The sequence below is a fragment of the Rathayibacter sp. VKM Ac-2879 genome, from assembly GCF_015351245.1.
Taxonomy (GTDB): Bacteria; Actinomycetota; Actinomycetes; order Actinomycetales; family Microbacteriaceae; genus Rathayibacter.
The window spans coordinates 336488-392142 of record NZ_JADKSO010000001.1; the positions used below are offsets into that span (position 1 = coordinate 336488).

The window sequence follows — 55655 nt, forward strand, 5'->3', positions numbered from 1 at the left end:
CGACCCGGCTGTGGGCAGCGGACTGGTGACGGTCGACGGCATCCTCATCGACGACACGGTTGCCCGCACGGTGAACCTCGCCGCCTCGGGGAACACCTCGGTCTCGATCGTGTCCTCGGCACAGGACCACACGACGACGGCGACCTACGCCCTCACCATCGTGAAGGCCTCGACGGCGACGATGCCGATGACCGTGACGACCTCGAGCCGCTGCATCGGCGGCAACGTGGTCCTGACGGTGACGGCGAAGAACGGCGCAACGGTCCCCGCGAACATGTCGGTCACGACGTCGTACGGAACCAAGTCGTTCACCAACGTGGCTCCGGGCTCCAGCGCCTCGGCTGCGTACACCGTCCGCGCGACCTCCATCGCCGCGGGCAGCGCCAGCGTCTCGTCCACGGGCACCGTGAACGGCGCGTCGGTGAAGAGCACGCAGACCGCGACGTACACCGCTCGCACCTGCTGACGCACCACCCCCGGTGATCCCCTCCGCGGGACCTCCTCCGACCGCCTCCCGGCGCGTCGCGGGAATCCTGCGGAGGGGCTCACCTCGTCACCCGCCGATCCGAGCGATCGGGTGACACACTGACGGCGGCCGTCGGAGGACATCCTCTGGCGGCCGCCGTCGTCCTGATACGCCCCCTCCCCGTGAAGGAGTCGCCGATGTCGGTGTCCACCGCCTCGCCGCCGACGAGGTCGCGCTCGACCCTGATTCCGCGCCTTCTCATCGGCGTCGGCTTGCTGGTCGCCTTCCTCGTCCTCCGCAGTATCGACCCGCCCGAGCTCGCCCTCTCCGACACCGTCCGCGACTTCGCGACGCTCTCGATCAGTGTGGTGATCGAGTCGCTACCGTTCGTCTTCCTCGGCATCCTGCTCTCGGTGGCGGTGCAGCTCTGGGTGCCCGAGCGCGTGCTCCTGAGGGTCCTCCCGCGTCGTGCGCTGCCGCGCCGGCTGGCGATCTCCCTGCTCGGCGTGCTCCTCCCGGTCTGCGAGTGCGGCAACGTTCCTCTGGCTCGCGGCCTCGTGGCGAAGGGTCTCAGCGTGTCGGAGTCGGTGACGTTCCTCCTCGCCGCGCCGATCCTCAACCCGATCACGATCGTCACCACCTACCAGGCGTTCGGCTGGAACGACGGGATTCTCGTCTCGCGCGTGATCGGAGGGTTCGTGATCGCCAACCTCGCCGGCTGGCTCGTGAGCCTTCACCCGCGCCAGGCTGAGCTGCTCACGGCGGGCTTCCGCGCCGTCTGCGAGCGCGGCGACTCCGCGAGCGGCTCCGTCTCGTCGCGCGCCCGGCGCAGCCTCACGACCCTCTCGGGCGAGACCAGCGCGATGCTCCCGGCGCTCTTCGTGGGAGCCGGCATCGCCGGTTTCATCCAGGTCGCCGTCTCACGGGATCTCCTGACCACGCTGGGCGCTGACCCGCTGTGGTCGGTGCTCGCGCTGATGACACTCGCCTTCGTCGTCTCGATCTGCTCGAACGTCGATGCGTTCTTCGTGCTCTCGTTCGGCGGCACCTTCCTCCCGGGCGCGATCGTGGCGTTCCTCGTCTTCGGCCCGATGATCGACGTCAAGATGTTGGCGCTGCTGCGCACGACCTTCACGAGCGCCACGCTGGTACGCCTCACGGCGATCGTCGCGCTCTCGGCCGCCGCGCTGGGCCTGGCGGTGAACCTTGTCGGCTGAGCGGAGGAGGAGCAGCGCAGGAGCACGGCTCGCGTCCCGCTGGCAGGGGCCTGTCCTCAGCTTGATCGCGCTCGCCGCGACGCTCTGGCTCGCTGCGACCGGCCGCCTCGGCTTGTACATCCACCCGCGGTACTTCGTCTTCACCACCGTCCTCGCGGTGATCTCCGTGGTGCTGGTGGTGGCGGCAACGGCCTTCCTGGGCGCCTCCGACGAGCACGACGAACACGGACACGATGACGACGACGGACACGGTCACGAGGAGGACGGCCCCGCCACTTCGCTCCGTGCCCGCCTCTTACGCTGCCGCCCCGCACTCGTCACCGCGACCGCCGTGCTGATCGTGGCGACCGCGACGGTCGGCCTGCTCGTGCTGCCTCCCTCGACCCTCACCACGGCGACCGCGAACACCCGCCAGGTGAACACCGGTGCGCTGACGGCGGCGGTGCCGACGGGAGACACCGCGAACTACTCGGTCAAGGACTGGGCGGCGCTACTCGCCCAGGGGGAGACCGAGCAGTTCTTCGCCGGCCGTTCCGCCACCATCAGCGGGTTCGTCAGCCCCGATCCCGACGACCCGACGAACGTCTTCTACGTGACGCGATTCGTGGTCACCTGTTGCGCCGTCGACGCGCAACCCGTCGGCGTCCCCATCTACCAGCCGGGCTGGGAGCAGAAGTACGCGATCGACTCGTGGCTCGAGGTGACCGGCGGCTTCGGCTCGAACCCGAGCATCACCAGCGCCCAGTCGATCGTCCTCGACCCGGTCACGGAGACGCCGATCGCCGAGCCCTCGATGCCCTATGTCTACTGACGTCCGCCCGTCGGCCACGCGAGCGTCGGTCCCGTCCGACCCGCCCGCCGACCGCGCGCTACGGCGCTACCGCGTGGTGCTGGCGTCGACCCTCGCCGCGCTGGTCCTGCTCGTCGGGGGTCTGACCGCCGCGACGGCTCTCCAGGGCCCGCGCGTCACCGGCGTGCAGGTGAGCACGGTGGGAGTCGTGGAGCGCGATGGCGCGCGGCTGCGTCTGCGCCTCGATCGCGCGGTCGACCCCTCCGTCATCGATCGCGTCTCGGTGTCGCCGTCGGTGCCGACGACGGTGACGGTCGCGGGTTCCGAGATCACCGTCGCCTTCAACGCGCTCCTGCGCTACGGCACCGACTACACGGTCTCGGTGACCGGAGTCTCGGCGCCGGGCGGCCCCGCCTCCGACGTCTCGACTCGCTTCACGACGTCCTCCATCGACGTCCTCTCCCTCGAGCGGGGGAGCAACGGCTCGTCCGACCGCATCACCAGTCGGCCGCTCGCCGGTGGTGACTCGCGCACCGAGTTCGAGGCCGGTCGCATCGTCGCCTACGCGACGACCCTTCCCACTCTGGCGGTCGTGACCGAGGACTCCGGCGGTCGGCAGACGCTGCAGACGGTCGACCGTGCGAGCGGTGTCGTGACTCCCGTCGCCCTGCCCGAGGGGGCGACGGTGTCGGAGTTGCGAGGCTCGACCTCGGCACCTCGCGTCGGCTTCACGTTCAGCACGCCCGACGCTCCGGACCGTCACACGCTCGACACGCTCGACATCTCGGGAGCGGGCGCGACCCCCGTCAGCGCGAACGGGCCCGACGGTCAGGCCCTCTCGGTCGCCTCCTGGGCCTTCGAGCCCGGCTCGACCTCGGTCGCCGCGCTCACGGACGCGGGCGAGCTCTATCGCGTCGATGCGGGGGCGACCGCGCCGACCTCGCTCGGCGAGCACGAGAAGCTCCGCGGGTTCGTTCCCGGAACCTCCGACCTGGTGGTGGCCGATGCCGAGGCGGGCTCCGTCGTGGATCTGCGCACGGGCGAAGAGGCGTCTCTCGAGGTCCCTCCGGACGTGGCCGCCAGCGGCTCGTCGACGCCCGCCGTGCTGCTCGACGGATCCTCCTACCTGCGCACGGTGAGCGAGCGCTCGGGCGCCTTCGGCACGACCGAGGGGATCGTGCTGTTCGACGGCTACGCCGACCGTCTGCTCTACCAGCCGTCCGCCGGATCCTCGATCGCCTCGACCTGCATCTCGCCGAACGGGCAATACCTGGCGGTGCATCTGCGGGACTCCGGAGCCGACTCGACCGACCTCGTCGACTCCCGGAGCGGGGCGGTCGCGGCTCGACTCCCGGGCACCTCGCTCGACTGGTGCTGAGCGGCCACTATCGTTATCGAACCGTGACACGATTGGGCTGCTCGCGACCAAACCAGGGCCACCCTGCCAACAGGAAGGTCACAGGCGAACACTGGCGGGCATGAACCAGACAGCGGCCCCCGTGCGCCAGGGCAGCGCGCACCGAGCGCGTTTCCTCCTGCTCGCCGCCCTCGCCGGCATCATCACGGGAGGCGTGCTGCTTGCGGTCGCCGAGCTCGTCGCCCTCGCGGTGGCGCGCACAGCCAGCCCCGTGCTGGCGCTCGGCTCCTTCATCGTCGACATCGTGCCGCGCCCGCTCAAGGAATTCGCGATCGAGACGTTCGGCGAGAACGACAAGATCTTCCTGCTCGCGAGCGTCGGCGTCGCCGTGGTGGTGGCCGCGGCGATCGCCGGCATGCTTCAGCTGGTCCGGCCCCCGCTCGGGCAGATCCTCCTCGTCGTCGCCGGCGGCCTCTCGATCGCAGCGATCGTCACGCGCGCCGGTGCGACTCCGCTCTCGGCCGTGCCCACGCTCGCCGGGGTGATCGTCGCGGTCGTCGTGATGCACCTCCTCTTCGGGCGGCTGCGGCGCTGGCGTGGCGCCGGCGTAGCGGACGAGGCGGACGCCGCCGGGCTCGAACGTCGCGGCTTCTTCCGGGTGGCCCTCGTCGCCGCCGTCGGCGCCGCTGTGGTGGGCACCGGCGCCCGCCTGGTCAACGCCGCGACCTCCTCCCTCGCGAGCGTGCGGGCGGCGCTGCGCCTGCCCCCTCCGCGCACCACCGTCGCGGTGCCCGCCGGCGCCGACCTGGGGATCGACGGCCTCTCGCCGCTCTACACGCCCAACGCCGACTTTTACCGCGTCGACACCGCGCTCAGCGTCCCGAACATCGACCCCTCCACGTGGTCGCTGAAGGTCACCGGGATGGTCGACCAGGAGGTGACGCTGACCCTCCAGCAGCTCCTCGACATGGGGGTCGACGAGTACAGCGTGACGCTGACGTGCGTCTCGAACCAGGTCGGAGGAGACCTGGTCGGCACCGCGAAGTGGCTCGGCGTGCCGATCCGCGACGTGCTGGCGAAGGCCGGTGTGCAGAGCGGCGCCGACATGGTGCTCTCGAGCAGCATCGACGGGTACACCGCGAGCACCCCGCTGGCCTCGCTCACCGACTCCGGGCTCGACGCGATCCTCGCGGTGGGGATGAACGGCGAGGCGTTGCCGTTCGAGCACGGGTTCCCGGTGCGGATGGTCGTCCCGGGCCTCTACGGCTACGTCTCGGCGACCAAGTGGCTCACCGAGCTCAAGGTGACCACCTTCGCGGCCGATCAGGCGTACTGGACCCCGCGCGGCTACTCCGCCGAGGCCCCCATCAAGATGTCCTCGCGCATCGACACCCCGCGCATCGACGCGCCGATCACGGCCGGACCCACCACGATCGCGGGAGTCGCGTGGGCGCAGGCGACGGGGATCTCGAAGGTCGAGGTCAGCATCGATGACGGCGACTGGCAGGCGGCGACCCTCTCGACTCCCGTCAACATCGACACGTGGGTGCAGTGGCACGTCGACTGGCAGGCCGAGAGCGGATCGCACTACATCGCCGTGCGGGCGACCGACAAGAACGGCGCGCTGCAGACCGCGGACCGCGCGCCCGTCGCGCCGGACGGCTCCAGCGGCTGGCAGCGCACCCTCGTCAGCGTGAGCTGAGCCGCCCGCCCGCCTGCCCCTCCCTCTCGCCTCCGCGAGATGCCACTTGTGCGCTCGCGCGCCGGCGTGTCGTGCTCATAAGTGGCATCTCGCGGAGGAGGGGGCCTCGGTCAGTCGCGGGGGGCGGGGGCGAATTGGCCGGCGAGCGAGCCGGCGAGGGCGAGCGCGAAGCCCAGGAGCTGGAGGGCCGAGAGCGCCTGTCCGAGCACGACCCAGCCGAGCAGCGCCGCGGTCACCGGGCTGAGCACTCCGAGGAGCGCGACATTGCTCGACGGCAGTGCCCGGGCCCCGCGGAACCAGAGCGCGTAGGCGAGCGCGCCTCCGATGAGGGTGAGCCAGGCGTAGCCCGCCAGCCCGGCGAGACCGGGCTGCCACGGCCCATGATCGGTGAGGGGGAGCAGCGGTGCGACGGCCAACCCGCCGACGATGAGCTGCCATGCGGTCGAGGTGAGGGGATGCGTCCCAGGCGGCGTTCCCCACCGTCGCGTCAGCAGGATCCCGACCGCCATCGAGACCGTTCCGAGCGCGGCGGCGCCCAGGCCGATCGGGTCGAAGGAGGCGGTGCCGCTGATCGACACCAGCGAGACGCCCGCGAGGGCGACGACTCCCGATGCCACCTGGAGGAGGTGGGGCCGACCCCAGCGGAGGAGGAAGGTCAGCGCGATGACGACGAGCGGCTGCACCGCTCCGACGACCGCCGCCACTCCGCCGGGCAGTCTCGAGGCGGCGACGAACAGCAGCGGGAAGAAGAGCCCGATGTTGAGCAGCCCGAGCACAAGCGTGCGGAGGCGCCACCCGCGCGGCGGGACGCCTGGTCGCAGGGCGAGCAGGAGCAGGCCGGCGGGGAGCGCCCTGAGCAGGCTGGCGGTCAGGGGGTGGCCCGGAGGCAGGAGCTCGGTGGTCACGAGATAAGTGGTGCCCCAGACGATGGGCGCGACCGCGGCGGTGAGGGTGAGACCCGCGCGTGTCATGACGACTCCTCTTAGCTCATGATTGTTCAACACTAAGAAGTATAGGACGGCGTAGCCTTGACGCCACACAGGTGAAGGAGCGGCCATGCACGATGCCGTCGATCGCGTACTCGAGCAGTGGGCGCAGGAGCGGCCCGACATCGATGTCACTCCGATGGCGGTGATCGGCCGCCTCGCGCGCGCCGAGGCGCTGCTCGAGCGGCGCATCGCCTCCGCCCTCGGCGAGCACGACCTCCGCCCGGGCGAGTTCGACCTCCTCGCCGCGCTACGCCGCTCGGGCGCGCCGCACCGGCTCACCGTCGGGGCGATGCTCGCGAGCACGATGGTCACCTCCGGGGCGATCACCCATCGGCTCGACCGGCTCGTCGCCAAGGGGCTCGTCACGCGCGAGCTTGACCCGGGCAACCGGAGAAGCGTCATCGTCACGCTGACCGCTCGCGGCCTCGACGTCGTGGACGCGGCGCTCGTCTCGCACGTCGATAACGAGCGCGAGCTCCTCTCCAGCCTCGGCGACGACGAGCGACGGCAGCTGGCGGAGCTGCTCCGCACGCTGCTCCTCGGCCTCGGCGACGTCGCGCCTCCGCGCTGAGACGCCTCCCGCGCCCCGCCCCTCCCCGCCCCTCCCCGCGAGATGCCACTTATGAGGACGACACGCCGGCGGCGGCCGTCATAAGTGGCATCTCGCGGGGAGGGAGGCGGCGGGGCGTCAGAGGGCGGGCGGGTAGAGGAAGAGGGGGACCTGGGCGGTGGGGAAGGTCCGGGTGACGTAGCTGTGCTTGCCGCCGTAGTTGTACTCCTCGAGCAGCACGGTGCCGTCGCCGTTGACCTTCTGCACGTACGAGACGTGGTTGTAGGTCCACCACGCGACGCAACCGACGATCGGGACGCTGCTCGTCGCCCAGCCCTTCGCCGCCCAGTTGTCGGGCCACTCGTACGCGCTGCCGCCGAGCGGCGTGATGGTGCTCCACGTGTACTTCCACGGGGCGGAGGTGCGGCCCGCATCGCGGTTCAGGCGCCACGCGACGAAGTCGACGCACTCACGGTAGTAGTAGCCCAGCGGCGAGAGCCCGCCGCCGTTGTCGTCGATCGTCTCGTACGGCCACGGGTAGTCGTCGCCGACCGCCCTCGTCTGAACGGTGCTGAAGTGGCCGCCGTTCGAGCCTGAGAGCACGGCCGCCTGGCGGCTGGCCTCGTCGAGCTGCACCTGCGTGGGAGCGGCGAAGGCGTCGCGGACCGCCGTCTGGCCGGACGCGTCCGACGAGACGGTGAGGTTCTGGAGGCCGACGCGCTGCGCGGCGGCTCCTCCGCCGGACGGGTTGCCGCGCGCGCCGTAGGCGGGGATCGCGGCGGTGGCGAAGAGGCCGCCGACGACCGAGAAGGTGGCGAAGCCGAGGGCGCGGCGGCTGAGCGCGCGCGAACGGGCGGGCGGGGCGGGAACCTCGGTGCGAGGAGCGGAGGCGATGCGTGGCGACGCGCTGCGCGGCGCGGAGGCGGAGGCGGGTGCCGACGCGGTGCTGCTCTCGGCGGCGGCGAGCGCCTCCGCGGCACGAGCCTCAGCCGCTCGCGCCTCGCGCCGGGTGAGCGGGACGGGGATGACGGTCGAGGCGTCGAGACACTCCTCCGGGGTGGGAATGTCTGGCTTCGACACGCGTGCGTTCTCCTCGGTAGGCATCGGGTGGGCCGGGGTGGGGAGGCCCGGCGACGAGTGAGTCTAGCTCGGCGGGCGCAGATCACGAAAGGATCACGGCCCGATCCGCGCTGATGACCGGCGCGTGCCCCGGTCGCAGTGCCAGGATGAGGAGACCTGGGAAGGAGCCCCCATGACCGCACCCCTCGCCTCCGGACCTGTCCTCGTCGGCGTCATCGAGGGCCAGCGGCCCGAGGTCCTCCGCACGGCGGAGGGCATCGCCGCGGGTCTCGGAGCCTCGCTCCTCCTCGTCACCGTCGCGGCGGACCCCTACCTCGTGGGCGACTACATCGACCCGATGACGGGCGGGATCCCCCTCGGCCTCGTGCCGCAGCGCGCGGCCGAGACGCCTCCCGAGGTCGATCAGCGGCTGCGCGACGAGATCGAGGCGCAGCTCGCCTCCTCCACCGTGCCCTGGACGCTGCGCACCGTCGAGGGCGAGCCTGCGCTCGCGCTCGCCGACGCCGCCGAGAAGTCCGACGCCCGCATGATCGTCGTCGGCACGCGCGACGCGGGAGTGCTCGCGAGCATCGCCGAGTTCCTCAGCGGGAGTGTCGCCGCCCATCTCGCCCATCGGCAGCACCGCCCGGTCCTCGTCGTTCCGCGCGCCGACCGCGACCCCGCGCGTCCGGCTCCGTGGGACCTCCCGGAGTGAGCGCACCCCTCCACCTGAGACCGTCCGCGATCCTCGTGGTCGCCCTCGGCGGAACGGTGGGCACCGCCGCGCGTGCCGTGACCGCGCTGGCCCTGCCTCCCCTCAGCGCCCTGCCGGTGGCGACGCTCGCCGTCAACCTCGCGGGCGCCTTCCTGCTCGGGCTGCTGCTCGAGCGTCTCGTCCGCGGCGGAGCGGACGTCGGACCGCGGCGCACGCTCCGCCTCCTGATCGGTACGGGCGTCCTCGGGGGATTCACGACCTACAGCACCTTCTCGCTCGACACGCTCACGCTGCTCGACGGGGGACGGATCGCCGAAGCCGGCCTGTACACAGGCGCGACGCTCCTCCTCGGCACGCTCGCCGCAGCGCTGGGGATCGCGGTCGCGGGCCGTAACGCCCGGGAGCGCACGTGACGCTGGCGCTGCTCGTCGCGGTCGCGCTCGCGGGCGGGGTGGGAGCCGCGGCCCGCCTCGTCGTCGACGGCGTCGCGCGTGCTCTGGTGCCGGCGCGATGGCCGGTCGGCACGGCGCTGATCAACGTGGTGGGCTCGTTCCTGCTCGGAGTCGTCGTCGGGCTTGCGCTGTCGGGCCACCTCGACGCGGGCTGGCGCGCGGTGCTGGGCACGGGGGTGCTGGGCGGCTTCACGACGTTCAGCACCGCGAGCGTCGAGACAGCTCGTCTGCTGCTCGAACGGCGGTGGGCGGCAGGCCTGGGCTATGGCCTCGGGATGTGGGCGTCCGCCCTCCTGGCGGCGGCGCTCGGCCTCGCGCTCACCGGCACGCGGCTCTGAGCCCGATCCGCGGTCCTCCGCGCACGCCCGTTCGCCGAAAAACGTCCGAAATCGCACCACATCGGGCCCCGAACGGTGTTCGGTCGTCGTGCGGTAGGGAAAAATATCCCCCGTGGCAGGGGGATATCGCGCAGGGGATCTTCGGATAGCGGTGGTCGAGGACCAAGCGCTCTATCGGCACATGCTCGCGTCGCTGCTGCGGTCGACTCCTGGCGTGCGCAGCGTCGTCGAGCTGGAGTCCGCCTCCCAGGCGCGCGAGCACCTGCGACCGGAGGAGCTCGACGTCGCGATCATCGACATCGAGCTCGGCGACGGCGATGGGATCGAGCTCGGACGTGAACTGCGCACACGCCGGCCCGAGCTGCCCATCGTGCTGTTGTCGGCGGTCGACGCGCTGCACCGCTTCCTCCGCCTCGACCGCGACGAGGCGCGCGGCTGGAGCTACCTCTCGAAGACGTTCTCCCTGTCCCCGACCGCTCTGCTCAGCGCCCTGCACGCCACGATCCAGGGCCGCACGGTGCTCGATCCGGCTCTGGTCGCGGCTCGCACCGCACGACGCAGCTCGCCTGTCGCCTCGCTCAGCCGCCGCCAGTACGAGGTGCTCGCCGGGCTCGCCTCCGGATTGACCAACGCGGGCATCGCCGAGCAGCTCGGCATCGCGGTCCGCTCGGTCGACAATCACGTCAACGCTCTCTACGCGGCTCTGGGTCTGCGCGCCGACGGCGTCCACAATCCCCGGGTCGAGGCGGCCCTCCAGTTCATCGAGCACACGGCGTGACGCTGGTCATCGCGGCGGCCGACGCCCGGGCCGACAACCGCTTGATGCGTATGTCGGTGTCGCTCCTCGGCGGGGTGCTCGGGCTTCTCGCCGCTGTGCAGGCCGTCGTGGCGTTCAAGATGCGCTCGCTGAGTCTGCGCGGAGCGGCGGAGGATCCGCTCCTCGACGTCCTGCTGCGCGTCTCGATCACGTTCGTGACGATCACGATCGCCGTGGCGCTCATCGCGCTCGTCCGTCCCGAGCACGACGCGCGAGGGAGGCGTGCCGTCGCGATCATCGGGATCGCGCTGATCACCGCCGTCGTGCGCTGCGCGCTCCAGCTCCTCGGCGGCGTCTACCCGGTCGACGCGTGGCCGGCGCTGGTCATGGAGCTGCTGGTCGGGGTGCTCGTCGTCGGCCTGATCTGCCTCCACGGCGTCGTTCTCGTCGATCTGTCGCGGCGGCTGCGCGACAAGGAGCGCGAGAAGACGCGGGCACGCCTGCAGGTCGTCGAGGCGCTGCAGGCGCTCCAGCAGGAGGAGCTGCGTGTGCGCCGCGAGGTCGCGCACGGGCTGCACGGCCGCCTCCAGAACGGTCTCGTCGTCCTCGCCGCCGAGCTGCACGCCCTCGCCGCCGCCGAGGGGCCGCCCCGCCCTGAACGCCTCGCGGGTCTGGCCGCGCGCCTCGACCTCCTGCGCGAGGTGGAGGTCCGGGCGGCGAGCGCCGACCTTTACCCCGTCGACGCCGAGCACGGGCTCCTCGCCGCCACCCGGGGGCTGCTCGCCCGCCTCCCGCCCGAGATCGCCGTGACCCTCGACATCGACGACGCGTGGGCGGAGCACGAGGCGCGTTCCCTCGCCCTCGATCAGCGGGTGCTGCTCGTCCGGGTGGTCGAGGAGGCGATCACCAACGCGCTCAAGCATGGCGGCGCTCGCTCGGTGGCGTTGCGTTTCGCCGTCGAGCCGGGTGTCGTCGCGGTCTCGGTGGAGGATGACGGGAGCGGTGTGGCGGGGGCGGGCCCGCGCTCGGGGCTCGCCCGACTCGCCGCACAGCTCGAGGCCCGCGGAGGCGCACTAGACCTCGCGGAGTCGGGGACGCTGGGAGGCGCTCGGCTCGCGGCGCGCTTGCCGGTGGAGGCGCGCTGACGGCTGGGCGCGTCCGACCGACAGGCCGGGACTCGCCGGTCGGCCCGGCGGAGGCCCCACGAATCTGAAAGAGTGAGCCTGATCCCCTCCAGCACGGGCGGCGGCGGAGACGACGGGAGACGGCGTGAGCGACGGATCGGCGCGGACGGGAGGCGCGGCCCCCTGGCCGCCCACGGGCGCGGCGGATCCGACGGCCCCCGCCATTCCCGGGGTGAGCTCGACCGCGATCCCCGAGTCCAGCGCACGCCCGGTGCGCGCGCTCCGGCTCGCCGTCGCGATCGCGGGCGTGGTGCTCGTCCTGGTCCTCCTCGTCCCGCACGCCGCGATACTGCCGGGTCTCTGGCTCCCGTTCCTCGTCGCGGTGGTGGCGATGTGGCTCACCGGCCCGTTCCGTCTCGAGCTGGCGTGGGGCATCGGCACGGTGACGTTCGGCGTCGGAGTCGCGGTGCTCGCGTTCCTCGCCGGTGACGTCGGGCGGGTGCCGGCGTTGCTGCTCTGGGTGCTCGCCTTGGCCGTCCTGCAGATCGCCGCCCGCCGCCCGCCGCTCGCGGTCGCCTACGCGGTGGGCCTCGCGTCGCTCTCGGGAGGGGCGTTCCTCCTCGTCCTCTCGCTCCTGCCCGCCACCGGGTGGTGGCCCACGCTGGCGGCCGTGCCGGCGGTGCTCGCCTACGGCGCCATCGCCATCGGGATCGAGTACGCGCAGGCACGGATCGCGCTCGCCGGGCTGCCCGACGTGCCGCCTCCCACGCTGAGGCCCGGCCGGGTGGCCCTCGCCCTCGCGCTCAACGCGGGACTCGTCGCGCTCGCCTACGGCGCACGGCTCTCCTCGGGCGTGCAGCGGATCGACTTCGGCGCGGGGCTGGACATCCGCTCGGCGAACACGCTGCTGATCGTGGCCCTGGGGGTCGCGGTGGTCAGTCAGCAGCTCCGGCGGGCGCGGCTCGAGCGCAAGCTGAACGGGCTCATCGAGGCCTCGCTGGCGCTCCCGTGGGGCGAGCAGGAGGAGATCTTCGAGTCGCTCGAGCGCGCGGCTGCGAAGACCGTCCCATCGGCGAGTGCTCGCATCAGCGAGAGCGAGGGCCGCCCGTTCGAGCTTTCTGCCCCGGTGACGGCGCCGGGCGTCGGGGTGCGCCACGTCGTGCTCACGCGCCGCCCCGACTCCGGGGGCTTCACCGTGCTCGAACAGCGGGCGCTGCTGGCCCTCGCGCACATCGCCACCCAGGCCCTCTACGACCGTCGCAACACTCGCGCCCTCCGCGATCAGGCGACGACGGACGCGGTCACGGGACTGACGAACCTGCGCGGCCTCTACGAGGAGTTCGACGCTCTGGACGAGCCCGGCCGCAGCGCGATGCTCTTCCTCGATCTCGACGACTTCAAGGCGGTCAACGACACACACGGCCACTCGACGGGCAACATCGTGCTCGAGCATGTCGGACGCCGCATCCGCGAGAGCGTGCGCGCCGAGGACGTCGTCGCGCGCATCGGAGGCGACGAGTTCGCGGTCCTGGTCGACTCGGTGACGGCCTCCGCGGTCGCGCACCGTATTGTCCGGGCGGTCGAACGGCCCCTCGTCATCGGCCGGGTGACCCTGCACCCGCGCATCAGCGTGGGCGCGCCGGTCGAGGTGAGCGGCAGCTTCGATCGCGTGATGCAAGAGGCGGACGAGCGGATGTACGCCTCGAAGAACCAGCGTAAGAGCGAGCGCGCGGAGGGAGCCGATCTGGTCGCCGAGGTGCGCACGGCGGTGCTCGAGGGCACCGTGAGGGTGGCGTTCCAGCCGGTGATCGACGTGGCCGAGCGCACGATCATCGGCTTCGAGGCGCTCGCGCGGTGCACCACGGCCGACGGCACGCCCCTCAGCCCGCTCACCCTGGTCGACATCGCGCGTTCCCTGGGCCTGCTCGACCGCCTGACGGTGCAGATTCTCGACCAGGCGGTCGAGAGCATGCTCGAGTTCCGCGAGATCGATGCAGCGGTCTCCTTCCTCAGCGTCAACATCGAGGCCGAGCAGCTGATGCACGACGAGATCCTCGACACCGTGCGCTCCCACCGCACGGCCGAGCGGGGCATCCAGCTCTGCCTCGAGCTGACGGAGGGGTCGATCGGCCACGTGGACGAGGCCGTGATCGAGCGCGTGCGGGCGCTGACCGCCGACGGCATCGCCATCGCACTCGACGACTACGGTCAGGAGCATGCGGCGGCGGCGGCCCTGCTCACCGTGCCGCTCAGCATCGTCAAGATCGATCGCGTGTTCCTCTCGGACGAGGCCAACCCGCGCCACGCCACGATCCTCCGGTCGATCATCGATCTCGTCGCGGACCTCGACATGCATCCGATCGTCGAGGGCGTCGAGACTCCGACGGCGCACGCGCTGCTGACGCGACTCCGGGCCGAGCGTGCCCAGGGCTACTTCTACGGGCGCCCGCTGTTCCCCGAGCTCGTGAAGGAACGCCTCCGCGCGACGGGCACGGCGGCGCTGCCTGACCAGCCCTGAGCGGTCGGGAGGCCCTCAGAGCCGGGCGAACAGCCAGCCGTCCTCGATCAGCGCGGCTCGCAAGGAGAGGCGCGTCGGGACGTCGACTCCGGCGGCGCGGAACAGCTCGCGCGTGCGCGCAAGATGACGCCGAATGGTGTGTTCGCCGAGCCGGAGGTACGTCGCGAGGGTCGATGCCGACGGGGCGGCTCGTCCGCAGTACAGGCAGGCGACCTGCAGCTCGCGGTCGGTGAGCTCGACGACGCTCGGCGCCGGAGGCGGTGGGGAGCGGGGCGGGTCGCTGATGCGCTCGACGAGGACGGCGAGACCCTCCTGAGCGGTCACGACGGCCGCGGCGCCGGCGCGCACCAACCGCGCCTCGTGGGCGGGGGAGGGCGAGTCGAGAAGGACGACCGGAGCGATGTCGAGGCGGGCGAGAGCGCGCGTCTTCAATGCCGCGGGGACATGATCGGCCATTTCCGCCCGAAAGACGGTGCTGTCGGGAAAGGCGGCAAGGGAGGACGAATAGTCGATCCAGGAGGATACCGCCACGCGCACGGCATTCTGCGCCGAGAAGCACGGTAGGGCGAGCGAGAGCGCCTTTCTCACCGGCGAGGAGGTGTCGACGACGTCTATGATCACGCCATGTCTCCCGGTTTTGATCGGCTTCTCCGAGAACCACTGCCGGGAGTCGCGCCGACGAGTGTCCGCGCCGAGCCCGTCACCGTCGTGCATTCCTCCCGAGTGGAGGGGGAAGCGATCGCCCTGTGCGTGCGCGCCTCTTCTCGGGCGGGGGCGGAGCCCCACGTGCGCGTGGGCCGGGGCGGTGGCGCGTGGCGGCCGGCCGCCGGAACGGTGGTCGTGCTCGACCACGAGGCGGAGGCGTCGTCGCTGCTCCCTGCGGCGGTCGCGACCCTGGTGCGGCAGGAGTCGCGGGTGGTGCTGCTCGTGCGCGAGCTGACGGACCCCGTCGCGGAGGCCGCGCGCCATGCGGGCGCCTCCGCCGTGCTGAGCGCCCGAGGTCCGGTCGAGGCGATCGTCGTCGCCGTCGACAGCTGTCTGCTCGGAGCCCGCCCGCGCCCCTCCCCGCTCGGTGCGGCGGGAGCGCTGCCGACCGGCCCGGCGACCCCTCGGCTGACCGTGCGCGAGCTCGCGGTGCTCGAGATGCTGCTGTCTGCGGAGGAGCCCTCGGCGGCCGAGGTCGCCTCGCGGTTGGGCATCAGCGTCAATACGGTCAAGGTGCACGTCGCCAATGTCCGGCGGCGGCTGGGGCGCCTCGAGGGGCGCAATCGTGTCTCTCTGCGCGGGGCGCTGGAGGAGCGCGGCTGGCTCGAGGTGCGCTGAGCGGCCGCCTCCCGCAGAAAGACGAGCGGGCGCACCATCCTCGGCGCGACCCGCTCGTCTCTCACGGTCGATCCCCGACTCGGCCTGCGTCGATCAGACGATCGGCGCGGCGGTCCCGGTGTAGTTGATCGTGCCGGCGCTGAGGCTGTCGCTGACGCCGACGACGGCACCCGTTGCGAGGAGGGTGAGGTTCCAGTTGAGGGTCACCGGGCAGGTGATCTCGATCAGGCTGGGGAGCCCGACCAGGATCACGTTCGCGGTCACGGTCAGCGCGACGGGGCGGAACGGGCTCGCTCCGCCGTAGTTGCCGCGAGGGAACGCGATGTCCGAGAACAGGAGCGTTCCGGGCAGGGCGCCCAGCTGGCCGAAGGTGCCGGTGCCCGCGGCGAGGCCGATGGCCTTGTAGCTCGCGCCGTTGCTCATGGTCAGCGTCGCGCTGGTGGGCAGCACGGTGTAGAGGGGGCGGAACAGCGTGAGGTCGCAGCCGCGCGAGTCGAGGCCGAACACGCCGGCGAAGGCGAGCGCGCCGCGTCCGTTGACGACGACGGCCTGCGAGGTCACAACGTCGACCAGGACGCCGGGCTTGAGGCAGCTGGGGCAGGTGGGGGTGCCGCCCGAAGCGGCCGCGGCGGGGGTCGCCGACGCGAGGGCGACGACGGGGACCGACCAGGCGGCGCCCTTGAGGAGGCTGCGGCGTCCGCGCGAGGAGACGGCGTCGTTCTGAACCCGGGGGAAGTTCTCTTCCATAGTGATGCCCTTCTGTCGGGAGGAGGGCGGAGAGCCCCCGACCCGGCCAGATGGCGGGTCGAGGGAATAGTTGCAGCGATAAAGGCCCTATCGGTGGACTTGGTCGACAGGGATTAGTTCTGCGAATGCACTCAGATCGGCTTCTCCCGCCATGCAGCGATCAGGCTGCCGCCCGCTTTCCCGCGGCTATTCCGGCGGTCTGGGGGAAATTGCGTATCGTCTCAGTCGATTCGCGCCGAAAAAGCGGGGATAGGCGACAGGGAATATCCGCCCGTCTCTGTCGCCGATCGACGGAGGATCCGCGTGGATCGTCAGACGGGATCGATCGCGAGGAGCGGTGCACCCCGGGGAATGCCTCGAGAGCAGGTGGGGAGGAGCAGCTCAGGGCTGCGTCGCGCCGCTCACGTGCTCCTCCGAGAAGAAGCCGGGCCGCAGGACCGCGCCCTCGATCGCGACCTCGCCCGCCGTCCAGCCGCTGCCGAGCGGATACTCGGCCGTGACGAACGCGTGCCCGGGCGTCCCCTGGAGTCCGAGGCGACGGGCGACGATCCGGCGCGGGTCGTAGAGCGCGTGCGGCACGAGAGGCGCGAACACCTCGTACGCGAGGAAGTCCTCGGGCTCGCCGAGCAGAACCGGTTGCAGGTCATCCCCCTCCCGGAGACCGTGTGGCCACCAGCGGAAGCGCTCTACGAGGGACTGGCAGGAGGAGCAGTCGGGCGAGAAGAACACGAGGTGCGTCGGCGGCTCCTGGAACTCCGCGAGAGCGATCTCGACCCCGTCGACGGTCGTCAGCACGAGGCGTTCGTCGGCCGCAGGCGGTGAGGGCACGACGGGTTCGGGAGCGGTGTCCCGGTGGGAACGAGCGTTGCGCAGGACCACGAGGACTCCGATCGCGAGGGCGGTGACGAGAGCGGGCCACCAGGGGGAGGGGAGGAGGGCGGACGGAGCCGTGCCTGCGGCGAGTCCCGCGAGCGCGAGCGCGAGGAACGCGACAGCGCGCACGACGGACGAGCCGGTCATCCGTGCGTCGCCGAGGCCGCCGAAGCACTCACAGTCGACGGGTTCCGGGCGGCGGGCGGCACGCGCGGCGACGACGACGAAGACGGCGAAGAGCGCGGCGGCGGCAGTCAGCGCGAGGCGGCTCCACGGCTCCGGGGCGAGGATCGCCACGAGCCCGACGACGCCCTCGAGCGGGGCGAAAGAGGGGGCGAACCACCGCGAGCGGGCGAGGAAGGCCGGCACTCCCAGCGCGGGCAGTCCGGCCCGGAACCGCTCGGTCCGGCCGAGCTTGAGGGCGCCGCTGGCGACGAGCACACTGCCCGCGATCCACCAGCACACCGTCAGGACGAGATCCACTCCGCCTGCCTCCCTTGCTCCTCGACCGGGCGGGGAGACCCGCCGCGCTCAGGCTAGCCCGCCGTGCCGCACACGTCAGGGGCAGGCCGCGACGCCGAATACAGCTGCACGGCGGAGGGATCGACCACGAGCGCGACCTCGCGGCCGGGTGTGAGATCCTCCCGCGCGACCTCCGCAGGGGCGACGTCGGCGGCCATGAGGGAGCTGCGCACGCGCACGGCGTCGCCGCGCTGCTCCAGGTCCGTCACGACGACGCGCAGCGGCGCCGCCGTGCCCTCGGTCGCCGCTCCGGGCGTCGCGAGCCGGACGGCGGCGGGCGACACCGCGGCGAGGACGGCCGAGCCCAGCGGTAGCCAGGCGGAGGCGGTGCCCGCGATCTCCACGCCGTCCTCGGTGCGCAATCCCGCCTCCGTGCGCCACCCCCGCACGAGGTTGAGCCCTGCCAGCTCGGCCGTGAACGCCGTGCGCGGGCGCGAGAGCACCTCGGCGGTCGGCCCCTCCTCGACGAGGTGGCCGCCGTGCAGCACCACGACGCGATCGGCCAGCGTCCACGCGTCGAGCACATCGTGGGTGACGAGCAGTGTCGTGCGCTCGGCGATCGCCGTGCGCAGCATGCGTCGCAGCGCCGGGGCGAGTCGTGCGTCGACCGCGGCGAGCGGCTCGTCGAGCAGAAGGAGGCGCGGCTCGGCAGCCAGCGAACGTGCCAGTGCCACCCGCTGCGCCTGTCCGCCCGAGAGGGTGCCCGGGCGGCGGTCGGCGAGGCCTGTCGCGTCGACGGCGGCGAGCTGCCGGTCGGCTCGAGCGCGCGCCTCGGCACGGGGCGTCCCGGCGCTGCGAGGCCCGAAGGCGACGTTCTCTCGGACGCTGAGATGGGGGAAGAGCAGCGGCTCCTGCGCGAGCAGTACAGTGCGACGGCGGTGCGGAGGCGTCCACACCTCGCGGCCCCCGGAGCCGCCGACGGAGAACAGCACCGTGTCGCCCAGCCGGGCGCTGCCGGAGTCGGCTCGCACGAGCCCGGCGATCAGCTCCACGAGCGTCGACTTGCCGGCGCCGTTGGGCCCGAGCACAGCGAGCGTCTCGCCGGCGGCGAGGTCGAGCGTCACGTCGAAGCCGCGCCCGGCGAGGCGTGCCGAGAACCTCAGGCCGTCGCGTCCGCTCACCGGCGCGCCTCCGCCGACGCCCGCCGGCCGTAGGAGAGGCCGATGACGAGGACCGCGACGACGACCAGTACCAGCGCGAGCGCGAGGGCCGCCTCCGGGTCGCTCTCGCGTTGCAGGTAGATCTCGAGGGGGAGGGTGCGGGTGACTCCCTCGAGGCTCCCCGCGAAGGTGAGGGTCGCCCCGAACTCGCCCAGCGCGCGGGCGAAGGAGAGGATCGCACCCGAGACGAGGCCGGGCACGATCAGCGGCAGGGTGATCCTCCTGAGCACCGTGCCGGGTGAGGCGCCGAGCGTCGCCGCGACCGCCTCGTAGCGCGCGCCCGAGGAGCGCAACGCACCCTCGAGGGTCAGCACCAGGAAGGGCAGCGCCACGAAGGTCTGCGCGAGCACGACCGCCGTCGTCGAGAACGCGATCCGCACCCCCAGCGCCTCCAGCACGCCGCCGAGCAGCCCCAGCCGCCCGAAGGCGGCGAGCAGCGCCAGGCCGCCGACCACCGGCGGCAGCACGAGCGGCAGCAGCACGAGCGAGCGGAGGAGGCGCTGCCCTGGAAACGCGGTCCGCGCGAGCACGAGCGCCATCGGGGCCCCGAGCACGAGGCAGAGCGCCGTCGCCGCCGCCGATGTCCGCAGGCTCAGGAGCAGGGCGGCGAGGGACGAGTCGGAGGTGATGAGCGGGAGGAACTGGGGCCAGTCGATCCGCGCGAGCACTGCCGCCAACGGAAGAAGGACGAGCAGCGATCCGATCGCGGCGAGCACCACCACCCAGCGCGGCAGTGCGGAGGCGGCGCGCATCAGCTGCGCGGCAGCGGCGTCTCGACGATGACGGTCGTCGCCTTGACCACGGCGACGGCCGGGGAGCCGGGCTCCAGCCCGAGCTCGCGCACGGCCTCGCTGCTCATGAGGGACACGACCCGGTGCGGCCCGCACTGCACCTCGACCTGCGCCATCACCGTGTCCATCACGATCTCGGTGACGATGCCGACGAAGCGGTTCCGCGCCGAGCGGGCCACGAGCGAGGGGTCGTCGGGGAGGATCGCGGTGTCGCGGGCAATGCGGGCGAGGGCGAGCCCGTCCACGACGCTCCGACCGGAGGCGTCTTTCGTGCTCTCGAGCACGCCATTCTCGATCCAGCGGCGGACGGTGTCGTCACTGACGCCGAGGTACGCGGCGGCGTCGCGGATCCGTATCTGCGGCATAGGAGAGATCCTACGTCCGCCGCTGCGCGTCGGGATCGGCGGTCGGGGCGCGGAGGCGGAGGGCGCATCGGCCGCGACGACACGGGCGCACGACCCTCATGGTGCGCCGAAGCCTGCCGCCGAGAGGACCGCGCGTCCCTCCGGGGAGGCGACGTACGCGACGAAGGCTGCCGCCGTCGCGGGTTCGGACGAGCCGGAGAGTGCCGCAATCGGGTAGCGGTTGGTCGCCGCTGACGCCTCCGAGAAGGGGATGCCGGTGACCGAGCCGCCCGCCCCGAGGACATCGGTCGTGTAGACGAGCCCGGCATCGGCCTCGCCCGACGAGACCTTGCCCAGCACATCGGTCACCGACGACTCCTCGCTCACGGGCGAGATCGTGACGCCCGCCGCCCTCTCGACGGCCACGGCCGCCGCGCCGCACGGCACTTGTGGTGCGCAGATGACGGTGGACACCCCCGGGCGGGCGAGGTCGGCGAGGGAGGCGACGCCGGCCGGATTGCCCGGCGGGGTCGCGATCTCGAGGGTATTGCTCGCGATATCGACCGGCGAGCCGGCGAGGAGGGAGGCGTCGCCGAGGGTCGCCATCGTGCGCTCGTCGGCCGAGGCGAAGACGTCGGCGGGGGCGCCGTTGACGATCTGGGTGGCGAGATCGGAGGAGCCGGCGAACGACAGCTGCACACTCGCGCCGGGGTTCTCGCGCTCGAAGTCTGCCGCGATCTCGGTGAAGGTCGACGTGAGGGAGGCGGCGGCGAACACGGTGATCGATCCGGCCGAACCGCTCGCCGTGGCGGTCGGGTCAGTGCTCGCACAGCCAGCCAGGGCGACGAGCAGGGCTGCGGGCAGGGCGAGAGTGAGGGAGCGCACGGAAACCTCCGAGAAAACGTCTCCGCAAATGCGGAGGATGCACCGATTCTATCGACTCGTCTGCGGAATCAGGCGGCGTCACTGCGACGGAGGCGGCGGCGATGCGACCAGGTGCGTCGCGGAGGCGGCGAGCTCGCGCACCCGGTGCTCGCCGAGCGCAGGGCCGGCGAGCAGTCGCCCACTGCGGTCCAGCAGCACTGCCCCGGGGGTGCTGCCGATGCCGAGCGTCTCTCGCGCACCCGCGACCCCGTAGAGCGCGCGATCCGCCAGATGCGGATACGCCTCCTCGAACACCGAGCGCGCCGCACTCACCGCATAGGCGAGGACGGGGCCGGCGTCGCCGAGGAGCGCGTCGAGCCCGGCCACGTCGGCGAGGAGGCTCTGGCACGAGCCGCAGCTCGGGCGCACGAAGACGATGAGGTGCGGTCGATGCGCCGCGAGCACCATCGACTCCACCACCTCGCCGTCGGGACGCACGACCTCGAACGAGGGAAAGCTGCCGGGCGCGGGCACTCGGGAGGGGGCGCTCGGGAGGGCCGTCGCCCGGGCGGCCGCGGCCGCGTCGAGCGCCGCCGCGCGCACGCGGTCGCGGGCCGTGAGGTCGGTGACCGCGAGCAGGCCGACGGCGAGCACGCCCGTCACGGCGAGCCACTCCCGCCCGCCCGGCTCGCCGAGCGTCTCGAGCGGGGTCGGTGCTCCGAGTGCTGCCGCGACGAGCGCCCCCAGCGAGGCCGCGAGCAGGCTCGCGTTGCGCGCCACGAGCCCTGGACCCACCCGAGTGGTGCCCCGCGCGCCGAAGCAGCCGCAGTCGAAGTCGTCGCCGCGTCGCCACGCGCGCACGGCCATCGCGAGGAAGCCGGCGAGCACCACGGCAGCGGCGGCGACCGCGAGCTCCGACCACGGAGTGGGACCGGCCACGATCAGCACGCCGACCGCGATCTCGACGCCGACGAACAGGCGTGCCCAGCCGCGCGTCGCGAGAGCGGAGGGGAGCCGGAACCGGCGCGCCGCCTCCGCCAGCTGCGCCGAGCCGCCCAGCTTGGCGAGCCCCGACGCGAGGAACGCGGCGGCGACGACGAGCGGGAGCAGTACGAGCGCGGACATGCAGACTCCGAGAGGGCGACGGGCGGGTGGACGCCGATCGTCTCAACCGCTCGGGGGGCCAGGACGGTGATGGCACGGAACGCCCTCGAGGAGGCGAGGGGACGGTCCACATGGTCCTCTCCGGTCATCGGCGCCGGACCTCTCCGGCGGCGCGTCGGGGCTCCCTGGGTCGACGGCGGCGCCGGAGCACTACCGTTGCACTATGGCGTCCACCGATTCTTCCGATCCCACCCCCGAGGCAGAGACCGCACCTGCTCTCACCTTCTCCGATCTCGGGCTCAGCGATCCCGTTCTGAAGGCCCTCAAGGAGGTCGGCTACGAGACGCCCTCCGCCATCCAGGCTGCGACGATCCCGTCCCTCCTCTCGGGTCGCGACGTCCTCGGCGTCGCCCAGACCGGCACCGGCAAGACCGCCGCCTTCGCGCTGCCGATCCTGTCGCGCCTCGACCTCTCGCAGAAGACCCCGCAGGCGCTCGTCCTCGCACCGACCCGCGAGCTCGCGCTGCAGGTGTGCGAGGCGTTCGAGCGCTACGCGTCGGGCCTGCGCGGCGTGCACGTGCTCCCCGTCTACGGTGGCCAGGGCTACGGCACCCAGCTGTCCGCACTGCGCCGCGGCGTCCACGTCGTCGTGGGCACCCCCGGCCGCATCATGGACCACCTCGAGAAGGGGACGCTCGACCTCTCGGCGCTCAAGTTCCTGGTGCTCGACGAGGCCGACGAGATGCTCAAGATGGGCTTCGCGGAGGACGTCGAGACGATCCTCGCCGACACCCCGATCGAGAAGCAGATCGCGCTGTTCTCTGCGACGATGCCCTCGCAGATCCGCCGCATCTCGGGCAAGTACCTCAAGGAGCCCGAGGAGATCACGGTCAAGAACAAGACCACGACCTCGGTCAACACCACGCAGCGCTACCTGATGGTCTCGTATCCGCAGAAGGTCGACGCCCTCACCCGCATCCTCGAGGTCGAGAACTTCGAGGGCATGATCGTCTTCGTCCGCACCAAGAGCGAGACCGAGACCCTCGCCGAGAAGCTGCGCGCGCGCGGCTACACGGCCGCGGCGATCAGCGGAGACGTGGCCCAGGCCCAGCGCGAGCGCACCGTCGAGCAGCTGAAGTCGGGCAAGCTCGACATCCTCGTCGCGACCGATGTCGCCGCGCGCGGTCTCGACGTCGAGCGCATCAGCCACGTCGTCAACTACGACATCCCCATCGACACCGAGTCGTACGTGCACCGCATAGGCCGCACGGGCCGCGCGGGGCGCAGTGGAGCGGCGATCAGCTTCGTGACGCCGCGCGAGCGCCGCCTCCTCTCGGCCATCGAGAAGGCGACCCGCCAGCCGCTCACCGAGATGCGCATGCCGAGCGTCGAGGACGTCAACGTGACCCGTCTCTCGCGCTTCGACGACGCGATCACCGCGGCCCTAGCCGACGCGGAGCGCTTACAGCGCTTCCGCGACATCATCGGGCACTACGTCGAGCACCACGACGTGGTCGAGTCGGATGTCGCCGCGGCCCTCGCGATCGTCGCCCAGGGAGAGGAGCCGCTGCTGCTCTCGCCCGACGACCCGCGCTTCGCTCGCCGTGAGCGCGACGACCGGGAGGCGCGCCCCGAGCGCGACCGCGGAGATCGGGGCGAGCGCTTCGACCGTGACCGGGGCGAGCGTCCCGAGCGCCGTCAGCGTCCGGCGAACAGCAATCTCGCCTCCTACCGGATCGAGGTGGGCCGCCGTCAGCGCGTCGAGCCCCGCCAGATCGTGGGTGCGCTCGCGAACGAGGGTGGTCTGAACCGTGGAGACTTCGGGCACATCGACATCCGCCCGGACTTCTCGATCGTCGAGCTGCCGGCCGATCTGCCGCAGGACGTGCTCGACCGTCTCGCCGGCACGCGCATCAGCGGCCAGCTGATCGAGCTCAAGCCCGATCGCCGACCGAGCCGCGCGGGCGCCGACCGCGGAGGCCGCCCCTCCGGCCCGTCACGCTCCAGCGAGCGCCCCGAGCGCACGCCGCGCTACTAGACGTCTCCGCTCCGCGGGAGGCCGTCGACGACCGCGGAGCGGAAGGATCGGCGATCCGATCGGCTCAAGCGCCTGCGACCGGCCTCCGGTCCCACGGTGCCGCGATTGTGCGGGCCCGCTCAGCCCGCGAGGGCCTCGGCCGCCGCGGCCTCGTGACGCTCGAGCTTCTTGGCGATCGCGTCGCGCTCGGCGCGCAGTGAGGCGATCGTCGGCTGGTCGAGTCGCGGATCGGCGAGGTCGGCGAACGGACTGGCCGCTCCGGTGCGAGCGGAGACGAGCGCGGCGTAGACCTTCGTCGCCGCTCGGAGCTCGGCCCCCGCGCGCTCGACCTTCCGCGGGTTCGACTCCTTGTCGCTCACGAGCCGGGCGTGCTTGTCGAGGGCCGCTACCAGGGCGTGGTGCGCGACGTCAATCTTCTTGCTCATAGGCGCATTATGTCTCAGGATCGCCTCACGAGGCGAGGCACCCGAATCGGGGACAGCTGCGCGGGGAATTACGGCGGCCGTGCCGCTGTCATGCCGCTCCTTCGAGGTCGATCCGAGGGAGATGCCGAACCCCAGGCCGGGCGAGCCCCCTCTCGATCAGGCTCGCGCCCTCGAGCCTCGATCTGGTTCAACGGTCGGATGATCGACGCCACCAGCGCCGCCCCCACGCATGGCGGCGTCACCTCTCCCTCATGCTCGACGCCTACCGGGCCGAGCGGGCGCATCCGATCTCCGAGCCGCCCATGACCGAGAAGCAGCTTGACGACGCGAGGGTCCGGCTCAGCGAGACGGACTGAACGAGCCTCCCGCCGCCGTCCGGAACCGAGCGGCGGCGGGACGCACTCAGACGGGGCCGGAGCCGCGGGAGACCGGGGTCGAGACCGACGAGGCGGCGGCGCTCGCCGAGACGGCGCCGAGGACGCGCTGCACATCGAGAGCGTCCGCGAACGTCGGAGTCGCCTCCGTTCCCCCCGCGATCGCCTCCACGAGGTCGACGACCTGGTGGGTGAAGAGGTGCTCGTAGCCGATGCCGTGGCCGGTGGGCCACCATGCCGACATGTACGGATGCACGGGCTCGGTCACCTGGATGCGACGGAAGCCCTGCGCCTCCTCCGGGTCGCGGGCGTCGTCATACTCGAGCTCGTTCATCCGCTCGAAGTCGAAGGCGATCGAGCCGAGCTCGCCGTTGACCTCGATGCGGTTCGCATTGCGACGACCCGTGGCGACGCGGGTGGCCTCGAAGACGCCCAGGGCGCCTCCCTCGAACGCGGCCGTGAACGCGGCAGCGTCGTCGACGGTGACGGCGCCACGCTCGGCTCCCTCCTCGGCCCGGCCGCCGAGACCGGACTGCTGCGCGAGCACCGGCCGCTCGGTCGTGAAGGTGCGCAGCACGGCCGAGACGGAGGTGATGCGCTGGCCGGTCAGCCACTGGGCGGTGTCGATGCTGTGTGCGCCGATGTCTCCGAGCGCGCCGGAGCCCGCGCGTTCCTTCTGCAGACGCCAGGTCAGCGGCGCCTCGGAGTCGCTGAGCCAGTCCTGCAGGTACTGCGCCCGCACGTGGCGGATCTCGCCGAGCCGACCCTCCTCGATGAAGCGCTTGGCCAGTGCGAGCGCCGGCGTGCGGCGATAGCTGAAGCCGCACATCGCCACGCGACCGGAGGCGGCGGCCGCGGCGACCATGCGCTCCGCCTCCTCGACGGAGTTGGCGAGCGGCTTCTCGCAGAGCACGTGCTTGCCCGCCTCGAGCGCGGCGATCGCGATCTCGGCGTGGGTGTCGCCGGGAGTGCAGATGTCGACGAGGTCGACGTCGTCGCGCGCGATCACCTCGCGCCAGTCGGTGGAGGCCTCGCTCCAGCCCAGTTGCTCGGCGCGCTCGCGAGTCGTGTCGGGGTTGCTGCCCACCAGCACGGCCAGTTCGGGCCGCAGGGGCAGCGGGAAGAAGCGGGAGGCGGTGCGCCAGGCGTGCGAGTGGGTGCGGCCCATGAAGGCGGTCCCCACCATCGCGACACGCAGGGCTGGTTCGTTCGACATCGTCGTCCTTTCGTCGGCCCCTCGACCCTGACACGACTCCGCGCGCCGCGCCACAGCCGTGGCGCCTGCGTGACAGTGGGCGGCCCGTCGCGGGCGGCCCGTGCGCGTGGTGCACACGGGCCGCCCGCGACGGATCGCGCCGCCTCCGAGGACGGTGCGGGTCAGACGCGCTTGAGCGTGACGGGCGCGCTCGTGGCGGAGTTGCCCGCCGTGTCGACGGCTCTCGCTGTCAGGGAGTACGAGCCCTTCGCGAAAGCGCTCGTGTTGAGTGTCAGCACCCAGGTGCCGTCGGCGGCGCGCGTCGCGTCTCCGACCCTGGTGGTGCCGACCCAGTAGCTGACTCCGGCGACCGCCGTGTCGTCCGTCGCCGTCGCCACGAGCGTGACGACTCCGGTGACCGATGAGCCCGAGGTGGGCGAGACGATCGCGACGCTCGGCGGGGTGCGGTCGACGGGGGTGGGCGTCGGCGTGGGCGTGGGCGTCACCGTCGGGGTCGGGGTCGCCGTCGGCGTCGGAGTGGCGGTCGGCTCCGGCGTCGGAGGCGGCGCCGTCACTCCGCCGAACTGGTCCGCCCCCGCGGTCCGTGCGCCGAAGGTCTGCCCGTCGATGTCGGCCGCGGCCGAGGTGGCCGTGCCCCAGCCGGGGATCTGCGTGGCCGCGGCACTGCGCACGTGCAGGTCGCCCGTCTCCTCCGACACGTAGACCGGAGCGCCCTGCACGTTGCCCTGCTGGTTGAGCAGCGCGGGGGTCGCGCAGATTTTGGTGTTCCAGTTCGTCACCACGGTGTTCGTCATCGGGCTTGCGCACGACGAGAGATAGTCGACGACGTTGCGGTCGAAGACCATGTTCTTCGCGCCGCCGACGCGCAGGGCGCCGTTCGCGAAGGTGTTGTTGCGGATGAGCAGGCCGTCGGCCGACGCCTCACGGAAGTCGGCCGCCGAGCCTCCGCGGCAATCGCTCGTGAGGACGATGCAGCCCTGCACGAAGTTCGACTCGACCGTGATGTCACCCATCCCCGCGCCGCCGCCCGGCGAGAAGATGATGCCCGCGTTGTAGCAGTTGCGCAGCTGGTTGCCGCGCAGCGTGACGTTGTGGCTCTCGAACACCTGGATGCAGTCGGCGTGCAGGCCGTTGTCGATGTTCTGGTCGAAGTCGTGCACCAGGTTGTTCTCGATGAGGCCGTTGGTGGTGCCTCCGACCTGGATGCCGTCGATGGACGAGCCGTTCTCGAACTCGGAGTCGCGGACCACGACGTTCGCGCTGCGCACGAAGATGCCGGCGCCGTCGATGTGCATCCGGTTGACCGTGATCCCCGAGCCGTAGGTGTAGAAGGTGCTGCGGGAGAAGATGTCGTTCCACACCGTGTTGGGCGTGTAGACCTTCGTCGACCCGAGCACGGGGGAGGCGCCGGGCGCAGGCTGCACTGTGACCGGAGCGGCGACGGTCGCCTTGCCGCCCTTGAGCGCCACCGTGGGGTAGGTGCCGGAGGTGAGAAGCACGGTGTCGCCGGGCGCCGCGTTCTGCACCGCCGTCGTGAGCGCGCACGGGGCGCTGGAGGTGCAGGTGGTCCCGGTTCCGGCAGGGGAGGCGTAGCGGTTCACGGCCGCGAAGCTGGGCGTGGCCGTGAAGAACGCGGCGATCACGACCAACAGTGCGGCGAGAGTCGCGCTGAGCGTTCGATTCATGGGCGGGGTGTCCAATCGGGGAAGGGGTGAGCGGGGACTCGGGGCAGGGAAAGGGACGGGGGGAGCCGCGTGCCGCGGGCCGCGTCGGCCGTTCGGGGGACGACTCCGTACACTGGGCGCGGCGGGAGCGTCGCCGCCGGCCGAGCATCACCGAGCGTCGTGCCGTGATGCGCCCGACCGGATGATCTGCTGCTGCTGCGGCGACGGAACGCAGCGGAGAGAGACGAGGACGGCTCTGCGGAGCCGGGAACGGTGACGCTGTGAGCGCAACGGGTTCGCGAGTTCGGACGATCCTGGGAGGTCTGCGCTCGCGCACGGCTCCGATCTTGAAGAGCCCGACGGTGCTCTCGCTCGGCGCCCGCGCCGTGTTCGCGGACGCCCGTCGGCTGCGCGGCGCGCGGCGGCCCGGCGGTCGCGCTCTCCTGATCGCGCCTCCGGGTGCGGGGAACATCGGCGACGCGGCGCTCGTGGGCGCGTTCCTCGAGAACGTGGGCGGACCGATCACGGTCATCACGCGCTACCCGGGCGATCTGCGCATCCCGGCCGAGCACGCCGACCGCGTCGAACTCGTCGCGCTGGGGTCGCTGCTCTACGGCGGCCTTCCGAGCTTCGTCCGCGACCTGCGCCGCTTCCGCGCGATGCTGCCCGGCGCCGCCTCCGTCTCTATCGTGGGCGCCGACATCATGGACGGCGCCTACAACTTCCGCGCCTCGACCAGCCGGGCCCTCGTGGCCCGCAGCGCGGCCCTGGCCGGAGTCGACACGCGGGTCCTCGGTTTCAGCTGGAACGGCTCGGCGCACCCGGCCGCCCTCGCGCAGCTGCGAGAGGCCGACCGCGCGGGCGCGACCCTCTACCTCCGCGATCCCCTCTCGGTCGAGCGTGCCCGACGTGACGGGCTCGACGCGCGGCCGAGCGCCGACATCGTGTTCTCGGCGCGCTCCGTCGACCCGGCGCGGGCGGAGGCGGAGCTCGCCGCGCTCGACACCGGAGTGGGCGTCGCGATCGTGAACGTCTCTGGCCTCATCGACACCGACCAGACGGAGGCGTACGTCGAGATCATCGGCGGACTGCGAGCCCGAGGGCTGGCGGTCGTGCTGCTCCCGCACGTGATCAAGCGGGGACCCGACGACCTCGCGGCGTGCCGCCGGGTGTACGCGGCGCTGCCCGACACGACGGGGGTCGCCTTCCTCGAAGAGGTGCTGACTCCGGCCGAGGTCCGCGGCTTCACCGAGCGCGCGACCGTCACGGTCACGGGGCGCATGCACCTCGCGATCATGTCCCTGATGAAGGGCGTGCCCGCGATCACGCTCGCCACACAGGGCAAGGTCGAGGGTCTCATGGCCTTGGTCGAGCTGCCGTACCTGTGCGTCGAGCCCGGCGCCGGCCTCGCGCAGCGGGTGGGGGAGGCGCTCGAACGCGTCCTGGCCGATCGGGACGCCGTCTCTGCGGCCGTGCTGGCGAAGCTGCCCGCCGTCGAGGCGCTCAGCGCCGAGAACTTCGCCGGTCTTCCTCGCGCCTGAGCGCCGGGGGGCGGTCGCGGGGAGCGGGGGCACGAGTGTCCTTCCGGCGTCGGGTGCGGGGCTCGTCCTCCGCCCACGTCGGAGAGGGAGAGGAGTCGCTCGAGGGCACGGTTCCGAGGCTGTCCGGCACCATGCAGCGACCCTAAGCGGGCTCCGGCCGGCCTTCCTCTCGGTTGAACCTTCCTCCGGAGGCGCGTCACCCTTCCAGGGGTAGTCCCGCGCGACGACGCGCCGGGAGCCGCGCTGCCCTCGCGTAACGCCCGCGTGCAGAGCTCTCGACCGCGCACGACGGAGGAGGGGCGGCGACGCTCGGCGCCCCTCCCCTCCCGACCTCCGTCATGGACGCGCGCTACGCCCCCGCGCTCTCCTCGGACTCCTCGGTGATCTCGATCTCCGACTCGTCCGCGCGGTCGCGAAGGGCGTCGGCCATCGCGCCTGCGCCCTCCGCGCCGTGATCGTGCTCGACCTGCTCGATCAGTCCGCTCAGCTTCTCGTCGTTGCTCGCGTCGTCAGCTCCGTCCATCACAGGCCGGTTCTGCTCGGTGTCGCTCATGGTGACCTCTCTCGGCGCGGCCGTCGCTCGGCCGTCCCCCTGCGACGCTACGGCGCACCGCGCGCCGCCGCCGTCCCTTGACTCCGCGCCCCTCGCCTGCACGCAAGAACGGCCCGCCCTCCCGAGGGAGAGGGGCCGTTCCTGCGTGCGCTCCGGTCGCCGTCCTACTTCAGCGTCACCGTCACGGGTGCGCTGGTCGTCGCGTTGCCTGCCGCGTCGACCGCTCGCGCGGTCAGCGGGAACGTGCCACGCATGCCGCTCGTGCTCATCGTCAGCGACCAGGTCGAGCCCGAGAGGAGCGTGCCGTCGCCGACACGGCGGGTGCCGACGTAGAACGCGACGGCGATGACGGCGGTGTCGTCAGTCGCCTCGACGGTCGCGGTCGCGACCCCGCTGAGCACGGCGCCCGTGCTCGGCGAGGTGATCGCGACGGTCGGGGCCGTCGTGTCGATCACGGGCGGCTCAGGCTCGCCAGGCTCGGCGGGCTCGGACGGTTCCGTGGGCGGCTCCGAGGTCTCCGGGTCGGGGACGGTCGGGTCGGGCGTCGGCGTCGAGGTCGGGGGAGCCGTCGGAGGCGTTCCCGACACCACGGCGGCGTGCGCGCCGGCGGCCGTCGACGAGAACGGCGTGCCGTCGATGTCGCGATCGGCGGCGGTCGTCGAGCCCCAGCCTGCGACGAGCCCCTGGCTGCCGTCCACGAGATGGAGGTCGCCGTTGTCCTCGTCCACGAAGCGCGGGCTGCCCTGCACGTTGCCCTGGCTGCCGAGCAGCGCAGGCGCCGCGCACATCTTGGAGTTCCAGGAGGCGACGATCGTGTTGGACATGGGGCTGTCGCACGCGGCGAGGTAGCTGACGATGTTGCGGTCGAAGACGGTGCCAGCCGCTCCTCCTACACGCAGGGAGCCGTCGGCGAAGGTGTTGTTGCGGATCAGGAGCGCGCTCGCCGAGGGCTCGCGGAAGTCGGCCGCCGAGCCTCCGCGGCACTGCGCCGTCTTGACGACGCAGCTCTGCACGAAGTTGGACTCGACGGTGATGTCGCTCATCCCGTCACCGCCGCCGACCGAGAAGATGATGCCGGCGTTGTAGCAGTTCGCGAGACGGTTGCCGCGGAGCGTGACGTCGTGGCTCTCGAAGACCTGGATGCAGTCGGCGTGGAGGCCGTTGTTCTTGTCCTGGTTGTAGTTGCGCACGACGTTGTTCTCGACGAGCACGTCGGTGGCTCCGCCGATCTGGATGCCGTCGATCGACGAGCCGTTCTGGAACAGCGAGTCGCGCACGACGGCGCCGTCGTTGCGGACGAAGAGGCCGCCTCCGTCGAAGGAGGACGACTCGACGGTCTGGTCGGCGCCGTAGAGGTAGAAGGTCACGGCGACGGTGATCTCGGACCACACCACGTGGGAGACGTAGCTCTTCACCCGGTTGAGGACGGGCGAGCTGCCGGGCGCCGGGGTGACGAGGAGCGGGGAGGTGGCCGTGGCCTTGCCGCCCTTGAGCGATACGTCGGGATAGGTGCCGCTCGTGAGGTACACGGTGCTGCCGGCGGGTGCGTTCTGCACTCCGGTCGAGAGCGAGCACGGTGCGCTCTGGGTGCAGACGGTGCCGGACCCGGTGGGCGAGGTCCACCGTTCGGCGAGGGCTGCCTCGGCGGGTGCCGCGAACAGCATGGCGATCAGCACCGCGAGAGCGAGGACGATCGCTCCCGCCGTCAGTGGGGGAGAGGGCGTGGAGGGTGTTGCTCTGGCCATGGCGGTGACTTCCGTTCGACTCGGGCGGGGCGGGCGAGGGTGTCCGGAGCGCTCTCAGGTCGAGCCTCGATCTCACGGCGGCCCGCGTCGTCCCTTCTGGGGAGGGCGACGGGACCTCCGTGTCACGGCGTTCCGGGCGGGAGGTGCGTCTGGTGCGGAGTGACAGTGATGGTCGGGGTAGCCGGTGCTGCGTTCGTGCTGCCGTCGGCAGCACCGGCTCGGCTCGGGGGGTGCGGGGTCAGTTCCTGACGGTGAGGGTGATGGAGGCGCTCGAGCCCACGTTTCCCGCGGCGTCGCTCGCCTTGGCGACGACGGCGTAGGTCGCGTTGGGCCAGTTCTTGCTGTTGGCCGTCAGCACCCAGCTGCCGTCGCTCTGCTTCACGGCGTCGCCGAGCTTGGTCGATCCCGACCAGAACGCGACGGCCGTGACCGCCACGTTGTCACTGGCGTTCGCGACGAGGGTGACGGTTCCGGCGACGGTGCTCTGGCTCGCGGGAGAGACGATCTTGGCCTGCGGCTTCACGGTGTCGACGCCGGAGGTGGGGGTCGGCGTGGGCGTGGGCGTGACCGTGGGGGTCGGGGTCGGGGTCGGCGTGACCGTCGGAGTCGGAGTGGGCGTCGGGGTGGGCGTCGGGGTCGCAGTGGGTGTCGCGGTCGGGGTCGGCGTCGCGGTGGGCGTCGTCCCCGTCGGGACCGTGCTCACCCCGTACCCGTAGTAGCGTCCCGAGACCGGCTGGCTGGGGTCGCCCACGAAGGTGCGCCCACGGAGGGTGGCCGCCTTCGCCTGCGCGATCACCTGTGCGATGACCTGGCGCGGAGCCATGCCCGCGCACGACCCTCCGGCCGCGAGACAGTCGAGCACGACGCCCGAGGCCGCCGCGGTCGACATGCTCGTGCCGGTCTGGATGTAGGCGTAGGTGTTGCCCTTCTTGGTGGTGTACGGGCAGGTGCCGGGGGCGGCGATCGTGTGCGCCGCGTCGGCCGCCGAGGCGTAGTTGCTGTTCAGCGTGTAGTTGTCGTCCTTGGTGGTGACGTTCGAGCACGGCACGGCGGCGAGCGAGCCCGGCTTGCCGTCGTAGTTGGCGAAGTTCGTGACCGCGAGCACCTCGTCGTAGGCGGCGGGGATGTACTTGCTGAGGTCGGTGGCCGAGTTGCCCGCGGCCGAGACCACCGTGACGCCCTTGCCGACGAGGTCGCAGACGGCCTGGTGGATCGCGTCGCCGTTGGTGAAGCCGCAATTGCCGTCGTCGACCCCTTCGGTCGCGAGCGACATGTTGACGACCTTGATGTTGTACGTCGCCGCGTTTTGCGACACCCAGTCGAGCGCGCACATCAGGGTCGAGATGGTGCCCTTGTTGCCCGCGTCGAGCGCCCGGACCGAGTAGATCGGCGCGCCGGGGGCGATGCCGACCGTTCCGGAGCCGTTGTCGAGCGCGGCCATGTAGCCCGAGACACCGGTCCCGTGGCCATTGGCGTCGTCGGCTGTTCCGGAGCCGAAGCAGTTGACCTGTCGGGCGAGGTTGTAGTCGGGGTGCGCGCTCACTCCGGAGTCGATGACCGCGACCGCCGGCCCGTTCCACGAGGTGACCCCGTCGCCCGCGAGCACCGGCGCCTGGTCGGCCTGCGCGGTGAGAACGTGCGAGGGGACGGTCTGTGCGGCGCCGTCGACGACCTGGTCGGCGGGCGAGAGCGCGAGGACTCGGCTGTCGGCGTCGAGGATCGCGTGCTGGCGTGCCGTGAGCGATGCCGTGAACCCGGCGACGCCTCCGGTGTAGCTCGCGTCGAGGCGCAGACCGAGCGCGCGGACGAGACTGCTCGACACCGAGGAGGAGTCGACCGTGACGACGTAGCGCCCGGCGTCGGCGGCCTGCGCGGGAGCGGCGGTCGCGACGAAGCCGGCGGCGAGAGCTGCGGTCACCGCGGTGGCGGTGAGCACGCGGCGCAGTCGCCCGGCGGGGCGGAGGCGCGAGGTGGAGCGGAGGATCACGGGAGACCTGTTCTGTGGAGCGGGCTAGGGAGCGAGGAGCTGGACGGCTGGCGGCGAGGCGACGCGGGGTCGTCGGCCAGGACCGAGGAGAGGCGGTACGGAGGAAGGGAGCGGACCGCGTCATCACGGCCGAGGGAGGCGGGCAGGCGTCCGCAGCGCCGGTCAGGAGTGGCCGACGACCGTCCGGCGGAGACGCTGCCGGGCGATGCTGAAAGGACTCGTGTCCCCCAAGCTAGCGGGTCCCAGGTTTCCGACGCATGACGTTCTACGGATCGTTATTCAGCGACACGCCGGCGCGGAGACCCCAGAACGAGGCGGTATACCTCGATCGTCGCTCGCGCGATGGCGTCCCACTCGAGCGCGGAGAGGTCGGCGCGCGCCTCCGGCGAGACCTCGCGCTCGTCGAGCCAGCGCAGTCCGGACTCGAGCGCGTCGCCGTCGAATCCTCCGTCGTACAGTCGCACCCACTCCGGACCGACCAGCGCCGCGAGCTCGTGCATCGCGCCCAAATCGGGGACCAGCACCGGCCGGTCGGCCGAGAGCGCGAGAATAGCGGACCCCGAGTTCTGGATGGCCGAGTAGGGCAACACCACGAGGTCGCTCGCGCGCAGCCAGAGAGCGACGCGCTCATCGCTGATGAACTCGAGCTCCAGGCGGATGCGCTCGTCGCCGGCCGCCGCCTCCTCGATCGTCGCGCGCAATGGACCGCGAGCCGGGTTGCCCGCGATGGCCAGCAGGGTGCCGTCATCGTCGCGCTCGCGGAAACGCGAGACGAGCGTCGGCACGTTCTTATAGGGGCGGATCTGCCCCACCGAGACGACCAGGCGCGCGTCGGGGTCGAGCCCGAGCCGCGCGCGCGCCTCAGCCCGCGAGGGCGAGAAGTCGTAGTCGTGCCGATAATGCCCGTGCGGAGTCACATACGCGGGCACCTCCGCGAGCTCCGGGTATGAGCGGCGCACCGCGGTCACCCCCTCTTGCGAGAGGCAGAGGATCGCGTCGAGCTGGGAGGTGAGCAGCCGGCGGTACCAGTTGCGCAGGAACGGCGTCGCCCGCTCCTCGTGAGAGGCCACGTTGTGGGCCGTCCACACGAGCCGCGTGCCGCGGAGGCGCGCCACGCGCAGGAACGCGAAGAAGAACACGAGCCGCGCCACGATCCGGTAGCGGCGGACTCCGCTGAGGAAGGTCAGGTCGGGCCAGTGCAGATGCACCACGTCGACCTTCGCGAGCAGCAGCCTCGCCCACGAGAGGTCGCGCACCTCCACACCCTCGGCGGCCATCGCCGTGTAGAGGCGGGCGTTGTAGGGGTTGGCGTAGCGCGTGCGGAACGCCGGCTCCGCCTCGATGCGCAAGTGCCGGCTCACGGGGCTCTCCTGGGCCAGCAGTCCGCGCAGGCGGGTGCGGAGGCGTCCGCGTAGCGTGCGCGTCCCTCCCGCGGTCACCGGCTCGCTCCCGTGCCGGGCACGCGACCGAAGAGCGTGCGCTCCGCCTCCGGATACCCCACCCGCCAGTCGCGTCGCCGCTGCCAGACCTCGGTCCAGGCGCGGCGCTCGCGGCGGGTCGCCGCCTCAAGACCGGCGCGCACCAGGGCGCCCGCCTGCAACAGGGCGATGCCCATCCGTGCCGAGGCGGGGGACCACGAGAGTCGGAGCATCGTCGCCTTGCCCGCCATCACCATGCACATCTTGCGCCCCGAGTTGCCTTCCGTCGCTGCGTCTCGGGTCGAGGCGCCGACGTCGTGCACGATCACCGCGGACGGCACGATCACCGGCCGCAGCCCCGAGCGGCGGGCGCGGATCGAGAACTCCGCATCCTCTCCGTAGAGGAAGAAGCGCTCGTCGAGGCGCCCCACCCGCTCGTACTCCGCACGCTCGATGAGCAGGAGGCAGCCGGTCACGATCGGCACCTCGCGCACGCTGTCGCGCTGCCAACGTCCGAGCGACTCCGGGTCGAGCAGCGGGTTGCCGCGGAACGCCGTCGAGAGCATCGTCGCGAAGCTCACCAGCGACCACATGCTCGGCGCCCCCCAGCACGACGACGGATCGACGGAGCCGTCGGGCCGCAGGGTCCGACCGCCGTAGACGCCGTAGCGGGGGTTCGCGACGGCGAACTCGATGAGCGCCCGGAGCGAGCCCTCGAGCAGGAGCGTGTCGGGATTGAGCAGCAGCACGAATCGCTCCTCGGATACGGCGACACCCCGGTTCACCCCCCGTGCGAAGCCGACGTTGTCGCCTGCCTCGATCACCGTCACCTGCGGGTGCGCGACGCGGATCGCCTCCGCGCTGCCGTCGACCGAGCCGTTGTCGACGACGATCACTCGCGGAGGCGTCGGGGCGTCGCCGAGCGTGATCGAGTCGAGGCACGCGAGCGTGTTCTCGCGGGTGTTGTAGCTGACGATGACGATCGCGAGGCTCGTGTCGGCGGGGTCGATCACGCGGGGCTCAGACACTGCTCGCCTCCGGTCGCTGGCCGATCACGCGCGCGGGTACGCCGCCGGCGATGCACTGGGCCGGCAGATCCTTCGTGACCACAGCGCCTGCGCCGACCACGGCTCCGTCGCCGATGGTGACCCCTGCGGTGACGACGACGTTCGCTCCGAGCCACACGTCGCGGCCGATCACGATGTCGCGCTCGATCTTCGGCTGGTCCATCACGGGAGTGCCCTGCACGATGCCGTAGTTCGAGGCGGTGACCGTGACGTTCGGGGCCAGGAGGCATTTCTCGCCGAAGGTGATCCGACCGCTGGTGTTGCCGGCCCAGATCACCGAGTTCTCGCCGATGTGCGTGCCTGCGCCGATCGTGATCCGCTCCGCGTTGCGGAACGACACCGTCGGTGCGAACGACACCCCGGATCCTCGGCGCAGTCGCGGCACCTGCAAGGCGTGGCTGTACGCGTGGAAGTGCAGCAGGCGCACGACCTGCAGGTAGCTGCGCAGTCGCGTGAGCGTGCGCAGCGGACCGCCGCCCTGGCTCATCGGGTCGTTCCGTCGAGGGTCATCGGGTCGTTCCATCCGGGTCGGGGGCGGCCGCTGCCGCGGCCTCGAGAGGGTCGATCGTCGGGACGCCGAGCTCGGCGAGGGAGGCGGCGAGCGAGTCGACGAACCGCGCGGTGTCGAGGTCGGCGCGCACCGAGACCGCGATGTCGAGGCGCTTGGCGAACGAGCTCGCGAACACGGCCGCCTCATCGTCGGGCTCGGTGACGGGCCAGAGCGTCATCGACGCGAGCTCGGCCCGTCCGAACCAGCGGCGCCGGAGGAACACAGGCAGGTACGACGCGTACCCCAGCCAGTCCTTGCTGCCCCGCGTGATGCCGCTCTCGCCGGTCTCGACGGCGGTCTGCACTTGCGATCGCACGGCGGCGACCGTCTCGGCGAGCCCCATCCCGACAGGGACGGCCACGCGCACCATCGAGACGTGGTTGCGCTTGACCTCGTTCCGTTCGCGTCGCGGCGAGACGGGCACGAGGGTCGCGATCTCGTCGCGCTCGGGGTGCAGGACCGCGAAGGCGTGCAGGGCCAGGGCCACGGTGAGGTCGGCGACGGAGCCTCCCGCTGCCCGCGCCGCCGCCTTCGCGGTCGACAGTTCGACAGTGAGGATCGCCGCGTCGCGCGGCTTGATGCTGCGCTCGAGCAGCCCCGAGCGACGGATGTACACGTCGCGGGCGGCCCGGATGTTGCGGCCCGCGACCCGGGTCAGCCGCTTCTTGAGGGGCTTGCGCCGAAACTCGGCCCACTCCTCGGCGAGGGAGGCGTGGCTCGCCGAGATGTGCCGCCGCGCGGCGAGGGTCAGCGCGAACGGGCCCCGGGGCGGACGGGGGTCGTCGGGGAAGCGCATCGGCGCGCGCCGGAACGGCTCGAACTCGACGGGCTGATCGGCGCTGAACGCCTGGATCAGCACCAGGCCGAACATTCCGTCGCCGAGCGCGTGGTGGATCCGCACCGCGAACCCCAGCTGCCCGGTCGAGAGTTCGACCACGAGGACGTCCCACAGCGGGCCGCGCGGGTCCATCGGGCCGTTGAAGGCTCCCGTCAGCAGCTCGACGTGCCGCGGGTCCCACTCGACGACCCCGGGATGGAAGCGCACATGATCGCGCACGTCGATCTCGTCGACCGAGACCCATGACGGGGTGAACAGCCCGAGCGGCGCGCGGGCGAGGCGCTGTCGCACGGCGGGCGAGGAGCGGATGAACGCCTCCCACGCCGCGAGGATCAGCTCGCGGTCGAGCGTCCCGTCGGGACGGCGGAACGGTGCGCCGTCGACGATCATCGTGCCGGTCGGGCGGGCGACCTCGTAGACGATCGCGTTCGAGACGAATTTCTCGTCGAGCGTGCGCATCGGCTCCGCCCGAGGGCGGCCCGGCCGCGGCTCAGCGGGCCGGAGGAATCGGACGGGGTGGCGGGTCATGGCGGGCTCCCAGCGGGCGGGTCGGGGGCGGTGGGGGAACGTCAGGGCGTAGCGGGCGGTGTGCCGAGGCGGATCGGCGTCGGCGGGAACTCGTCGAGGAACGTCGAGCCCGAGAGCCGCAGGCTCCGAGAGCGCACCCAGCCGCGGAGGATGCCGTCGACCATCGCGAGCTCGTCCCGCGATCCCCGTCCGCGTCGCTTCGCGGAGCGGAGCAGCCGACGTCCGCTGCGGACCGCCAGCGTCGCCGACATCCGTGCCCCGACGAGCGGCGACAGCCGCCACCACTTGCCCAGCAGCGCGCCGAGCCCCAGGCCGTAGCCGCGCATGAGGCGCCGATAGGCGGCGGGCTCGCGGGTGTTCACGTGCAGCACCACGCTCTGCGGCACGAAGACCGCGGTCCTCCCCGCGGCCAGCGCACGGCAGAACAGGTCGAGGTCTTCGGCACCGGCCAGGAAACGCCCGGCTCCGAGGACCTCGTCGAAGCCCCCGAGCGACTGCAGCACCGAGCGGCGGAACGCCATCACGGCGCCGTGTCCTGCATCGAGCCCCTGCACCGCGGTCCGGTAGGTGATCCGCTCGGTCGGAGGCACGTCGGTGTCGACGAGCGTGTGGTCGAGCATCCGCCCCGTCGCCACCGCGACCCGTTCGTCGTCGAAGGCCGAGACGAGCGCCTCGATCCATCCGGGCGTCGGCGAGCAGTCGTCGTCGGTGTAGACCACGATCGGCCGCTCGCTCGCCTCGAGGCCGAGGTTGCGGGCGATCGAGAGGCCCTTGACGTCGGTGCGGACGTACCGGACACCCGCCGCGAGGGCGACCTCTCGGGTGCGGAAGTCGGTCGAGGCCGAGTCGACGACGATCACCTCGACGCCGGGGTCGGTGCCCGCGGCGATCGCGGCGAGGGCACCGCGAAGCATCGCGGGTCGCTCCCGCGTGCAGAGGACGATCGAGACGTCTCGAGGGCTCACGGCTGGTCGTTCCTGTCCTTGGCGTCTCGGTGTTCGGCGTCGTGGCGCCGATCGACGGGACTCTCGTCGCCGACGGCCGACTGGCGGGGGGCCGCCTCCTCGCGCACGAGGCGGATCGCCGCGCGGTATGCGGCGACAAGGTCGACTCCCGCCCGCTCCCAGGTGAGTTCGCGGCGATTCTCGAACGCGGCGCGCCGCATCCGGGCGAGCAGCTCGCGGTCGGAGGAGACACGGTCGAGGTGCGCCGTGAGCGCCTCCACGTCGCGCGGCTCGTGCACGAGCCCCTGCACGCCGTCCTCCAGATTCGCCCCCGCGGCCGAGGAGACCAGAGGCACGCACCCGGCGGCCTGCGCCTCCGACGTGACCAGGGCGCTGCCCTCCTCGATGGTCGGCAAGATGAGCACGTCGGCGGTCGCGAAGACCCCGGCGACGTCGTCGGTGAAGCCGCGCAGCTCGACGCTGGGCTGATCGAGCAGACCGTCGAGGCGCTCGCGATAGCCGGGGGTGAACTCGCCGTACACGAGGAAGCGACCCGTGGCGGACGCCGTGGACGCGTGCCACGCCTGGAGTGCGTAGAGCAGCCCCTTGCGCGGCTCGATCCGGCCGACGAACACGGCAGTGAAGACGTGGTCGCTCGCGTCGCGCGGGTCGGGTTCGACCAGCCGCTCCGTGTCGACCAATGCCCCGTAGCGGTGCCGCAGGAGCTTGCGCGGCGAGAAGCCCTTCTCGAGGAAGGTGTGCTCGACCGAGGCCGACGGCACCAGGATCGCGGTCGCGGCAGCCCACTCCCGCTCCTCGCGACGCAGTCGGGTCGCGTTGTAGGTGTGCGGCGAGCCGGGCGGGGGAGTGATGCCCAGCCGCTCGTACTCCTCCGCCACGACGTCGAACGCGTGCGCCGTGTGCGTGTTCGGCGCCTCCCTGACCGAGGGCACGCCCTGCCTGGCCGCTTCATCGAAGGTGCGCGCCGAGCCCCAGGGCCAGCCGTGCACCACGTCGTAGTCGCCCTCCGCGAGGATGCGCGCGGTCACGCGGTCGTGATGCGCGATCGAGCGGTTGCGCCCGAAGAGTCGGTGCGGGAGGCGTACGCCGGCGACCGTGAGCGTGGTCACGACGCGTGCGACGGGACCGAGCTCGGCCGCGAGCGAGGCGGCGACCACGGTGACGCGGTGGCCCGCCTCCGTGAGCACGCGCACCTGGTGCAGCGCGGTCCATCCGATGCCCGGCGAGCCGATCGCGTGCGGGAACGAGTAGAGGATCGACAGCGACGCCCGCTCGGCGGGGTCGCTCGCGCTTCCGGCGCTCACGACGGGAGCGGCGGAGTCGGTCGCAGGGGTCGCCGGACGGGCGGGTGGGCCTGGTGCAGTGGTGGAGCACTGGTGCTCATCATCCATGCGTCTCCTGTCGTGAGGGCGGCGCGCTCAGGAATGAACGAGGACTACCATCCTCGACCATCTGAGAGAAGCGCAAGTGCCCTCCCGGCTCGGCGGCCGATTGAGCGCAGCAGGTTTAACACGAGCGCAACACTTTCGGCACCCGCCTACTGTGGGTTATGGTCACAATGGGTGTGTCGGGGCACCGCACTCACGGCGTCCCGGATCTCTGTCTATCCGATCGTTCGACCCACGCCCGTTCCGCCTCTTCCGCGTCCTGCCCGGGGGATGAGGATCGCGGCGGTGCACCACGTCCTGTTTTCCGAAACGGCGCCCGTCCACCGACGTCGGCCGCCACCCCCCAATCCGCCATCACCCGCCGTGATGGACGGAGGAGTTGCTCCATCGTTTGCAGCAGCAGTGCACCTCCGAGCACACGGCGAGCCTCCCGAGGTCCCACACCTCGCCGTCTGGAAGTCGAGACCGAGATGTCCGTCCCCCTTTACCTTCGAGTGCTCTGGAGCTACAAGTGGCTCCTCGCCGTCGGCGTCGTCGTCGCCGTCCTGGCCGCGCTCGTCGCCGGTTTCACCCTCAAGGACGGTCAGGTCGTCTCGCGGGCCGAGACGGCTTACCGCTCCGACACCACGATCCTCCTCGGGGGAGGCACGAAGAACCCGTTCCAGGCCGTCGCTCCCGGGCAGACGATCCAGCAGGGCACCTCGGAGGCGCAGCAGAACGACCTCACGAACACCGCGGTCATCTACGCGTACCTCGTGAGCGGCTCCGAGATCCGCTCTCAGGTCGAGGCCGCGATGGGGCCCTTCCAGCCCGGTGAGGCGCTCAGCGCCGTCCGCCGCACCACCCAGCCCGCGGGCACCGAGCAGAACCCGGGACGTTTCAGCCTCCCGATCCTCTCGATCGTCGGAGAGTCGACCGACCCGGACCGCGCCGTGCTCATCTCGGAGACCGCGTCGACGATCTTCCAGCAGTACGTCGGCGCCCAGCAGGACGCCTCCGGCGTCGCCCCGGAGCAGCGCGTGACCCTCAGCGTCACCGACCAGGGCTCGGCCGTCGCCCAGCCCGGATCGAACCCGATCATCCCGATCGCCATCACCGGCCTCGGCGTGTTCCTCGCCTTCATCGCGCTCGCGTTCATCCTCTACAACATCCGGATCTCGCGGGAGCGCGTGACCGCGAACCGCAACAGCCCCCGCCGGGGCGACTCCTTCCGCCGTGGCCCGGCCCTGGGCACCGGGGAAGCCGACGGTCGTCGTCAGGCTCTCGGCACCCCTCCCGAGGGCGCGGCCGGGGCGGGTGAGCTCGCCTCCTCCGGGAAGCGCAGCGCCACCTGAGCCGGCCACCTCAGATGAGCACGCAGACCGTGAAGGGGGCCCCGCTCGGGGTCCCCGGCAACGACGATCCCTACGCGGGCGAGATCCTCGTCCGGCGCACCTTCACGGTGCACTCCGCCCTCGCGACCATGCTGCTCGCGGCCGTCGCCGTGGCGGCGGTGTACTACCTCAATCCGCTCTACGCGGGCGCCGTCCTCTTCGGGATCTCGTTCCTCTATCTCACGCGCAAGCTCGTCTTCAACTGGACCGGCGCGTTCATCGTGCTGCTCGCGGTGATCATGTTCATCCCGGTCCGCTACTACGCACTGCCGATCCCCATCGGCTTCGCGCTGGAGCCCTACCGTCTCGTGATCGTGTTGATGGTCGTCGCGGCGATCGTCGCGCTGCTCATCGATCCGACGTTCGTCTGGCGCCCCGCCGCGTTCGGCTGGCCCTTGGGCATCTGGGTGGCCACGAGCCTCCTCTCGATCGCCGCGAACGTCGGCTACATCTCCGAGGGCGGTCTGGGCAGCGGCGTCGCCGGCGCGGTCATCAGCGATCTGCTGATGCTCTCGGTGTTCTTCGTCGCCCGCCTCGTGCTGCGCAACGAGCGCCTCATCGAGGCGGCGCTGGCCTTCCTGGTCTGGTCGGCGGTCGTGGTCGCGTTCTTCGCGGTCATCGAGCGCGCGACCCACCAGAACGTCTTCACGATGCTCGACAAGTTCCTCCCGCTCGAGCGCCTCGGTGGCGACCAGAGCGCATACCGCGCGGGCGGCTACCGTTCCTTCGGCTCCTCGCAGCACCCGATCGCGCTGGCCGTCATGTTCACCATGATGATCCCGGTCGCGGTCTACCTCTCGAAGTGGGCCCGCTGGCCGTTCAACGAGATCAACCGGCGCATCGTCTACTACGGTGCGATCCTCGCGCTCTTGCTCGGAGTCGTCACCGCGGTCTCGCGGACGGCGATCGTCACGCTCGGCGTCATGTTCCTCGTGACGCTGCTGTTCCGGCCGAAGGTCGGCGGCTGGCTGATCCTGGGGATGATCCCCGTGCTCGGGCTCGGGTTCCTCCTGGTCCCGAAAATCCTGACCGACATGATCGGCTCGTTCCTCGACCCGGATGCGCTCATCGCCTCGCAGTACACCTCGGCGGGCATGGCGGGCGCCGGTCGCCTGGCCGACCTCGAGCCGGCGATGGCGATCGTGCGTGAGCATCCGTTCTTCGGCACGGGAGTGGGCAGTCGCATCGTCGTCGGCGTCGATCGCAACGCGTTCATCCTCGACAACCAGTGGCTCGGCACCCTGATGGACGCCGGCGCGGTGGGAGTCATCGGCCTGACCGTCCTGTTCCTCGTGCCCATCGTCATGCTGCTGCGCTACTCCTTCAAGCGCACGAGCACTCCGCAGTACGCGAGCCTCGCGTTCGCCCTCGCGGTCCTTCTGGTCGGTTACACGATCGCGGCGTACTTCTACGATGCGTTCGGTTTCTACCAGGCCTTCATGCTGTTCTGGATCTTCCTGGCCGTCGGCGCGTGGGTGCTCACGGAAGCCCCGCGCAAGGCGACCCGCCGCCGCCTGGCTCCCGAGGACGCGGGACACGTCTCGGCCTTCACCCGCGGCGGCCCCCACCTGCCCACTGGGCCGGCGATCGGCGCGCACAGGAGCGACCACGTCGTCCGCAAGCCGGCGCCCCTCGAATCGTGAGCGCCCGCGTCAGCGTGGTCATCCCCGCGCACGACGAGGGGGCGGTGATCGCGAGGCTCCTGAGCGCGCTCGTCGAAGGCGACCCTGAGGGGCGGCTCGAGATCGTGGTGGGCGCCAACGGCTGCACCGACGACACGGTCGCGCGCGCGCGATCCGTCGATCCGTCGATCCTCGTGGCCGAGACCGAGCGCGCCTCCAAGATCGCCGGCCTCAACGCCGCCGACGCGCTCGCCACCGTGCTCCCCCGGATCTACCTCGACGCCGACGTCACCGTGAGCGCGGCTACCCTTCTCGCGCTCGGCGACGTCCTCGCCGAGCCGGGCGGCCCGCTCGCCGCGGCGCCCGAGTTCCACGTCGACACCCACGGCGCCTCCTGGCCGGTGCGGGCCCACTACGCGATCTGGGAACTCTCGGACTACCGCGCGAGCGGCCTGGTCGGTTCCGGGATCTACGGCCTGTCCGCCGAGGGCCGCGCTCGCTTCGGCGCGTTCCCCGAGGTGATCGCCGACGACCGCTTCGTCCAGCAGCTCTTCACACCGGAGGAGCGCCTCACTCTCGCGGGTCATCGCTTCTCGGTGAAGGCCCCGCGGCGGATGCGCAGCCAGATCAAACGCACGGTCCGCATCGCGATCGGCAACGCGCAGCTCGCCGCCTCCGGGCTCGTACCCGCCGAGAACGGGGGAGGGGGACCGGCGGCCCTGCTTCGGAGGGTCCTGCGGAGGCCGGCGCTCTGGCCGGCGTTCCCCTTCTACTGCTACGGCTATCTGCGACCGCGCCTCGAGGCGCGGTCGATCATCGCTCGAGGAGGCGTACCCGCATGGAACCGCGACGAGACGACGCGCCGATGACGGCATCGCGTGACTCCTCCTCGGGTCCGGTTCAGGCCGCCGGCTCGGGCTCCGCTGGCTCGCGTCGAGCGAGTGACGGGCAGATCGAGGCCGCGATCGACGACACCGCGCACACCACCGAGACTCTCGCGAGCGACGCCATCGCGCAGTCGCCCACCGTCGGCGACGGACCGAACCTGCCCCCCGGCCGCTCCGACCTCGGCCACAAGGCGAGCCGCGGAGTGATCCAGACCCTCGGCGGACTCTGGGGCAAGACCGCGATCCAGCTGCTCTCGACGGTCGTCCTCGCGCGTCTGCTCTCTCCCTCCGACTTCGGTCTGCTCGCGGCGGTCACCGCGATCGTCGGCGTCGCCGACCTCGTACGCGACTTCGGCCTCACCGGCGCGATCATCCAGGCGAAGAAGATGAGTGACACGGTGTGGCGCTCGGTGCTCTGGCTTTCGGTCGCGCTGGGTGTGACGGGCACGCTCGTGATCGCTGCCTCCGCCTGGCTCATCGCCGGCATCTACCAGGAGGAGCAGCTGATCGTCCTGACGATCGCCGTGGCGCCGACCCTCCTCGTCAACAGCCTGTGCATGCCGCTACAGGCACGCGTGCAGAAGGAGATGCGGTTCGGCCTCATGGCGCGCATCGACGTGGTCTCGATGCTCGTCGGAGTCGTCGGCTCGATCCTCGCCGCGTTCCTCGGGTGGGGCGTGTGGTCGCTCGTGGTGCTGCAGGGCGGGGCGCTCCTCTATCGCTTCGTCGCCCTCTGGGTCGCCGCCCGGCCGAGCTTCGGGCGCCCGCGCATCTCGCGCGAGGTCATCCCGCTCGTCACTACCGGCGGCAGCATCTTCGGGGTCCAGCTGCTCAACTACTTCGCCCGCAACGTCGACAACGTGCTCATCGGTGCACAGCTCGGCGCCGGGGTGCTCGGCCAATACACTCGCGCCTACTCGCTCTTCCTCCTTCCCTTGCAGCAGCTCAACGGGCCGTTGGGCCGCGTCGCACTGCCGGTCCTGAGCTCGCTCCAGGACGATGGCGCGCGCTATCGCCGCTATGTCCGCGGCGCGCTCCTCGTGATCGGCTACCTGACGCTCCCGACCTTCGGTGTGCTCTCGGCGCTCTCCGGGCCCCTGGTCGAGCTACTGCTCGGAGCCCAGTGGTCGTCTTCGGCGACGATCCTCTCGCTGCTCTCCATCGCCGGCATCGCGCAGGGTATCGGTAACGTGCAGGGCTGGATCTACATCTCGCTCGGCCGTGTACACCGCCAACTCGTCTATTACGTCGTGACGCGACCGCTCGTGATCGCGTCGTTCGTGGTGGGTCTGTGGTGGAACGGCGTCGAGGGCCTCGCGCTGCTCTACGGACTCACCACCCTCGCGCTCCTCGTGCCGGGCTTCTGGCTCGCCATCCGCGGCACCTTCGTCCGCGGGTCCGACGTGATCGTCCCCGTCCTGCGTCCCGCGCTCGTCGTGCCGTTCATGTACGCGGCGGCATGGGCGGTCGGCGGCCTCGGGCTGCCCGCCATCCTGCACCTGATCGTCGGGGGGCTCGCCTCGCTCGTGCCCCTCGCCCTCGCGATGGCGCTGCCCGCCTACCGCCGCGATCTGCAGCAGATCCTCGCCTTCGTGAAGCAGGTGCGGAAGCCCCGACGTCCCGCGGGTGGGGCTGGTACCGCCGGCTCCACCGCCCCCACTCGTCCCGCCACTGAAGGAGGCGCAGCATGATCCGCTCCCGTTCCGTCCGTCTCGGGGTCGTCGCCGCCCTGGCCGTCGCGATGCTGGCGGGCTGCACCCCCGGCCCGGGCCCGGTCGAGACATCCCCGCCGAGCGGACCGCTGCCTTTCCAGGCGGGCTCCATCGCAGCTCTGGGCGACTCGATCTCGGCCGGCGTCGCCGCGTGCGGACAGAACAAGCCGTGCCCGAGCGCCTCCTGGACCACCGGGGCCGACGAGAGCGTTGACTCCGTCGCACGCCGCGCGGGGGAGGCGGTCAACGCCGTCCCCGAGATCACGAACGTCGCCGCCAAGGGCGCCACCGCCTCCGACCTGCCCGCGCAGGCCGAGAAGGCGGTCGCCGCCTCTCCCGGCCTGGTGACGATCCTCATCGGAGCGAACGATGTCTGCCGCAAGCGCAGTAGCGACATCACCACGCCCGACGACTTCCGGGCGTCGATCGTGAAGACCCTCTCCACCCTCTCGAGCGGTGCGCCCGAGGCGACGATCTTCGTCTCGTCCGTGCCGAACCTGCTCGAGTTCTTCCAGACGGAGCGCACCGATTCTGAAGCCGTGGCGCGCTGGGCGGGCAGCTCGAACTGCAACTCCCTCCTCTTCGACCCCACCTCTGACGACGCCGACTCGGTCGCTCGCCGGAACACCGTGGGCACCACGATCGACGCGTACAACGCGATCCTCGGCGAGGCCTGCGCGGCCACCGCGCACTGCGTCTACGACGGCGGGGCGCTGCACGACCTCGACGTGACGACGGACGACATCTCGGATGTCGACCACTTCCACCCGTCGCGGCAGGGTCAGGCGAAGCTGGCCGACATCGCCTGGACGGCGCTGCTCGCCGGCGCACGCTGACGCCGGCTCGACGTCACCCCTCTCGAGCAGAACTGGTCGCGGCTTTCGGTGGCCCTCCCGTCGCCCGGAGCTTCCAGACGACATGAACGGTCGTTCATTGGACGACCTGGACGGCGCTCATCGCAGAGCGCGGAGGGGCTCGAGGCGTTCATCGACGTGCGCCTCGACCCTGGGCGCAACTCAGAGGACTTTCTGACGTGGACCCGTCGCATCCCTGACATCAGAGACGCCGTTCACGTCACGGGAGCCTACGACTACCTCGTTCACCTTAGTCACCGGCACGGGCGCTCTCGATAGGCTCCTGCGCGGCCTGAAGAACGATGGAGGAGCAACGCACACCCAGACTCGTCTGGCCCTCCGTTAGGTCAAATCACACAGAGAAGGCCAGTATCGCCCGGCAAGTCACCCACCCGCGGCCGAGTCGCAAACGCTCAGTTTCGAGCGATTGCGGAAACTTACAACCGGGTAGCGACGAGTTCGATGACCCGCTCCGCGATGAGAACGAGTCCAACCAGGATCATGGTTGCGCCTGCAACACGCGTCGTGGTCCGAGCGACGCGCGGGCTCGGCCCGAGAATGCGGTCGGCAGCGAAACCAAGAGCGAGGTAGAACAGGGCGCAGATGGCGGTGAACACTCCGCCGAGCGCGGCGAGCTGCACGGCGAGCGGCAAGCTCGCCTCAGGGCGAGTGAACTGAGGCAGGATCGCCAAGAAGATCAGCAGACCCTTGGGATTGAGGGCACTCACTCCGATGCCACGAACCAGAATCGCACCACTTCCTCGTCGAGCGTTCACGTCGCTCGTCTGACTGATGCGGCCGGGTGAGCGAAGGATGGTCACGCCCAGGTAGATCAAATAGGCGGCTCCAAGGAGGGTGAGGACGAACAGCGCCGCCGGCCACGCAGCGACGAGTGGCCCGACACCGACGACGACAGCGCCAGTGATGAGCGTGTACCCGATCACCAAGCCGGCAACGGCCGGGATCACGACGTGGTCCCGGGCGCCGGCCGCCAGAATGAACGCCCAGTCAGGTCCGGGAACTGCAATGAGCGTGAGCGCGACACCAGCAAACGCGGCAACAAGAACAGGGTCCATGATTCCTCCTGCTGGAAAGGTAGAAGGATCTGTCCGACAGGTGCTCCTCAATGTCAGCGCGCAAGCCGTGACGGAGAGGAGATACTGAACTATGGACGCTCTAGACCGGAAGATTCTTGCGGAGCTTCAAGACGATGGACGGTTGAGCCTCACCGATCTCGCCTCCCGCGTCGGCCTGACACTGTCACCCGCGCACCGTCGCGTGCGCGATCTGGAACGCTCCGGGGCGATCGTCGGATACCGCGCGATCGTCAACCCGGCAGCGGTGGGCCTGGCGTTCGAGGCCCTCGTGTTCGTCACGATGAAGCAAGAAGACCGCGACACCCTCCTGTCGTTCGAAGCTGCGGTAGCCCAGATACCCAACGTCCTTCAAGCGCAACGGCTCTTCGGCGACCCCGACTACCTCCTCCGCATTCGCACCGTCGACCTCGACGCCTACGCACAACTCGAAGACAACACCCTCGCCACCCTGCCCGGCGTGCAGAGGCTCACATCGACCCTCGTCATGAAGAACGTCGTAATCGACCGCGGCTACCCTGTCGACGCCTGACCGCAGAAGTCGGCGATCCTATCGATCTCTGCGAGCGGCTACGGCGCGAGTTCGTTCGATCGGAAGCGTCGGCGTGACGCGGACGCGGTACTGTGCGGAAGCAACGACTCTCAAAGGACGACGATGAGCATTGCATTCCTGCTGACCACCCTCGTGGTGGTCGCCACCCCCGGCACAGGAGCGGTGTTCTCCATCGCCGCCGGCCTCTCCCGCGGCGCCAAGGCCGGGATCGTGGCCGCGTTCGGCTGCACCCTCGGTGTCATCCCGCACATGGTCGCCGCGATCACGGGGCTCGCGATCCTGAACGCCTCCGCAATCGCGTTCCAGACAATCAAGTGGCTCGGAGTCGCCTACCTGCTCTACCTGGCGTGGAAGACCTTCCGCGACAAGTCCCTGATCGACGTCGACGCCGACACAGCTCCAGCATCGTTCTGGCGCGTGATTCGCACCGCCATCCTGATCAACCTCCTCAACCCGAAGCTGACGATCTTCTTCTTCGCGTTCCTGCCCCAGTTCGTCCCCGCGGGCGAGGTCAATGGCACCTGGCACATGGTCGGGCTGAGCCTGGTCTTCATGGTGCTGACGTTCGTCGTGTTCGCTCTCTACGGGGTGTTCGCCGCGACGATGCGCAACCAGGTCATCACCCGCCCGAAGGTCATGGCGTGGCTGCGCCGCACCTTCGCCGCGACCTACGTCCTGCTCGCCGGCCGCCTCGCCCTCGAAACCCGATAGCCGGCTATGCAGCTCAGTCACGAAATGGCGGCTCTTGGCGGTCAGCTACTCCGATACTGAGTCGGCGCGCCAGCGATGACAGTGGGGGAACCAGTCCTGGCCCCCGAACAGGCCCGTCAACGCATCGTTGAACTCGCGACAGACCTTGCTGCCCGACATGCCACGCCACTCCTCTGATACACACCAGCTCATGCGCGCGCTCGACCCAGTGATTCGGAATCGAAAGTAGGGACCGAAACCGATCCTCCCGAAATGTGGCTTCGATACGAGCCACGTGTGCGGTGCTCGCTATAGCGCATGACCGAGCGCAGTTCAGAAACAATCGTTTTCGAGCCAGTGGGGACGCGCTCCTGATCCCGTTCCGTAATCGTGGTTCGTATCGAAACCCGGTTACGGCCCGATAGGTTTCGGGCCGGGGTTCTGGGAGCTATCCAACCGACTTCTCCATATGGACCAGCTCGACTCCCGGCTGGAGAGCGACCTGCCGCGTGCGGGTGTAGCTCTCGCGTTCGTACAGGCGGATATTGGCCTCGCTGAGGTGTCCGGTGAATAGCTCAAACCGGGCCGCGCCACTTGCTTGTTCGGCGCTGCGAAGAAGCGCGGTACCGATGCCCTTTCCTTGCAGGTCGGGGGCGACGACGAGGCGGCCGATGTGCGCGGTGTCACCGTCGACAGTCCACCGAACGGCGCCGAGTAATCGTCCCTCCGCGTCGATGCCGAGCGCTGGGCCTGCCAGCTCGGCGCGCAGCTCGTCGAGGGTCTGAGTGAGTGCTGGCAGGAACGGGTCGCGATATATCTGCGCCTCCGAGGCGTACGCGGCTCGTTGCAGTGTGAGGAGTTGGCCGGCGTCACTCAGTGTGAGCGGTCGTGTGGTGTGAGACATGGAGCAGCCTTTGTGGGTGGGCTGCGCGCTAGTCGTCCGGTGTGACGGCTGCCGAGCAGCCGTGGACGTGTGTGTCGAGGGCCGCTACCGCGGCCACCAGGAGGAAGTCATTCGACGCACGGCATCAGAGTAGCGGTCCGGCCGCGCGAGTTGTAGGTTTCCGCAATAGCTCGAAACTGATCGTTTCCGGAGCCGATCAGCGTCGTCACTACAGTGACCTCATGACCACACCGAGCCACCCACAATCCGCCATGCAGAGCTACTTTGCCGCGCTCGCCTCAGGCGACGAGACCCGTCTCGTGCGTTGCTTCACCGAGGACGCCGTGTGGACCGCTCCCGGACAACTACCCAACTCGGGGACGTGGAGTGGGGCCCGCGCCATCGTCGAAGAATTCTTCCCCATCGCAACACGACGGATGGTGCCCGGATCGATGTCAACGAAAATGCTCAGTCTGACGTACGGCGAGAATAACGCGATCGTCGAATGGGAGACTGAAGCGACAATCGTGGACGGACGCACCTACACGAATAGCTACATGGCGAACTTCATCATTAGCGGCGACAGGATCTTTGAGGTTCGCGAATACTTTGACACCCAGCAAGGCCAAACGCTCTACGCCTGATCGTCTTCGGCCTCCCGGAAACGATAGTTTTCGGCGGGCGCATGGACGGGGAACACAGGGCGAGCAATGTCTCTGGGCTACACTACATTCGGTCGAGACGAGAGGCGGTCGCGTGGTCGACGTCACGGTGCTGCCGCCTTCATCGGGGTCATCCTCCTCTTCCTGATCCCTCCCGGGCCAGACATGGCGTACATGATCGCGGTGGGCTTGCAGGGCGGGCGTCGAGCCGCGGTAAAGGCCATCCTGGGTATCGGCACCGGGATGGGCGTCTACGCCGCCGCAGTTGTGGTCGGGGTCGGGGAACTCATTCGTTCCTTCCCCGTCGTCCTCGTCGTCCTGAAACTGCTCGGCGCTGGTTATCTCCTATGGCTCGCCTTCTCAACGGTCAGGAGCACTCGTCGCGCCGACGAGGACGAGAATCGCGCTCTACCCGCCGGCCGCTGGTACATGCGCGGCGTCACCATCAGCCTCACCAATCCGAAAGTGATGCTGTTCTTCCTAGCCGTGCTCCCCCAATTTCTTGGCAACGCGACCAACCCGACCGCTCAGCTCGCCCTCCTCGGGGCGGTGAATGTTGTTGCCGAAGTGCTCCTTTACGGCGCCGTGGGACTGATGGCCGGCTCGCTTCACGCCCGCTTCACCGGGTCACAGCGTGCAACGTCGGTGCTCCACTACCTCGCTGCGGGCGTCTACCTCGTGCTCGCCGCCGTGGTCATCCTCGAAACGGTGATATCCCTCAACGCCTGACTGCCAAAAACGATCGTCCTGTTCGTCGGCTCGCTCGTCACTTTCCTCGGAGGGACCGCACTCGCCATATTCGCAATCACTTCGGATCTCCCGGGCAGTCTTCGCGTCAGTCACCAGACCCACCAAAACCGGCCGCCGATCCCAGGTTCTGATCCACATTTTCGGCGAATATTGCTGCGCGCTCCGCGGACGTCGCCAGAATCCATCGTTTTCGACATGGCCGAGCTTCGTCAGGGGCATGCTGTCGCCGACAGTCGCGCAGCCGGCGGCCCCGATGGTCGCAACGGTCTCGTCGAATGTCGCCTGAGTCCGCCCGGCCACGGTCACGGTGCTGCCCGCTGCGGCCAGTGCCATGGTGATTGCGCGTCCGACGCCGGGCCACCTTCGGTGATGACGGCGTGTGTTCCGTCACGTTCGCCGCTCACGCGTCGACTCCGGTGCGCTCGACGGAGACCTCCCAGAGCTTGCGTGCGTTCTCGGGGTCGAGGGCGTAGTCCTTCACGCCGCGACGCACACCCTCGACGAACGGCTCGGCCTGCTGGCAGTCCTCGAAGTACGTGCTCGTGACACCCTCGACCAGCGGGGATGCCGCGAGCAGCGTCGAGGTGGCCGCGCCCTGCTGGGTATTCTTGACCGAGACGCCCGTGCTGCCCTTGGGGTCGAAGGACGCCGGCGGGGTCTGGATGTGGCGCCCTAGGTTGGTGTCCGCGATCCGGCCCGGGTTCAGGGCGTTGACGGCGATGCCGTCCTTCGCCCAGCGCTTGCCGGCCTCCACGGCGAACAGGATGTTGGCCGTCTTGGACTGCGCGTAGGCCAGCCACGGGTCGTACGGCTCGTTCGTGAAGTCGAGGTCCTCGAACCGCACCGGGCCGTTGACATGGCCGACCGAGCTGAGCACGACCACCCGGGCGTGGCCCGCCGCGGTGAGCGCGTCGTGCAGGCCGACGGTCAGCGCGAAGTGGCCGAGATGGTTGGTGGCGAACTGGAGTTCCCAGCCCTCGGCGGTGCGCGTCTCGGGGTTGGCCATGACGCCGGCGTTGTCGACGAGGATGTCGAGCGGTCCGGTCCAGGCGGCCACGAAGGCCTCCACCGACGACTGGTCGGCGAGGTCGAGCAGCGCGGCATGCACGTTCGCGTTGCTGGTCGACGCGGTGATCGTGGCGGCGGCCTTCTCGGCCGCCTCCAGGTTGCGGGCGGCGATCGTCACATCGGCGCCCGCCTTCGCGAGCACCCGTGCCGTCTCCTCGCCGAGGCCGGACGCGCCGCCGGTCACGATGGCGCGGTTGCCGGTCAAGTCGATCCCGGCGATCACCTCGTCTGCGGTGCTGGTCGCCCCGAAGAGGGTTGTGATGCTGTTGGTCATTGTTAAGTTCCTTTCAGTCACGTAGACTCTTAAACGGAGCCGGGTCCGCTTACATCTCACCGTAAGTGGAGCGGGCTCCGTTTACAAGGAGCCTTGTGGAATGACCGACACCCGAACCCTTCGCGCAGATGCGCAGCAGAATCACGACCGAATCCTCGAGGCGGCGGCGGCGGCCTTCGCCCGCGAAGGCGCCGACACGTCGCTCAAGGCGATCGCCCAGGAGGCCGGGGTCGGGATCGGGACCCTCTACCGCCGGTTCCCCACGCGCGAGGACCTGATCGAGGCGACCTACCGCGACCAGACCGCACGCCTGTGCCGACAGGCCGATGCCCTGCTCGAAAAGACCGCGGCCTCCCACGCCCTCCGGCAGTGGATGGACGGGTTCGTCGACTACATGACGACCAAGCACGGCATGGTCGAGGCGCTGCCGCGCATCCTCGCCGCCCGCGAGGGACTTCGCGGCAGCAGCCGCGACCTGCTCCGGACCGCGATCGCCACCCTGCTCGGCGCGGGCATCGCAGACGGGGCGCTCCGGGACGACGTGGCCGCCGACGACGTGATGATGGCGCTGGGCGGGATCACCCTCATCACCGAGAACGAGCGCGACCTCGAGCTCGCCGCGCGCCTGCTCGATCTGCTGATGGCGGGATTGCGGGCCGAGTCAGCAGGCTAGCCCGCGACCTGCCACGACCGACCAGTTTCGGCTCGTCGAGGACCACTCTTGACGACGCTCGCGGAAATCGGACAGCGCAGGCTGGCCCCAAGATTTCTCACGACGGAGCACCCAAGAGCCAGTCAGCGGTTTTCGACTCTGAAGGTCGATTGCGGGCACGACGCAGCAGATCAAGCCTCGTTTCGCATAGACCGTTTCTCGACTGATCCCGCACTGCCTAGGTGTTCTGTCCAGGGATGTTGGTTGAGGTGTGACGATTCGCTGTAGTCGTTGAAACGGGGCGAGGATCTCCCGGTTGAGAGTGGAGCTGCTACCGCTTCGACTCCCACCAGGAGGTCCTCGTGTCCCACGCTCACGCCGCTCTCGCTCCGCGGCACCGCGAACGCATTGGCAGGCTCGTCGTCGAGGACGGCTGGACGATCGCCGCGGCAGCGGCGTTCTTCCGCGTGTCCTGGCCGACCGCGAACGAGCCTGTCAAGTTGTGTGTGTAAGTGCGTGGTCCTCGGGGGTTAGAGGTAGCGTCGGATTCGTTTGGCGATTTGATCGCGTTGGTCGTATAGATCACCCGGCGGACCTCGGGCGGGAACGCGAGGAAGGGCGTGAACTGCTCCTCCCGCGCTCTCGAACACCGCCGCCGCGTGCGGGTTCGCGCGCCCAGTTCCGACGCAGTGAACGCCTCCAATGCGGTCTTGGCGGCGTCCGCGGTCGGTGCTTGATAGACCGGCTTCAGCGCGACGGCGACGGCTTTTTGCGCTCCCAGAGCCGTCTGGGTGCCGGTGCTGCGAAACGGCGATTCACGAGATCGCTCGGCAGCACCGTCGTCTTATCGGAGCGCGTCGTGAGAACGGAACGAAAGTCAGGCCGATTCACAGGCCAACGCTGGCGTCCCGAAAGCAACCCCGGCTAGGCAGTGCGGGCTCAGTCGAGAAACGGTCTATGCGTAAACGAGGCTTGATCCGCTGCGTCGTGCCCGCAATCGACCTTCAGAGCCGAAAACCGCTGACTGACTCTTGGGTGCTCGGTCGTGAGAAATCTTGGGGCCAGCCTGCGCTGTCCGATTTCCGCGAGCGTCGTCAAGGGTGGTCCTCGACGATGAGTTCATGATTGAAGTTTCGAGAGAACCTGTGGTGTCACGCCGCACGCTGATTTACTATGTGATGCTCGCTCTGGTCTGGGGGTCGAGCTTCTTCTTCGTTGGTGTTGGGTTGCAAGATCTCGCGCCGACCCAAGTGGTGTTCGCTCGTGTGGTAATCGGTGCGGTGGTCCTTGGGGGCGTCTGCCTCGTCAGTCGTCAACGACTGCCTCGCGGACGGAGCATTTGGGCGCATCTCTTCGTCGTGGCGATGCTGCTCTGTGTGGTGCCGTTCTTGCTGTTCGCGTGGGCACAGCAGCATGTCCCGTCAAGCGTGGCCAGCATCATCAACGCGACGACACCGTTGATGACCATGGCTGTCGCGCTGCTGGCGCTGCCTTCCGAGCGTCCAGACCGTTGGAAAGTGGGCGGGCTTGGCGTGGGGTTCATCGGCATCCTGCTCGTTCTCGATCCATTCAGCGGATTCGATGGCGATACCGGCCCGCTCGGCTATCTCGCTTGCCTTGGAGCGACGCTCAGCTACGGGATTGCATTCGTGTATATGCGCCGGTTCGTCTCTCCCCAACACCTCGCCGCAATCCCTACTGCTACTGCACAAGTGGGCATGGCGGCAATCGTCATGGTGATCCTCAGCCCATTCATCGCCAACCAACCGTTCGTGATCTCTCCAGCGATGGTGGCGTCGATGCTCGCTCTTGGAGCATTCGGCACTGGCCTGGCCTATGTGTGGAACGCGAGCATCGTCGCCACCTGGGGTGCGACTGTCGCATCTACTGTCACGTACGTCGCGCCTGTTATCGGGATCACGCTCGGGATTCTCGTCCTTGGCGAGGATCTCTCGTGGTATCAGCCGATAGGTGCCGTCGTGGTCGTGCTCGGCATTCTCGTGAGCCAGCGACGCCTGCCTCAGCTTCGCTGTCGTCGCGTGCGGCCCTTGACGGGGATGCTCGGAAACGCTGACGACTATCACATTTAGGCGTATTGGCGTCTGCCCGGTTGGTGTCCGAGCCGACACAGAGTGGCGCGAAAATCTGGACATTCATCACCGCGATTCACAGCCTAGGAGGCTCTCCTCAACTCTTGTTTACTCAAAACCTGCGCTCGAGTTTTTTGAGCAAAGACGTAGACTCGTAGATGGGCAGGGAGATCCTGATGAGCATTTCGCACGCGGAGGAATCGTTCGAGCAGGCGGAGATCCTGTCTTCCGACGAGATAGTGGCACTCGACGAAGCAATTGAGGCGGGTGTCGAGCAGGTGGCGTTCTCCTACGGGCCTCTGCCCGAGGAGATTGCCGCGCCGTGATGGCAGGCTGGAGACGTGGGGTGAGGACCCCACGTCTCCAGCTTTCAGGAATCGAAGAAATGGACCTAACTCGTCACATCACTGACGCCGTCGCCCGCTACTGGGC

At 70.5% G+C, this 55655-nt stretch carries 55 protein-coding genes and 1 pseudogene (2 of these 56 running past the window's edge); 30 read left to right on the forward strand and 26 right to left on the reverse strand.

All coding sequences use genetic code 11. The annotated features are described in order from the left end of the window. From ITJ45_RS01605 to ITJ45_RS01625, 5 genes are all read left to right on the forward strand, one after another. Nucleotides 1-466: the 3' end of a beta-L-arabinofuranosidase domain-containing protein gene (locus tag ITJ45_RS01605; RefSeq protein ID WP_194607100.1), read on the forward strand. Its footprint begins 3674 nt before the window's first position; the window shows 466 of its 4140 coding nt (coding positions 3675-4140); the start codon falls outside the window, past its left edge; its stop codon occupies nucleotides 464-466. A gap of 197 nt (nucleotides 467-663) precedes the next feature. After that, nucleotides 664-1683 (forward strand): permease, encoded by a 1020-nt coding sequence (locus ITJ45_RS01610; RefSeq protein ID WP_194607101.1) that lies wholly within the window; start codon nucleotides 664-666, stop codon nucleotides 1681-1683. Nucleotides 1684-1744: 61 nt separating this feature from the next. Continuing rightward, complete coding sequence (locus ITJ45_RS01615) at nucleotides 1745-2494, forward strand: TIGR03943 family putative permease subunit (RefSeq protein ID WP_194607102.1); 750 nt, start codon at nucleotides 1745-1747, stop codon at nucleotides 2492-2494. Beyond that, nucleotides 2484-3851 (forward strand): Ig-like domain-containing protein, encoded by a 1368-nt coding sequence (locus tag ITJ45_RS01620; RefSeq protein WP_194607103.1) that lies wholly within the window; start codon nucleotides 2484-2486, stop codon nucleotides 3849-3851. Before ITJ45_RS01615 ends, ITJ45_RS01620 begins: the two co-directional genes overlap by 11 nt. A 100-nt stretch (nucleotides 3852-3951) precedes the next feature. Further along, nucleotides 3952-5532 carry a molybdopterin-dependent oxidoreductase gene (locus tag ITJ45_RS01625; RefSeq protein ID WP_194607104.1) on the forward strand — a complete coding sequence of 527 codons (1581 nt, stop codon included), beginning with the start codon at nucleotides 3952-3954 and terminating at the stop codon, nucleotides 5530-5532. A gap of 110 nt (nucleotides 5533-5642) precedes the next feature. Here the strand turns inward: ITJ45_RS01625 and ITJ45_RS01630 are convergent, their stop codons facing one another. Beyond that, a complete protein-coding gene (locus ITJ45_RS01630; protein ID WP_194607105.1) occupies nucleotides 5643-6503 on the reverse strand; it encodes an EamA family transporter in 861 nt (286 codons plus the stop codon). Between the two features lie 85 nt (nucleotides 6504-6588). Here ITJ45_RS01630 and ITJ45_RS01635 point away from each other — a divergent pair, with 85 nt between their 5' ends. Beyond that, on the forward strand, nucleotides 6589-7092 hold the full coding sequence (locus ITJ45_RS01635; protein WP_194607106.1) for a MarR family winged helix-turn-helix transcriptional regulator: 504 nt from the start codon (nucleotides 6589-6591) through the stop codon (nucleotides 7090-7092). Nucleotides 7093-7209: 117 nt separating this feature from the next. Here the strand turns inward: ITJ45_RS01635 and ITJ45_RS01640 are convergent, their stop codons facing one another. Beyond that, nucleotides 7210-8151 (reverse strand): CHAP domain-containing protein, encoded by a 942-nt coding sequence (locus tag ITJ45_RS01640; protein WP_194607107.1) that lies wholly within the window; start codon nucleotides 8149-8151, stop codon nucleotides 7210-7212. A 172-nt stretch (nucleotides 8152-8323) separates the two neighbouring features. On the opposite strand from ITJ45_RS01640, the gene ITJ45_RS01645 reads away from it, so the two are divergent. The 6 genes from ITJ45_RS01645 (at nucleotide 8324) to ITJ45_RS01670 (ending at nucleotide 14034) form a co-directional block, all read left to right on the forward strand. Continuing rightward, nucleotides 8324-8845, forward strand: coding sequence for a universal stress protein (locus ITJ45_RS01645; RefSeq protein ID WP_194607108.1), 522 nt, complete (start codon nucleotides 8324-8326; stop codon nucleotides 8843-8845). Beyond that, nucleotides 8842-9258, forward strand: a complete 417-nt coding sequence (locus ITJ45_RS01650; RefSeq protein ID WP_194607109.1) for a fluoride efflux transporter FluC — start codon at nucleotides 8842-8844, stop codon at nucleotides 9256-9258. The genes ITJ45_RS01645 and ITJ45_RS01650 overlap by 4 nt, the downstream gene beginning before the upstream one ends. Next, complete coding sequence (locus tag ITJ45_RS01655) at nucleotides 9255-9635, forward strand: fluoride efflux transporter FluC (RefSeq protein WP_194607110.1); 381 nt, start codon at nucleotides 9255-9257, stop codon at nucleotides 9633-9635. Before ITJ45_RS01650 ends, ITJ45_RS01655 begins: the two co-directional genes overlap by 4 nt. A 151-nt stretch (nucleotides 9636-9786) precedes the next feature. Next, nucleotides 9787-10413, forward strand: a complete 627-nt coding sequence (locus tag ITJ45_RS14260) for a response regulator transcription factor (protein WP_323742810.1) — start codon at nucleotides 9787-9789, stop codon at nucleotides 10411-10413. Beyond that, nucleotides 10410-11537 carry a sensor histidine kinase gene (locus ITJ45_RS01665; RefSeq protein ID WP_194607111.1) on the forward strand — a complete coding sequence of 376 codons (1128 nt, stop codon included), beginning with the start codon at nucleotides 10410-10412 and terminating at the stop codon, nucleotides 11535-11537. Before ITJ45_RS14260 ends, ITJ45_RS01665 begins: the two co-directional genes overlap by 4 nt. A 124-nt stretch (nucleotides 11538-11661) precedes the next feature. Further along, complete coding sequence (locus tag ITJ45_RS01670) at nucleotides 11662-14034, forward strand: EAL domain-containing protein (RefSeq protein WP_194607112.1); 2373 nt, start codon at nucleotides 11662-11664, stop codon at nucleotides 14032-14034. Between the two features lie 15 nt (nucleotides 14035-14049). Here ITJ45_RS01670 and ITJ45_RS01675 read toward each other — a convergent pair whose 3' ends face one another. Beyond that, nucleotides 14050-14655 carry a hypothetical protein gene (locus tag ITJ45_RS01675; protein WP_194607113.1) on the reverse strand — a complete coding sequence of 202 codons (606 nt, stop codon included), beginning with the start codon at nucleotides 14653-14655 and terminating at the stop codon, nucleotides 14050-14052. Nucleotides 14656-14658: 3 nt separating this feature from the next. Between ITJ45_RS01675 and ITJ45_RS01680 the strand changes: the two genes are divergently transcribed. After that, complete coding sequence (locus ITJ45_RS01680) at nucleotides 14659-15357, forward strand: LuxR C-terminal-related transcriptional regulator (RefSeq protein ID WP_194607114.1); 699 nt, start codon at nucleotides 14659-14661, stop codon at nucleotides 15355-15357. 93 nt (nucleotides 15358-15450) lie between these two features. Here ITJ45_RS01680 and ITJ45_RS01685 read toward each other — a convergent pair whose 3' ends face one another. From ITJ45_RS01685 to ITJ45_RS01715, 7 genes are all read right to left on the reverse strand, one after another. Further along, nucleotides 15451-16104, reverse strand: coding sequence for a hypothetical protein (locus ITJ45_RS01685; RefSeq protein WP_194607115.1), 654 nt, complete (start codon nucleotides 16102-16104; stop codon nucleotides 15451-15453). A gap of 381 nt (nucleotides 16105-16485) precedes the next feature. Next, nucleotides 16486-17460 (reverse strand): MauE/DoxX family redox-associated membrane protein, encoded by a 975-nt coding sequence (locus tag ITJ45_RS01690; RefSeq protein ID WP_194607116.1) that lies wholly within the window; start codon nucleotides 17458-17460, stop codon nucleotides 16486-16488. 53 nt (nucleotides 17461-17513) lie between these two features. Next, a complete protein-coding gene (locus ITJ45_RS01695) occupies nucleotides 17514-18620 on the reverse strand; it encodes an ABC transporter ATP-binding protein (RefSeq protein ID WP_323742811.1) in 1107 nt (368 codons plus the stop codon). Beyond that, complete coding sequence (locus tag ITJ45_RS01700; RefSeq protein ID WP_194607117.1) at nucleotides 18617-19411, reverse strand: ABC transporter permease; 795 nt, start codon at nucleotides 19409-19411, stop codon at nucleotides 18617-18619. Before ITJ45_RS01700 ends, ITJ45_RS01695 begins: the two co-directional genes overlap by 4 nt. Next, nucleotides 19411-19815: a TOBE domain-containing protein gene (locus ITJ45_RS01705; protein WP_194607118.1), complete on the reverse strand. Its 405-nt coding sequence runs from the start codon at nucleotides 19813-19815 to the stop codon at nucleotides 19411-19413. Before ITJ45_RS01705 ends, ITJ45_RS01700 begins: the two co-directional genes overlap by 1 nt. 96 nt (nucleotides 19816-19911) lie before the next feature. Next, a complete protein-coding gene (gene modA / locus ITJ45_RS01710) occupies nucleotides 19912-20679 on the reverse strand; it encodes a molybdate ABC transporter substrate-binding protein (RefSeq protein ID WP_323742812.1) in 768 nt (255 codons plus the stop codon). A 78-nt stretch (nucleotides 20680-20757) separates the two neighbouring features. Continuing rightward, nucleotides 20758-21783 (reverse strand): TlpA family protein disulfide reductase, encoded by a 1026-nt coding sequence (locus tag ITJ45_RS01715; protein WP_194607119.1) that lies wholly within the window; start codon nucleotides 21781-21783, stop codon nucleotides 20758-20760. Nucleotides 21784-21985: 202 nt separating this feature from the next. On the opposite strand from ITJ45_RS01715, the gene ITJ45_RS01720 reads away from it, so the two are divergent. Beyond that, on the forward strand, nucleotides 21986-23800 hold the full coding sequence (locus ITJ45_RS01720; RefSeq protein WP_194607120.1) for a DEAD/DEAH box helicase: 1815 nt from the start codon (nucleotides 21986-21988) through the stop codon (nucleotides 23798-23800). 119 nt (nucleotides 23801-23919) lie between these two features. On the opposite strand, the gene ITJ45_RS01725 is transcribed toward ITJ45_RS01720, so the two are convergent. From ITJ45_RS01725 to ITJ45_RS01740, 3 genes are all read right to left on the reverse strand, one after another. Beyond that, nucleotides 23920-24225 (reverse strand): hypothetical protein, encoded by a 306-nt coding sequence (locus ITJ45_RS01725; protein WP_194607121.1) that lies wholly within the window; start codon nucleotides 24223-24225, stop codon nucleotides 23920-23922. A gap of 402 nt (nucleotides 24226-24627) precedes the next feature. Then, nucleotides 24628-25815, reverse strand: a complete 1188-nt coding sequence (locus tag ITJ45_RS01735) for a Gfo/Idh/MocA family protein (RefSeq protein WP_194607122.1) — start codon at nucleotides 25813-25815, stop codon at nucleotides 24628-24630. A 161-nt stretch (nucleotides 25816-25976) separates the two neighbouring features. Beyond that, complete coding sequence (locus ITJ45_RS01740) at nucleotides 25977-27500, reverse strand: Ig-like domain-containing protein (protein ID WP_194607123.1); 1524 nt, start codon at nucleotides 27498-27500, stop codon at nucleotides 25977-25979. Nucleotides 27501-27826: 326 nt separating this feature from the next. Here ITJ45_RS01740 and ITJ45_RS01745 point away from each other — a divergent pair, with 326 nt between their 5' ends. Then, nucleotides 27827-29020, forward strand: a complete 1194-nt coding sequence (locus ITJ45_RS01745; RefSeq protein ID WP_194607124.1) for a polysaccharide pyruvyl transferase family protein — start codon at nucleotides 27827-27829, stop codon at nucleotides 29018-29020. A gap of 349 nt (nucleotides 29021-29369) precedes the next feature. On the opposite strand, the gene ITJ45_RS01750 is transcribed toward ITJ45_RS01745, so the two are convergent. The 9 genes from ITJ45_RS01750 to ITJ45_RS01790 form a co-directional block, all read right to left on the reverse strand. Continuing rightward, a complete protein-coding gene (locus ITJ45_RS01750) occupies nucleotides 29370-29573 on the reverse strand; it encodes a hypothetical protein (RefSeq protein WP_194607125.1) in 204 nt (67 codons plus the stop codon). 164 nt (nucleotides 29574-29737) lie between these two features. Further along, nucleotides 29738-31318, reverse strand: coding sequence for a right-handed parallel beta-helix repeat-containing protein (locus ITJ45_RS01755; RefSeq protein ID WP_194607126.1), 1581 nt, complete (start codon nucleotides 31316-31318; stop codon nucleotides 29738-29740). A gap of 238 nt (nucleotides 31319-31556) precedes the next feature. Beyond that, nucleotides 31557-33305, reverse strand: a complete 1749-nt coding sequence (locus ITJ45_RS14265; RefSeq protein ID WP_194607127.1) for an Ig-like domain-containing protein — start codon at nucleotides 33303-33305, stop codon at nucleotides 31557-31559. 275 nt (nucleotides 33306-33580) lie between these two features. Next, complete coding sequence (locus ITJ45_RS01765) at nucleotides 33581-34744, reverse strand: glycosyltransferase family 4 protein (protein WP_194607128.1); 1164 nt, start codon at nucleotides 34742-34744, stop codon at nucleotides 33581-33583. Continuing rightward, a complete protein-coding gene (locus tag ITJ45_RS01770; RefSeq protein ID WP_194607129.1) occupies nucleotides 34741-35751 on the reverse strand; it encodes a glycosyltransferase family 2 protein in 1011 nt (336 codons plus the stop codon). Before ITJ45_RS01770 ends, ITJ45_RS01765 begins: the two co-directional genes overlap by 4 nt. Next, nucleotides 35744-36277, reverse strand: a complete 534-nt coding sequence (locus ITJ45_RS14270; protein WP_194607130.1) for an acyltransferase — start codon at nucleotides 36275-36277, stop codon at nucleotides 35744-35746. Before ITJ45_RS14270 ends, ITJ45_RS01770 begins: the two co-directional genes overlap by 8 nt. 19 nt (nucleotides 36278-36296) lie before the next feature. After that, nucleotides 36297-37637, reverse strand: a complete 1341-nt coding sequence (locus ITJ45_RS01780; protein ID WP_194607131.1) for a wax ester/triacylglycerol synthase domain-containing protein — start codon at nucleotides 37635-37637, stop codon at nucleotides 36297-36299. A gap of 110 nt (nucleotides 37638-37747) precedes the next feature. Beyond that, complete coding sequence (locus tag ITJ45_RS01785) at nucleotides 37748-38671, reverse strand: glycosyltransferase family 2 protein (protein ID WP_194607132.1); 924 nt, start codon at nucleotides 38669-38671, stop codon at nucleotides 37748-37750. Further along, nucleotides 38668-40062 carry a glycosyltransferase family 4 protein gene (locus ITJ45_RS01790; RefSeq protein ID WP_194607133.1) on the reverse strand — a complete coding sequence of 465 codons (1395 nt, stop codon included), beginning with the start codon at nucleotides 40060-40062 and terminating at the stop codon, nucleotides 38668-38670. The genes ITJ45_RS01785 and ITJ45_RS01790 overlap by 4 nt, the downstream gene beginning before the upstream one ends. Nucleotides 40063-40529: 467 nt before the next feature. Between ITJ45_RS01790 and ITJ45_RS01795 the strand changes: the two genes are divergently transcribed. The 6 genes from ITJ45_RS01795 to ITJ45_RS14390 all read left to right on the forward strand — a co-directional run bounded on the left by ITJ45_RS01795 (nucleotide 40530) and on the right by ITJ45_RS14390 (nucleotide 46786). Further along, nucleotides 40530-41393 (forward strand): hypothetical protein, encoded by an 864-nt coding sequence (locus tag ITJ45_RS01795; RefSeq protein ID WP_194607134.1) that lies wholly within the window; start codon nucleotides 40530-40532, stop codon nucleotides 41391-41393. Nucleotides 41394-41407: 14 nt separating this feature from the next. Beyond that, on the forward strand, nucleotides 41408-43075 hold the full coding sequence (locus tag ITJ45_RS01800) for an O-antigen ligase family protein (RefSeq protein ID WP_194607135.1): 1668 nt from the start codon (nucleotides 41408-41410) through the stop codon (nucleotides 43073-43075). Next, a complete protein-coding gene (locus tag ITJ45_RS01805; protein ID WP_194607136.1) occupies nucleotides 43072-43923 on the forward strand; it encodes a glycosyltransferase in 852 nt (283 codons plus the stop codon). The genes ITJ45_RS01800 and ITJ45_RS01805 overlap by 4 nt, the downstream gene beginning before the upstream one ends. Beyond that, complete coding sequence (locus ITJ45_RS01810; protein WP_194607137.1) at nucleotides 43893-45632, forward strand: lipopolysaccharide biosynthesis protein; 1740 nt, start codon at nucleotides 43893-43895, stop codon at nucleotides 45630-45632. The genes ITJ45_RS01805 and ITJ45_RS01810 overlap by 31 nt, the downstream gene beginning before the upstream one ends. Then, complete coding sequence (locus ITJ45_RS01815) at nucleotides 45629-46489, forward strand: SGNH/GDSL hydrolase family protein (RefSeq protein WP_194607138.1); 861 nt, start codon at nucleotides 45629-45631, stop codon at nucleotides 46487-46489. Before ITJ45_RS01810 ends, ITJ45_RS01815 begins: the two co-directional genes overlap by 4 nt. 156 nt (nucleotides 46490-46645) lie before the next feature. Beyond that, nucleotides 46646-46786, forward strand: a complete 141-nt coding sequence (locus ITJ45_RS14390) for an Lrp/AsnC ligand binding domain-containing protein (RefSeq protein ID WP_416365257.1) — start codon at nucleotides 46646-46648, stop codon at nucleotides 46784-46786. Between the two features lie 158 nt (nucleotides 46787-46944). On the opposite strand, the gene ITJ45_RS01825 is transcribed toward ITJ45_RS14390, so the two are convergent. Further along, nucleotides 46945-47583, reverse strand: coding sequence for a LysE family translocator (locus ITJ45_RS01825; RefSeq protein ID WP_194607139.1), 639 nt, complete (start codon nucleotides 47581-47583; stop codon nucleotides 46945-46947). Between the two features lie 91 nt (nucleotides 47584-47674). On the opposite strand from ITJ45_RS01825, the gene ITJ45_RS01830 reads away from it, so the two are divergent. Next, nucleotides 47675-48133, forward strand: coding sequence for an Lrp/AsnC family transcriptional regulator (locus ITJ45_RS01830; RefSeq protein WP_194607140.1), 459 nt, complete (start codon nucleotides 47675-47677; stop codon nucleotides 48131-48133). Between the two features lie 123 nt (nucleotides 48134-48256). Next, the gene (locus ITJ45_RS01835) at nucleotides 48257-48865 is read left to right on the forward strand and encodes a LysE family translocator (protein ID WP_194607141.1); all 609 of its coding nucleotides are present in this window, start codon (nucleotides 48257-48259) and stop codon (nucleotides 48863-48865) included. Nucleotides 48866-49292: 427 nt separating this feature from the next. Here the strand turns inward: ITJ45_RS01835 and ITJ45_RS01840 are convergent, their stop codons facing one another. Then, nucleotides 49293-49748, reverse strand: coding sequence for a GNAT family N-acetyltransferase (locus tag ITJ45_RS01840; RefSeq protein ID WP_194607142.1), 456 nt, complete (start codon nucleotides 49746-49748; stop codon nucleotides 49293-49295). Between the two features lie 221 nt (nucleotides 49749-49969). Here ITJ45_RS01840 and ITJ45_RS01845 point away from each other — a divergent pair, with 221 nt between their 5' ends. Both ITJ45_RS01845 and ITJ45_RS01850 read left to right on the forward strand, forming a co-directional pair. Then, on the forward strand, nucleotides 49970-50371 hold the full coding sequence (locus ITJ45_RS01845; RefSeq protein ID WP_194607143.1) for a nuclear transport factor 2 family protein: 402 nt from the start codon (nucleotides 49970-49972) through the stop codon (nucleotides 50369-50371). A 183-nt stretch (nucleotides 50372-50554) separates the two neighbouring features. Next, nucleotides 50555-51118 carry a LysE family translocator gene (locus tag ITJ45_RS01850; RefSeq protein WP_267238130.1) on the forward strand — a complete coding sequence of 188 codons (564 nt, stop codon included), beginning with the start codon at nucleotides 50555-50557 and terminating at the stop codon, nucleotides 51116-51118. Nucleotides 51119-51539: 421 nt separating this feature from the next. Here ITJ45_RS01850 and ITJ45_RS01855 read toward each other — a convergent pair whose 3' ends face one another. Continuing rightward, on the reverse strand, nucleotides 51540-52481 hold the full coding sequence (locus ITJ45_RS01855; protein ID WP_194607144.1) for an SDR family NAD(P)-dependent oxidoreductase: 942 nt from the start codon (nucleotides 52479-52481) through the stop codon (nucleotides 51540-51542). 100 nt (nucleotides 52482-52581) lie between these two features. On the opposite strand from ITJ45_RS01855, the gene ITJ45_RS01860 reads away from it, so the two are divergent. Together ITJ45_RS01860 and ITJ45_RS13915 are read left to right on the forward strand one after the other, a co-directional pair. Next, nucleotides 52582-53154 carry a TetR/AcrR family transcriptional regulator gene (locus tag ITJ45_RS01860; RefSeq protein WP_194607145.1) on the forward strand — a complete coding sequence of 191 codons (573 nt, stop codon included), beginning with the start codon at nucleotides 52582-52584 and terminating at the stop codon, nucleotides 53152-53154. Nucleotides 53155-53495: 341 nt separating this feature from the next. Continuing rightward, nucleotides 53496-53645: a hypothetical protein gene (locus ITJ45_RS13915; protein WP_416365258.1), complete on the forward strand. Its 150-nt coding sequence runs from the start codon at nucleotides 53496-53498 to the stop codon at nucleotides 53643-53645. Nucleotides 53646-53683: 38 nt separating this feature from the next. Here ITJ45_RS13915 and ITJ45_RS13920 read toward each other — a convergent pair. Beyond that, a pseudogene (locus ITJ45_RS13920) lies at nucleotides 53684-53911 on the reverse strand (transposase); the annotation flags it as partial. Nucleotides 53912-54233: 322 nt separating this feature from the next. Between ITJ45_RS13920 and ITJ45_RS01870 the strand changes: the two are divergent. From ITJ45_RS01870 to ITJ45_RS01880, 3 genes are all read left to right on the forward strand, one after another. Beyond that, nucleotides 54234-55223, forward strand: coding sequence for a DMT family transporter (locus ITJ45_RS01870; RefSeq protein ID WP_323742813.1), 990 nt, complete (start codon nucleotides 54234-54236; stop codon nucleotides 55221-55223). 158 nt (nucleotides 55224-55381) lie between these two features. Next, a complete protein-coding gene (locus ITJ45_RS01875; RefSeq protein ID WP_194607146.1) occupies nucleotides 55382-55549 on the forward strand; it encodes a hypothetical protein in 168 nt (55 codons plus the stop codon). Between the two features lie 59 nt (nucleotides 55550-55608). After that, on the forward strand, nucleotides 55609-55655 hold the 5' portion of the coding sequence (locus ITJ45_RS01880; protein WP_194607147.1) for a hypothetical protein. 310 nt of this gene lie beyond the right edge of the window; only the first 47 of its 357 coding nucleotides appear in the window; its start codon is at nucleotides 55609-55611; the stop codon falls past the right edge of the window.

Excerpts from the sequence above, each read along its gene's own strand:
- ITJ45_RS01685 (WP_194607115.1), bottom strand. The coding sequence starts at position 16,104 with ATGGAAGAGAACTTCCCCCGGGTTCAGAACGACGCCGTCTCCTCGCGC.
- ITJ45_RS01810 (WP_194607137.1), top strand. The coding sequence starts at position 43,893 with ATGGAACCGCGACGAGACGACGCGCCGATGACGGCATCGCGTGACTCC.
- ITJ45_RS01735 (WP_194607122.1), bottom strand. The coding sequence starts at position 25,815 with ATGTCGAACGAACCAGCCCTGCGTGTCGCGATGGTGGGGACCGCCTTC.
- ITJ45_RS01725 (WP_194607121.1), bottom strand. The coding sequence starts at position 24,225 with ATGAGCAAGAAGATTGACGTCGCGCACCACGCCCTGGTAGCGGCCCTC.
- ITJ45_RS01800 (WP_194607135.1), top strand. The coding sequence starts at position 41,408 with ATGAGCACGCAGACCGTGAAGGGGGCCCCGCTCGGGGTCCCCGGCAAC.
- ITJ45_RS01790 (WP_194607133.1), bottom strand. The coding sequence starts at position 40,062 with ATGGATGATGAGCACCAGTGCTCCACCACTGCACCAGGCCCACCCGCC.
- ITJ45_RS01855 (WP_194607144.1), bottom strand. The coding sequence starts at position 52,481 with ATGACCAACAGCATCACAACCCTCTTCGGGGCGACCAGCACCGCAGAC.
- ITJ45_RS14270 (WP_194607130.1), bottom strand. The coding sequence starts at position 36,277 with ATGAGCCAGGGCGGCGGTCCGCTGCGCACGCTCACGCGACTGCGCAGC.
- ITJ45_RS01620 (WP_194607103.1), top strand. The coding sequence starts at position 2,484 with ATGTCTACTGACGTCCGCCCGTCGGCCACGCGAGCGTCGGTCCCGTCC.
- ITJ45_RS01835 (WP_194607141.1), top strand. The coding sequence starts at position 48,257 with ATGAGCATTGCATTCCTGCTGACCACCCTCGTGGTGGTCGCCACCCCC.
- ITJ45_RS01635 (WP_194607106.1), top strand. The coding sequence starts at position 6,589 with ATGCACGATGCCGTCGATCGCGTACTCGAGCAGTGGGCGCAGGAGCGG.
- ITJ45_RS01755 (WP_194607126.1), bottom strand. The coding sequence starts at position 31,318 with ATGGCCAGAGCAACACCCTCCACGCCCTCTCCCCCACTGACGGCGGGA.
- ITJ45_RS01830 (WP_194607140.1), top strand. The coding sequence starts at position 47,675 with ATGGACGCTCTAGACCGGAAGATTCTTGCGGAGCTTCAAGACGATGGA.
- ITJ45_RS01845 (WP_194607143.1), top strand. The coding sequence starts at position 49,970 with ATGACCACACCGAGCCACCCACAATCCGCCATGCAGAGCTACTTTGCC.
- ITJ45_RS01625 (WP_194607104.1), top strand. The coding sequence starts at position 3,952 with ATGAACCAGACAGCGGCCCCCGTGCGCCAGGGCAGCGCGCACCGAGCG.
- ITJ45_RS01840 (WP_194607142.1), bottom strand. The coding sequence starts at position 49,748 with ATGTCTCACACCACACGACCGCTCACACTGAGTGACGCCGGCCAACTC.
- ITJ45_RS01645 (WP_194607108.1), top strand. The coding sequence starts at position 8,324 with ATGACCGCACCCCTCGCCTCCGGACCTGTCCTCGTCGGCGTCATCGAG.
- ITJ45_RS01715 (WP_194607119.1), bottom strand. The coding sequence starts at position 21,783 with ATGTCCGCGCTCGTACTGCTCCCGCTCGTCGTCGCCGCCGCGTTCCTC.
- ITJ45_RS01630 (WP_194607105.1), bottom strand. The coding sequence starts at position 6,503 with ATGACACGCGCGGGTCTCACCCTCACCGCCGCGGTCGCGCCCATCGTC.
- ITJ45_RS01705 (WP_194607118.1), bottom strand. The coding sequence starts at position 19,815 with ATGCCGCAGATACGGATCCGCGACGCCGCCGCGTACCTCGGCGTCAGT.
- ITJ45_RS01875 (WP_194607146.1), top strand. The coding sequence starts at position 55,382 with ATGGGCAGGGAGATCCTGATGAGCATTTCGCACGCGGAGGAATCGTTC.
- ITJ45_RS01815 (WP_194607138.1), top strand. The coding sequence starts at position 45,629 with ATGATCCGCTCCCGTTCCGTCCGTCTCGGGGTCGTCGCCGCCCTGGCC.
- ITJ45_RS01860 (WP_194607145.1), top strand. The coding sequence starts at position 52,582 with ATGACCGACACCCGAACCCTTCGCGCAGATGCGCAGCAGAATCACGAC.
- ITJ45_RS01610 (WP_194607101.1), top strand. The coding sequence starts at position 664 with ATGTCGGTGTCCACCGCCTCGCCGCCGACGAGGTCGCGCTCGACCCTG.
- ITJ45_RS01720 (WP_194607120.1), top strand. The coding sequence starts at position 21,986 with ATGGCGTCCACCGATTCTTCCGATCCCACCCCCGAGGCAGAGACCGCA.
- ITJ45_RS01750 (WP_194607125.1), bottom strand. The coding sequence starts at position 29,573 with ATGAGCGACACCGAGCAGAACCGGCCTGTGATGGACGGAGCTGACGAC.
- ITJ45_RS01740 (WP_194607123.1), bottom strand. The coding sequence starts at position 27,500 with ATGAATCGAACGCTCAGCGCGACTCTCGCCGCACTGTTGGTCGTGATC.
- ITJ45_RS01700 (WP_194607117.1), bottom strand. The coding sequence starts at position 19,411 with ATGCGCGCCGCCTCCGCACTGCCGCGCTGGGTGGTGGTGCTCGCCGCG.
- ITJ45_RS01780 (WP_194607131.1), bottom strand. The coding sequence starts at position 37,637 with ATGCGCACGCTCGACGAGAAATTCGTCTCGAACGCGATCGTCTACGAG.
- ITJ45_RS01850 (WP_267238130.1), top strand. The coding sequence starts at position 50,555 with ATGGCGTACATGATCGCGGTGGGCTTGCAGGGCGGGCGTCGAGCCGCG.
- ITJ45_RS01795 (WP_194607134.1), top strand. The coding sequence starts at position 40,530 with ATGTCCGTCCCCCTTTACCTTCGAGTGCTCTGGAGCTACAAGTGGCTC.
- ITJ45_RS01680 (WP_194607114.1), top strand. The coding sequence starts at position 14,659 with ATGTCTCCCGGTTTTGATCGGCTTCTCCGAGAACCACTGCCGGGAGTC.
- ITJ45_RS01825 (WP_194607139.1), bottom strand. The coding sequence starts at position 47,583 with ATGGACCCTGTTCTTGTTGCCGCGTTTGCTGGTGTCGCGCTCACGCTC.